Raw genomic sequence first — 57,671 nt, forward strand, 5'->3', positions numbered from 1 at the left:
CAAAGCAATCACCCCGAAGGGATCAAGCAAAGCGCTTCGTTCGACTTGCATGTGTTAAGCACGCCGCCAGCGTTCATCCTGAGCCAGGATCAAACTCTCATATTTAAAAGTTGATTCTTCCAGAATTTAGCTTGGCTAAATTTCCGTATCCAGTCCCGAAGGACCGTTACTGTTTTTGGGTGCGTCTTCTTTTGAAAACGCTGCGATTCTGCATTTGAATCGCGTTCTTTGAATTATTCTCTTACGAATCTTTCAAGGTTATTTCACTGTTCAGTTTTCAATGTCCTTTGTCTTTTCGACAGCTCATTCATTTTATCAAAATGTTTTCGCTGTGTCAAGGACTTTTTTATTTTATTTTCTGTCGTTGACAGAGCAATAAATACTATAACACGCAGATTCTGTAATGTCAATACCATCTTTGTGTTTTTGCTTTCCTCACGGTCAGCTTGTATATACTACCATCTTATGTCTGCCCTGTCAACCACATTTCTACATCTTTTTTAAAAAAAGTTTTTATCTCCGTTTTATTCAAATTGTTTGAATTGTTCACTCAACTTGCACTTTTACTTGGATACCAGCCGGAGCGCATCTTTTACGCTCTCCACGCCCTCTAACCGGATGCCTTCCACCGGCTGCATATTCTGCAAAGACACTTTTGGCAGAATACATCTGGTAAAGCCCAGCTTTTTTGCTTCCGCCACACGCTGTTCCGCCATGCTGACCGCACGCACTTCCCCACTTAAGCCTACCTCTCCAAAACATATAGTTTTGTCGTCAATAGCGATTTCTTTGTAGCTGGATACCAGTGCCAGTACGATGCCAAGGTCGATAGCCGGCTCGTTCATCCGGATCCCGCCTGCAATATTGACATAGGCATCACAGGCGGACATCTGCAAGCCCACCCGTTTTTCCAGCACCGCCATCAGCAGATTGACTCGGTTATAATCTGTGCCCGCCGCTGTTCTCCGCGGAATTCCCAAATTGCTGTGGCACACCAGTGCCTGTACCTCGATCAGGATCGGACGCGTCCCCTCCATCGAGCATGCCACCACAGATCCGGAGGCGTCCTTCGGTCTTCCGTTTAACATATACTCGGATGGATTTTCCACCTCGTGCAGACCATCCTGGCGCATTTCGAATACACCGATCTCATTCGTGGAACCGAAACGGTTTTTTACGCCACGCAGGATACGATAGGAAGCATGCCTGTCTCCCTCGAAATAAAGCACCGTATCTACCATATGTTCCAGCACGCGCGGTCCTGCAACAACGCCCTCTTTTGTCACATGTCCTACAATAAATATCGCTATGTCCATCCCCTTTGCAATCTGCATCAGTGTCCCCGTGGATTCGCGCACCTGGGAGACGCTCCCCGGTGCAGAGGATACGGTCTCGTTATACATGGTCTGTATGGAATCTATGACCACGATCTCCGGCTTTTCTTTTTTTATGATCTCATGGATCGTATCCAGATTTGTCTCGCAGAGCAAAGACAGGCTTTCCGAAAATTCCCCGATGCGTTCCGCACGGATCTTGATCTGCTGCAGCGACTCCTCTCCCGATATATAGAGTACCCGCTTACGCTGTCTGGAAAGATTTTTGCACACCTGCAAAAGCAGGGTTGATTTTCCGATCCCCGGGTCTCCGCCAACCAGAACCAGCGAGCCTTTTACAATGCCGCCTCCAAGCACTCGGTCCAGTTCCTCAATGTCTGTGGTAATGCGCATCTCTTCCCGGGTCTCGATCTGCGAAAGCGTGGACACGGTCACTTCATTTGCCGCACGCTTTCTTGCCGGCGAGCTTTTTTCCACTTTTTCTTCCACGAAGGTATTCCATGCATGACACCCCGGGCATTGCCCCATCCATTTTGCCGATTCATATCCGCATTCCTGGCAGAAAAATACGGATGTTTTTCCTTTTGCCATCTGACTCCTCCTCACTTTGTATCTGCCCTGTAACATGAAAAAAGAGCGCATCAGAAGTCTGTCGCTTTCTTCCATGCGCTCTCTGTCTTTTTTAATTTTATCACTGCGGGTCCCGCAACCGCTTATGCACGGACTACCGCTACTTTTACCGGTTTTTCCGGATCGAGTTCTACACTGATGGTCAGTTTGCCACCCAGATTTGTCTTCATCTGACCTGCCGAAACTCCTTCCACGGAAACCTGATAATCTTTTTCTTCTTCCAGCCCAAGGGTAATCTCTGCGTCTTCAGTGCCCTCTACCTGAAATGTCATTCCGTCTTCTGTCACAGAAAGCTCTGTCACAGCAGTTCCCGGTACAGATTCATAAACAAACATTCCATTGCGTTCCAGCTTGGTGATCTCACGGAACGTCTTTACTTTATATAAATCTCCGTCATGTTCAAAATTGTCCAGTTTTGCCTTTGCATCCAAGGAATAATCTCCAAAACTTATCGTTCCGTTTGCCTCTGTACGGATCAGCTCTTTAATTACAGCCATTTCTTTATCCTCCTGTCAGTATGTGCGGCTCTCTCCACCACACCAGAACTTTTTGTTCTGTGCTATATTATATAATACCGGTAGCTATTTTTCCAGCTAATTTCTATAAAATTACTATTAATTTTTTACGGTAAAATGCACCTCATCTTTGCGTATTCCTGCATCCACCACGTCTCCGCCTTTGATATTTCCGGACAGTATCTCCTCTGCCAGTGTATCCTCGATCTTGGTCTGGATCATGCGCCGGAGCGGACGTGCCCCGTACTTCGGATCATATGCTTTTTCCACGATATATTTTTTCACGGAATCGCGGATATTTAATGTAATATCCATCTGTTCCTTGCAGCGTTTCACCAGTGACCTTGTCATTAATGTGACGATCTGTTTCATGTCATCCTTATTCAGCGTACGGAACACGATGATATCATCAATACGGTTTAAAAATTCCGGCTTAAAGATCCGTTTTACCTCTTCCATCACGCCGTTTTTCATGCGCTCGTAGGTATGTTTTTCACTCTCCGCCGATGCAAACCCGAGATTTTTCGGCTCCACGATCGACTGCGCACCCGCATTGGATGTCATGATGATGATCGTATTTTTAAAGTCTACTTTTCTGCCCTGCGCATCGGTAATATGGCCGTCATCGAGCACCTGGAGCAGTACGTTAAATACATCCGGATGCGCCTTTTCGATCTCATCAAAGAGAATGACAGAATACGGATTTCTGCGCACTTTTTCACTGAGCTGTCCACCCTCTTCATATCCCACATATCCAGGCGGTGAGCCGATCATTTTGGAGACACTGTGCTTTTCCATATATTCGGACATATCAACGCGGATCATCGCGCTCTCGTCGCCAAACATAGCTTCCGCCAGTGCCTTGGATATCTCTGTTTTTCCGACGCCTGTCGGGCCTAAAAACAGGAAAGATCCGATCGGTCTGCCCGCATCCTTTAAGCCGACACGTCCCCGCCGCACTGCCCGTGCGACCGCGCTCACGGCTTCTTCCTGTCCCACCACGCGTTTGTGGAGTGTTTTTTCCAGTTTTTTCAGGCGGGCTGCCTCATCTTCTGTCAGCTTGCTCACCGGAATTTTTGTCCACTCTGCCACAACTGCCGCAATCTGGTTTTCTCCAACGGTAAGCTGCTTTCGATTGGCATCTTTATGATATTTCTTTACTGCTTTTTCGTATTTTTTTTCTAACTCTTCTTTTTCACACTTGATCTCTGACGCGTGTTCAAATTCCTGGCGAATCAGTGCCTGTTCCAGTTCCTGTTCCAATGACCGGATCTTTGTCTCATAACCGGAAATCTGCTCCGGTGTCTTAAATCCGGTCAGACGCACCCGCGCTGCCGCTTCATCCATAAGATCGATCGCCTTATCCGGCAGGAAACGGTCATTGATATAGCGTGTGGATAGCGTTACTGCCGCCGCAATGCCCTCATCTGTGATCGTAACATGATGATGTGCCTCATACTGCGGGCGCAGTCCTTTTAAGATCCGAACGGCCTGCTCCGCAGAAGGTTCCTCAATATTGACCGGCTGGAAACGGCGCTCCAGTGCTGCGTCTTTTTCAATGTATTTGCGGTATTCTTCGATCGTGGTCGCACCGATCAGCTGGATCTCTCCGCGTGCAAGAGACGGTTTTAAAATATTAGACGCGTCGATCGCGCCTTCCGCTCCTCCGGCTCCAATGATCGTATGCAGTTCATCTAAAAAGAGCAGGATATTGCCCGCCAGGATCACCTCGCGGATCACGCGCTTGATCCGTTCCTCAAACTCTCCACGGTATTTTGATCCCGCTACCATTCCGGAGAGATCTAAGGTCACCACGCGTTTTCCGGCAACCGTCTCTGGCACCAGCCCGGACGCGATGCGCTCTGCCAGTCCTTCTGCGATCGCGGTTTTTCCGACACCCGGTTCCCCGATCAGACACGGATTGTTTTTTCCTCTGCGGCTCAGTATCTGGATCACACGGTCGATCTCTTTTTCTCTGCCTATTACAGGATCCAGTTCTCCATTTGCCGCCATACGGGTAAGATCGCGGGAATACTGATCCAGTGTCGGTGTCAGTTCCGCATTGGCACGTTTTCCGTTCTTCGTTCCCTGAAGTTCCTCTTTGTACTGATTCGGATCTTCTCCCATTGCGATCAGTATCTCAACAAACAGCTTGGACAGATTTACCCCCAGTGTATTGAGAAGACGCACCGCCGCGCAGTCCGTCTCCTTGATCAGTGCGATCAGGAGGTGTTCCGTCCCAACTTCCCTGCAATGAAAACGCTCGGCTTCTTTATCCGCGTTTTCTAAAACTTTTTCTGTTCTCGGGGAATATCCGTCCGGGTCTAACACCGCGACAGAAGCTGACGGTGCGATCAGATCCTCGATCAGTTCCGTCAGCTTTTCCTCCTCTATTCCTGCATCCAATAATACTTTTGCGGCAACACCAGTCCGCTCCCGCAGCAGCCCGACCAGAATATGTTCCGTTCCAATATAGTTATGGTGCATGACTTTTGATGTTTTCGCAGCAAGATCCATTGCCTTTTTTGCTTTTTTTGTATATGGCTTTTGCATAAGTCATCCTCCATTAATAAAAATTGTCGTAAATTTCATCTATCAGATCATGGATTTCCTGTCTTGAAATATTTTTACACCTGGCTCTCGCAAGCACCATCCGCAGCGCCTCCCCGGTCTCCTCAAGTGCCCGGATCCGGTCTGCATCCAGTGCGATCACCGCGCCGGTACGTTTACTCAGCGTCAGAAATCCCTCCTCACGCAGCATGCTGTACGCTTTATTTACCGTATGCATATTGATCCCGACCGTATCCGCGAGCTGCCGCACCGACGGAAGCGTATCTCCCTCATGCAGCTGTCTGGTTGCAATTCCCATGATCACCTGATTGCGCAGCTGCATATAAAAAGCCTCATCGCTTTCAAAATCTATTTCCAGAACCATATCTTTTCTTCCTATAAGTCATTGAAATCAATAACTTCCAGTTTATCCTCCGTACTTTCTCTTCTGCCGTGTTTTTTTCTGGAAGAACGCTCTCTTTTTCTTGTTTCCGGTTCCTCCTGTTCAAACTCTTCATCATAAGCCGTGTCATAATCTTCTTCCGGTTCGTCCTCTTCGTAATCTACCTCGTCCTCATATGCCTCGTCTTCGTCATAGTCTTCTTCGTAGTCTTCCTCTACGTCGTAGTCCTCGTCGTCTTCGTAATCGTCATCATCCGCTTCTGCATCGTCGTCTGCATCTTCTTCGCCGTAATCTTCTTCATTTTCTATTTCATCTGTCTCTTCCGGCTCATTTCCACGATCTTCGGCTTCTTCGTAGTCCTCCTCATAGTCTTCCCCGTAATCCTCGTCGTAGCCATCTTCTGCATAATCATCTTCTTCATATCCATTCTCTTCGTAGTCATCATCATCGAAGAGATCATCCTCTTCCTGATCTTTTCTTCTGCGCCAAAACAGGATCAGACAGATGACCGCAAGTGCGACACACGCTCCCGTCAACCCATAGATTTTGCTCTGATCATGCTTTTTTAACTCCTCATATTTGTCATGCAGACTGTCATATTTTTCTTTCAACGCCTCATACTGTTCCGCAGGTGTACTGTCAGACTCCATCTGCTCATCCGACGAATCTGTGCCATCCGCTACCGGCACGGACTCTTCTGTTTCCGCGATCGGTACCACGTCTGTTTCATCCCCGGTACCGGTTCCGTCAAGATCTCCGCCCGCCACGCCTGCCGCATTGGCAGTTTCTCTGGTCACTGTGATCTTATAGGTCGCCGCTGACCCGTTCTCCGCTGTCACCACGATACTGATCAGATTCTCACCCTCAGAAAGATTGGTATTCCCGCTGATCGAAGTGATCGATGCTTTCGCATTCGTCGTCCGTGCCGACACTTCTACTTCTGTCACATCGTTTGGTACGGTTGCTGTATATTTTGTTACTCCCGCCTGTAATGCCGGTGAGATCTGTCCTTCCGACAAAGACAGGGAGGAGAGGGAATTATCATCGGATGCCGCTGCCTGTCCATTCTCCGATGTCACTGCTGTCGCATGCACCGTCACCGGCTGTCCACTGCAAAGTATCGTTCCCGCCATCATTATGATTACTATTTTCTTTATGTGCTTCATCTTATCTCCTACGCTCCTGCGCCATATCTATGGCTTTCGTATATCCGCGGGCAGTCATTTTCCATCCGCCTACAGTTAGTCTTATTATAGGAAATAATGCATAACCAGTCAACCTTAATCTGTCGATAAATCCAGGCTCACCCATCCGCCTGTTTTCCCTGCTGCCATGCCAGCGCCGCTTCCGGCACACAGGCGCGGTCATCGATATAGATATCCGCAAATATTTTCCGCGCATTGCTTCCGTAGCGCATTTTGATTTCATCTAAATTATCATTGACCGCGTCAAAAGCCAGCCCTTGTCTTCCGCACCACAGCACCGCTTCCAAGAGCAGCTCGCCGCAGCGGCAGGTCCAGAGGATCAGCCTGCTCCCGTTTTCTTTTTCCCCGGCCAGCCACCGGATCAGCCCCCGGTTGGGTGCTCCAATCCCCGGATAGCAGTCCGCACAGAGTGTCCCGTCAAAATCTACGGCAATGATCGGCTTTCTCTTTTCTTCCATAAAAAAACACGCTCCCTTTCCACCTGACTTTGTGATAGATCAAGTGTAAAGGAAAACGTGTTCCATATGTGGTACATATGTTATGTAAATTGGCATTCCGCTTAAAGCTGCATTTTCTCCGGTCAGAGAAATTTTTCAATGCATATCTGTTCCACCACTTCTTTGCCGATCAGGGTGATCGCCTGTGCGGGGCAGGCACTGATACACCGATAGCACATCGTACAGTTTCCTTTCTGATGCGGGATCTTCCCGTTCATAAAAAGATTTTCCCTCGGACAACATGCCGCGCACTGCCCGCAGCCCATGCATTTTTTCGTATCGATCTTAAGCGCGTTTTTATATTTTTGTGCCGCATTCCAAAAATACAGCCGCTGTCCGAACAGTCCGAGCAGGTGGGAAAAAACTCCAAGTCCCTGCCTCGGCATTTTTCCCTGTTTGATCCTCTCCGCCGTCCGCCGCACCTTTTCTCCTGCCGCCGCGACGATCTGTCTGTTTTCTTTCTCGGGTTTGATCAGCGTCTTTACGTCCGCGACAGAATCAGGCATCCGGATATGTACGCCTCCTGTGACCACCGCGCCGTATTTTTTCAGCAGACGTGCCGCCACACCTGTTCCGTCTCCGGAAAATAAACCCATGGTCGCCATGAGAAATACCTGTTTTCCACGCCAGCATTCACGGTTTTGTTCGATAAAAACACGGACAATATCCGGCAGATTGCTGTATTGGATCGGATAGGCAAGGATCAGCGCTTCGTGGGAACGGAGCACTTCTACCGCTTCCTTTTTCTCTATCGGACAGGGTATCTCCTTCCTCCCCAGGCTGTCCGACAGAAGCGACACGCAGTATCTGGTATTTCCGGTTCCACTGAAATAAAGCACGCCCCAGTCGGTCTTTTCTCTCTCATTTTTATGCTTCTGTCCCACTGTCCGCTCCCTTCTCAAGCGCCCGCTCGATTGCCTGTAAGATCACCAGGCTGGAATTGGTGGCCCCGCTCACCGTTTCAACATCCGTTGTCTGCTCCGTCAAAACCTCATCCACTACTTTTTCTGCCCTTTTTCCCCGGCCATTTTTGTGCTCTACCAATACGATATCCACGATTTTTTCCTCTTTTACCGTAACCTTTACACGCGCACGGACAAATCCGGCATCGCTTTCCCCCTCATAGGTTCCGTCCGAAACTCCCTCTGCCGTCATATCTGTGATCTCTATGTTATCTACTGTGTTTTTGTAGGACAGGAAGCTGGCATAATACGTTACGCCGCCACTGACTGCCACCAGAAGAATTACCGCCGCGATCTTATTTTTCCATGATCTCATTTTTTCTCTCCTTTTCCTCTCTATGCCAAAATCGATTCTAACAGCAGCGAAAACGCGTAATCCATATAAGCCTCCCGGCTCATGTTCATCCGTCGTTTCAAATACTGCTCTTTCTGTCCGGAGAAGCGTATGATCTCACTGATCCCCGACCAGAAAAACATTGCGGTAAGAACCGGATCCATTCCTTTTTTCAGCACGCTTTCCTGTTCTCCTTTTTTTAACAGAACGATCACTTCCTCGTTCAGCGCCTCCCCTGTCTCATAGATCTGCCACCGGACATCCGGCGCATCCGGTTTTTCCTGCCCTTCGGGCAGTTCGATCTTTTCTAACATGCAGGAAAAGTAGATCGGATACTTTTTCTCGTAATCTGCCATCGCTTTGCAGACCGCATGATAATTGTCCCGGAATTTCCCTTCCTTTTCAATATTTTCCTTTAAAAGAGAAAGAAGCTGCTCCATCTGCTCTAACAGGATCGTCTGCAAAATCTCCTCCTTACTCTTAAAATAAACATACAGGGTTGACTTGCTGCAGTCCGCCTCTTTTGCGATGTCATCTACCGCTGTCTTTTCTATGCCCCTGCTCTCAAACAGAGCTCTGGCGGACTGTATGATATTTTCCCGGTTGAATCTTGTCAACGATTCTTTTTTCTTTCCTGGCATTTTCTTCTCTCCCTTTTTCGCACTATCGTTTCGTTTATCGTACTATAAGTTCGATTTATTGTCAAATTATTTTTTTAAGGGCGGAAACACTCGTCATCACGGGGACGGAATGCGCTTTGTGCATCCATTTGCCTTATCACCACTGCAAAAAGAGCGCCCTGCCTGGTGCTCCCGAAAAAACGGGATGCATCAGACCTGACGCTCTTTTTGATATTCGCTTCGATTATTTTTTATAACTGTGTTACTACAAAGATGTCATAAATTGCTTTTAACGCAGTCTCAAAATCGCTGTTCTTTACACCGATGATGATATTAAGCTCACTGGAACCCTGATCGATCATCTTTACATTGACGTTCACATGCGCAAGCGCGGAGAAGATTCTTCCGGCTGTTCCTCTGGTGGAACGCATACCACGTCCTACGACCGCGATCAGCGCAAGACCCGGCTCAAGGTCGATGACATCCGGCTCTGCAAGCTTATGGATCGTGGAAAGAACCTCCTGTTCCTTGCCTTCAAATTCTTCCTGATGTACAAAAACGGTCATAGTATCAATACCGGACGGCATATGTTCGATCGAGATTCCGCTCTCCTCAAATGCCTGAAGCACTTTGCGGCAGAAACCGATCTCGGAGTTCATCATGTCCTTGTCCACATTGATCGCTACAAAACCTTTTTTACCAGCCACACCGGTGATCGTATATTCCGGCTGACGGCAGGTGCTCTCTACGATAAGTGTACCGTCGTCTTCCGGTGCGTTGGTATTGCGGATATTGATCGGAATACCCGCTTTTCTTACCGGGAAGATCGCGTCTTCATGCAGTACGGACGCTCCCATGTAGGAAAGCTCTCTCAGCTCACGGTAAGTAATGACCTTGATTGTTTTCGGATTGTCGATAATACGCGGATCTGCTACAAGCACACCCGATACATCGGTCCAGTTTTCATACAGATCCGCATCTACTGCCTTTGCGACAATCGAACCTGTAATATCAGAACCGCCACGGGAGAACGTAACTACTTTTCCGTCCTCAGTTGCCCCGTAAAATCCCGGGATCACCGCACGTTCTACTTTTTTGAGGCGCGCAGACAGCACTTCATCTGTCTTGTCCGCCATAAAATTGCCATTTTCATCAAAGAAGATGACTTCTGCTGCATCAATAAACTCATAGCCCAGGTAGTCTGCCATGACGATACCGTTTAAATATTCTCCACGGGATGCGGCATAATCTTTTCCTGCTTTGTTTTTAAAGTTCTCTTCAATCGTCTTGAACTGTTCATCCAGGGATGTCTTCAAAGAAAGTCCGTTAATGATCGAATCATATCTTTCCTTGATCTTTTTTAACGGAATACGGAAATCTTCCTCTGCCTCAGCTAATGCATAGCACTGATAAAGCATATCCGTTACTTTTGTATCCTTCGCGTTTCTTTTTCCCGGCGCACTCGGTACCACATATCTGCGGTTTTCATCTGCCCGGATGATGTTTCCGACCTTTGCGAACTGTGTCGCGCTTGCCAGAGAGCTTCCACCAAATTTTACTACCTTAATCATCTTCTCTATCCTCCACTTTAAATGCCCATATAGTAACTAATATAATACTGCTTCTGCGATATGTCCAGATTTTTTTATACACCTTCAAGATCAAATTGCGGGATAAAACTCTCTTCCGCCGTTCCGCCCTCCTGTATAAAAGCATTCGAGATCCCGCGCTCTATCGCGAAATCAATGATCTGCTCATATTCTTCGTCTGAGATCTTCCGGTTTAATTCCGGGAAAGAGGAAAGCCCTTTAAGCGGCGTGAACTGGTTCATGATACTGATGTAGATCTCTTCCCCGTAAGTGTCAAGCAGGTATGCGATCACCCGTCTGGAGTCATCCGCGCATCCGGGCAAAAGGAGATGTCTTACGATCACACCTTTTTTCATCAGGATCTCCGCGTCTTCATCGCAGCGGTCATTATATTCTTCGGCAAAAATGTGTCTCTGCTCGCCGCTTACCGCAAATTCCGGTTTTCCGGTCTGACGCACCATCTCCCGGATCGCCACCTGCGCCGTCACAAAGTAATCCGGCGCATGGGAATATTTCGCGCTCAGCTTTTCATCCACATATTTCAGATCCGGCAGATAGATATCCACAAGTCCTTCGAATCTTTTTATCGTATCCACATTCTCATAACTGCTCGTATTATACACAACCGGTATGCCAAGTCCCCCGTCTTTTGCCCGCCGGAGCGCCCGCACAACCTGTGGCGCAAACTGTCCTGCCGTTACGAGATTGATGTTGTTTGCCTTTTTTTCCTGCAATTCCAAAAAGATCTCCGCCAGCCGTTCTTCGGTGATCTCTTTTCCCACCGTTCCGTTCGCGATGTTTCCGTTCTGACAGAATACACAGTGCAGCGCGCAGCCGCAAAAAAAGACCGCGCCTGATCCCGCCTTCCCGGAGATACAGGGTTCTTCCCACATATGAAGCGCCGCCCGCGCCACTTTTACGCGATCCGTTTCTCCACATATGCCGCGTTCGCCCGCGCTTCTGTCCACCTTACATGCCCTCGGACACAGGTCACATGCCATGTTTTTCACGATCCTTTCCTCATTTTTTTCTGTCGCAGTCTTGCCATTTTCTTTTTTATCTTATATCATAGGAAACGTATCTTTACAATATGATTTTTATCCAAAGGAGTTTTTTATGAGTACAATGCAGCATGAAAGAAATTGCATGGTAGCCCAGTCCGGCGGCCCGACCGTTGCGATCAACGCAAGTCTTGCCGGCGTGATAAGCGGGGTTACAAAATCCGGTCAATATGATACCGTATACGGTTCCATCAATGGGATTCTCGGTATTTTACATGATAATATCATGAATCTCAGCGAGCTTGTCAAAAAGCAGCCGGATGCGCTTTCTACGCTGACCCATACACCGGCTATGTATCTTGGCTCCTGCCGTTTCAAACTGCCGGATTTTCTGGATGACGATTCCGCCTATATTTATATTTTTCAGCAGTTCGAGGCGTTAAATATCAAAGCCTTTTTCTATATCGGCGGCAACGATTCCATGGATACTGTTTTAAAATTATCAAATTACGCAAAAAAAATCGGAAGTGATATCCGTATCATCGGCATTCCAAAAACCATTGACAACGACCTGATGGAAACCGACCATACCCCGGGATTTGGTTCCGCCGCAAAATACATCGCCTCCTCTATTCTCGAGATCGCGCACGACACCTTTATCTATGCGGTAAAAAGTGTCACGATCGTTGAGATCATGGGACGGGATGCCGGCTGGCTCACCGCTGCGTCCGCGCTTGCGAGAAATGAATATTCCACTGCTCCGCACTTGATCTACCTGCCGGAAGTGGCTTTCGACAAGGACGCTTTCCTTCGCGATGTAAAAGAACTGCTTGAGACCACAAACAATGTCATTGTCGCGATCTCGGAGGGCATCCATGACGCCGACGGCAATTATATCAGTGCATCGGAAAGTTCCACAGACACCTTCGGCCACAGCCAGTTAAGCGGTGCCGGAAAATGTCTGGAATATATGATCAAGGAAAACATCCATGTCAAGGTGCGTTCTGTCGAAGTAAATGTGTTACAGCGCTGCGCTTCCCACCTTTCTTCCAAGACTGACCTCGATGAATCTTTCCTGCTCGGAGAAAAGGCAGTTGCCTGTGCCGAGGAAGGGCTCACCGCTTCCATGGTCACACTGAAACGTACGTCCAATACCCCGTATCAGGTATCCTACGGCCACGCCCGGATCGAATCGATCGCAAACGAAGCGAAATCCGTTCCGACCGAGTGGATCTCCGAAGCCGGAAACGACATCAGAGAACCTTTACTGGACTATCTGCGTCCGCTGATCCAGGGAGAAGTTCCGGTCACATATAAAAACGGGCTTCCTATGTACATGAATGTTTCACATCTGTCCAACAGTAAGCCCTTAAACTAAATTTGCAGGTTTGTCTAAGCTTCGCCCCGCCGTAATATGGTCAGGAATTCTTCCACCTCATGCCAGGCTTTTTTGGACTCCGGCATCATCCGAAGTCCCATCTGGAACACATGGAACATTCCTTCATATACGGCGAGGCGTACTTTTACGCCCGCTTTTTTTGCTTTGTTTGCAACATCGACTGCATCACTGAGCAGCATTTCATACGATCCGACCTGAATCAGCATCGGCGGGAAATCGTGAAATTTCCCGAACAACGGCGAGATATAAGGATTCTTCGGATCCGCATCCCCAATATAATCTTTATTATAGATCATACTGTCCTTCGTCTTTCCAAACAGCGGATCCCGCTCAAAATTTATGACATAGGAATCTCCGCTCTGCGTCAGGTCTGTCCACGGAGACATCGCAACAATCCCGCACGGCAGCTTACGCTTCCGCTGGCGCAGTAAAAAGCAGAGGGACATGACCAGCCCTCCGCCTGCCGAGTCACCCGCCAGGATAATATCTTTCTCCGCATATCCCTGGGCGAGCAGCCAGTCAAACGCGGCAAGCGCATCTTCTAACGCCGCCGGAAACGGATGCTCCGGCGCAACACGGTAATCCGGCGTAAGCACACTGATATTTCCGCCAAGCTCGGAATATACCACGCCAAACGTCCGGTAAGCATTCCGCATTCCCGCGATATAGCCGCCCCCGTGAAGCTGCAGCACCACTTTCTCACGGTTATTTTCCTCCGGTACCAGCCAGTCCATCGTAAAATCTTTCATTTGTATTTCCGTCCACGAAAAACCTTCCGGGCAGCGCCATCGCGGCTCCACGTTCACGAGCTTTTTCCGCAGGTCTCCATTTTTTATCTTTTTTCCAATGAGCAGATCCGATGAGAAATGCGCGATCAGCTCACGGATCATTTTTCCCTGTATACTGGATTCCATCTATTTACCTCACATGAAATCTTCTTTTTAATTCCGCAGATGCTCTTCTTCCGCCTATGATCAGTGTCCCGACAAATAAAAATACCGATGCCGCAAGTGCGATCAGGCTGACGAACGGTTCCGTCAGAATGCCTAATTCATAAAACAGAAACGGCAGCAGACTGAGTACGATCATGACGAGCTGAAATAAAATATAGCTCTGCCAGTTCCTGCTGTTTACGATCATGAGTACCACGATCGCGACATCGAGCAGAATGATCCCGGATGGCAGCACATAATTAAACGACCAGCCGTTGTAGCCGAGTGCCCAGTCGATCAGGATCAAAAGGAGTACCCCGAAGATCGTCTGTATGATCATCTTTGCCTTGTAGCCCGCATTATGCAGGATCGCGAAGCGCATCGTAAGATAGGCATACGCGAACGCGCCTCCCGTGATCGCCGACCAGTAAATACCATGAAAATTCGTAAAATTCAAATATACAAGCAATGCCTCCACCAGAAGCGCCGCAAACAGATAGATCCTCGTCACCAGATCGATCTTACGGTCTTTGTGCCTGATGTTCGGATAGCGGTTTTTCTGCTCCGTCACATCATCTAAGACACAGCCGCACAGCGGACAGACGGAAACATTATCCCTTATTTCTACTTTGCACTGATTACATCTAGCCATAATACACCCCGTTACTTTCTATGACAATATCGATCCCTTCCTGCTGTAACAGCCGGAAAAATCCACGCTGTACGGAAACATCCCGCAGGACGGAACTGAAGGTATACACCAACGTATCCTTGTAGGAGCAGATCGTCCCTTTTAAGTATTGTCCCTTGGAAACGGAAATGAATGCCTGAAATCCCTCTATATACGGCTCATACTCCTCCTTCACCGACAGATTTCCGATGTTGGAAACGGTGATCGTGTTTGCCAGTGCGGATATCGTGTATACATAACGCATGGCGATATTTTTAAGTACCAGCGGAACCGCCCGCGCGATCAGATGCTTTTCATTGGATACGTTATAGGAAAACAGTTCCTCTAAATGCTCCTTATTGATCTGCCCGCGCAGACTTGCCTTTACGATCTCAAGCACCTCCGGAAACGTATAGGATTCTTTTTCCGGAGCAAACTCTGCCGACACCATGACAAAGAAATTCTTCGTCGTGACGGAATTAAAATACGGGCGCAGATTGACCGGCACTGCCACACGGATCGGCCGTTTTCCCGGCACTCCGTGCATATCCTCCATGTAAATGCTGTAGGCGGTCGCAGCGACCAAAAACTCATTGATGCTCACGCCATACCGGTGCGCCGCCTCTTTTAACTGGGAAACGCTCATAAATCCGTGCATGACACCAAATTCGCCTTTTTTTAATTTTTCCCCTTTGATCAGATGCGCCCGCTCGCTCTTATAGCCCTTCGCATGGCTCTTTTTGTAATTCTTTAAAAAGCTGTCTTCCCGGTTTAAGGAAGTCTCACTGCTTAACGAATCCCCGACACGCGCTTTCAACTCCGGATGCGCCAGTCTCAGATACTGATATGTCAGTTCTTTGATAAAATTGATCCCGCCCATCCCGTCCGTCAGCACATGGAATACCTCGAGATTGATGCGGTTATCATAATAAGTAACCCGGAACATATAGCTGCGGTTTTTATTCTGAACGATGAAACGGCAGGGATAATCATCTTCCTTGCGCACCTTCGGCGCGCGTTTGCCGTTCTCCTCAAAATAATACCAAAATACCCCCTGGCGCAGCCGGACATTAAAACCGCCGAATTTCGGCAGGATAATATCAAGCGCTTCCTGTAATTTCTGCGGATTGATCTCCTCTTTTAACGTGACACTGATCCGATAGACGTTCGTCATATCCTCTCCTGCGATGACCGGGAAGAGATTTGCCGTATTGTCCAGTTTATCCCACTTAATATCCCGCTCGCTGAAATAGCCACCCGCAGTATGTTTTTTTTCTGCTTTATTTTTCATCTTATCTCCCAAAAAACGGCACCAGGAAAACACTCCTGGTGCCATTTATACTCTGTCTTTCCAGATCGGATTAGTCCTCTGTCATCTCATCCTCTGACACATCATCATCATCGTCAAAGAAATCGTCATCATCCAGGTCATCGAAATCATCTTCAAAATCATCCAGATAATCCGGTGCAAAGAAACGGTAGATTCCATAAGCTGCTGCCGCGATGACCGCGATCACACCGATCACTGCAAAGACGCAGAGTACTTTGGATTTTTTCTTTTCCTCTTCTGCTTCTTTTTTATTCAGAAGCTCGTTTACTTTTACAACATTTGCATTTAACAACTCTTTTAATTCGTCCATCTTGTTCATAGTTCCCGCTCCTTTATTCGTAATCTCTATCTGATTTTGTTACTATATTTGATACAGTAATTATAACATATCTTTTCCACTACGCCTATAAAAAATTACAGATTTCATATTTTTTTTATATCTTCTTTAATTTTGCAAATGCAGCAAACATTTTCTTTACACCCGCAGTCTGAAAGTCAACGGTCACCTCATAATCCCTGCCGCCTTCCACGATCTGTGTCACGACGCCCTCTCCGAATTTCATGTGTTTTACCGTATCTCCCACCTGGTAATCCAGCGTGATCTTTCCGGTTGACGCACTCGCGAACGCGCGCGACGGTGCGGACTGCTGCTGCAATGCCATCGGTTTTGCGCGGAACGCGCTCTTTGCCTTCGCGAACTCCGCCCTGCGGCTGTTTTGTTCTTCTTCCTGATTTTTTTTCTCCGGCGCAACCGTTCCCGCCAAAAGCTCAGACGGAATCTCTTTTACAAAACGGGACACCCTGTTATACTGCGTTTCTCCACGGATCATCCGCGAGCGTGCACAGGTAACCGCCAGATTTTCTTTTGCCCTTGTGATCCCGACGTAGCACAGTCTTCTCTCTTCCTCGATCTCCTCGGTCGGATTGTCGGACGCGATCGACATATAGCTCGGAAACAGCCCATCTTCCATACCGGCAAGGTAGACCTGTGGAAATTCCAGGCCTTTTGCGCTGTGGAGTGTCATTAAGACCACATAATCGCTGTCCTCATCCAGAGAATCGATATCCGCTACCAGAGCCACTTCCTCCAAAAATCCGCTCAACGTCGGATTTTCCTCGCTCTGTTCATAGGTAACGACCTTGGTTAAAAGTTCATCGATATTTTCGATACGCGCCTTTGCCTCGTCCGTATCTTCCGCTTCCAGCTCACGCACATAGCCGGTCTCCTCTATGATATCCTGCAGGATCTGGGATACGGTAAAGTATTCCAGCTTCGAGCGCATTGCCTGGATGAATGTCACAAACGGTTTGATCTTTGCTGCGCTTCGTCCAAGCGACGGTATGTCATCCGCCATCTTTAACGCGGTATAAAAGCTGATCTCTTTTTCGTAGGCGAAATCCTGCACACGGGTCAGTGTGGTCGCGCCGATCCCTCTCTTTGGCACGTTGATGATACGGCGGACTGCCAGATCATCCTGCGCGTTATCGATCGTCTTTAAGTAAGCGAGCAGATCCTTGATCTCTTTTCTCGCATAGAAGTTTACGCCGCCCACGATCTTGTACGGAATGTTGGATACGATAAACCGTTCCTCGAACAGACGGGACTGTGCATTGGTACGGTAGAGTACCGCGCAGTCGCGATAACGGTATTTTCCGGTGCGCACTTTTTTTGCGATATCCATTGCGATATAGTCCGCCTCCTCGTATGCGGTATCAAACTGATGGAAATCGATCTTGTCGCCGACCGGGTTCTCGGTCCAGAGCACTTTTTCTTTCCGCCCGACGTTGTTTCTGATCACGCCGTTTGCCGCGTTTAAGATATTTGAAGTGGAACGGTAATTCTGCTCCAGCTTGATCACCGCCGCATCCGGAAATTCCTTCTCAAAGTTTAAGATGTTATGTATGTTCGCGCCACGGAATTTGTAGATGGACTGATCGTCATCACCCACCACGCAAAGATTGTGGTATTTGCGCGCCAGCAGACGGATCAGCTCAAACTGCGCCGTATTCGTATCCTGATACTCATCCACCATAATGTAGCGGAACTTTTCATTATAGTAGTCAAGCACTTCCGCATCCGTTTTAAAGAGCTCCACGGTCTTTACGATCAGATCATCAAAATCCAGGGCATTGTTGCTCCGCAGTGCCGCCTGGTACTCCTGATAAACGGTCGCCTGCCGCTGTTTTGTGTAATCGCCCTGCGCCTGAAGGGAAAACGTGATCGGATCGATCAGTTCGTCCTTCGCATGGGAGATCACATTCAAAAACATGCGTTCTTTATAGATCTTTGTATCGATCTGAAGCCGCTTGCAGATGTCTTTCATCAACGTCTTCTGATCGTCCGCATCGTAGATGGTAAAATTCGTGGAAAATCCGATGTGGTCGATAAAACGGCGGAGAATGCGGACACAGGTTGAATGGAAGGTAGAAACCCAGATACTCTCCGATCCGTATCCGACCATCTCGTCAATACGCTCGCGCATCTCTCCCGCAGCCTTATTCGTGAAGGTGATCGCCATGATATTGTAAGGGTTTACCCCCTTTTCCTCGATCAGATACGCCGTGCGGTGTGTCAGCACCCTCGTCTTTCCACTGCCCGCGCCGGCAAGTATTAAAAGCGGGCCCTCCGTGTGCAGCACCGCTTCCTGCTGTTTTTCATTCATCCCTTCGTACATCTTTTCCGTTCCCTTTCCTGCTGCAATTTATTTCTCAGATAACCCTATCATGCAGTGGTTTTTTTGTCAAACCAAATATTTATGTCTTGTCATATGGTTTTTAATACTATATAATAGAACACGAGGTGAAAATTATGACAATCGACACAAAAGATTTCTTGAACAGTATTTTAGCCAGTTTGTCAAGAATTGATTATGTAAAACCGGAAGATCTTCCGAATATAGACTTATATATGGATCAGGTCACTACTTTTATGGATTCCCAGCTTGCCTCCGCGAAACGCTATCCGGAAGACAAGGTGCTAACAAAAACCATGATCAACAATTACGCCAAGAACAATCTGCTGCCGCCGCCGGTAAAAAAGAAATATACCAAGGAGCATGTTCTGACGCTGATCTTTATCTACTATTTTAAGAACATTTTAAGTATCAGCGATCTGCAGCGTATTTTAAATCCCATCACGGAAAAACATTTTGCTTCGGATTCCGATCTCGGACTGGAAGACATCTATTCCGAAGTGTTCAGCCTGGAACACGATGAGGTTTCGCATCTCGCCAAGGATATCACGAGGATCTTTAACGTCAGCTTTGATACCTTTGCCGACGCGCCGGAGGATGAAAAAGAATTTCTTCATACTTTCTCGTTTATCTGTATGTTAAGTTTTGATGTGTTTGTGAAAAAAATGATGATCGAAAAGATCATAGACGAACTTCCAAAGAACGATCCGAGAGAAAAGGAAAAAGCAGAAAAGAAAGAGAAAAAGCAAAAGAGAACTGAGTGATCAGTTCTCTTCTTTTTCTTCTTTCTCTTCCTCTTCATTCACTTTTGTACGCGCAAACACCATATCATATCCGTCATTGCCATAGTTAAGAGAACGGTTGACACGGCTGATCGTAGCCGTAGACGCGCCGGTCTTCTCTGCGATATCGAGATAGGTCTTCTGCGCCCGCAGCATTCTCGCCACTTCATAACGCTGCGACAGGGAAAGCAGTTCGTTTACCGTACAAACATCTTCAAAAAACGTATAACATTCTTCTTTATTCTGAAGTGTCAAGATCGCATCAAACAGATGATCTACTGCTTCCGTCCTGATTTTTTTACTCATATATGATTCTTCCTTTCTTATGTTCACTTTCCTTATTTTTCCCGAAAAAAAGCAGAACATTTCTCTCTGCTCTGTTCTTCTTCATTTTATCATATTAAAGCATGAACGTAAACACTCTTTTTGGGTACTTTCACACTTTTTTTCTTTCCTCATAAAATGTAAAAAACGATAAGGATCTTTTCATGACAAAAAAATTTTTCTTCTGTCTGCTTCCCGCATTGTTTCTTTTTTCCATCGGTCTTTTCGGATGCGCGAACCATCGGGAAAATGCCACGCTCACACCCGTTACGCTAAATGAAGTCGCCCATTCTGTTTTTTACGCCCCGCTTTATGTCTCGATGGAAAACGGCTATTTCAAAGAGGAAGACATCGGCCTTTCACTTGTGACCGGTTTCGGTGCCGACAAGACGATGACCGCCGTGCTCTCGGGTGAGGCTGACATCGGCTTTATGGGCCCGGAAACGACGGTCTATGCCGCAAGCGAGGGGGCTTCCGATACTGTGGTCAATTTTGCGCAGCTGACACAGCGCGCCGGAAATTTTCTCGTTGCCCGCGCGCCATCTGATACATTTTCCTGGGATGACGTCAAAGGCAAAACCGTACTCGGCGGGCGAAAAGGTGGGATGCCGGAAATGGTCTTTGAGTATGTGTTACGGCAAAACGGCATCGATCCCGCGGCGGATCTTGTCATCGACCAGGGCATTGACTTTGGTTCCACTGCCGCTGCGTTTTCCGGTGGGAACGGCGACTACACCGTAGAATTCGAGCCATCCGCGACTGCATTGGAACGGGAGGGCGCCGGCTATGTTGTCACCTCGCTCGGCGTGGATTCCGGCTATGTCCCTTACACCGCGTTTTCCGCGAAAAAAAGCTATTTAAACGGAAACCAGGATACGGTTCAGGCATTTACCAACGCACTGCAAAAAGGCATGCTCTATGTCTCGACACATTCCCCGGAAGAGATTGCGGCTGTGATCGCTCCACAGTTTCCGGATACCGACGCGGAAACGCTCTCTTCCATCATTTCCCGCTATAAAAAGCAGGATACCTGGAAAAGTGACCTCATCTTTTCTGCCGACAGTTACGACCTTTTGCTTACCATCTTATCTGACGCAGGCGAACTTTCCGAAAAACCGGATTACCGTGTGCTGGTCCGCACCGACTTTGCGGAGGAAGCAGCTTCCTCCATGAAATAAGCAGCAAAACTGGTATGGTCAAATTTTATTAAACTGGTTATTTCCTTCAATCCACTAATCTCATATACTCATAAGGATTTACGAAAAGAAAAGAGGATTTTATTATGAGAAATGAGAAGCTGTTAAAAATGGTAATGACTGCACTTATGGCAGCCTTATCCTATGTTGTATTCACCTTTTTACAGATCAAGATCACCCTTCCGGGCGGCGATGCCACTTCCATCCATCTTGGAAACGCAGTCTGTGTCCTGGGCGCCCTTTTACTTGGCGGTGTACTCGGCGGACTTGGCGGTGCGATCGGAATGACGATCGGTGACCTCTTAGATCCGGTCTACATCATCTACGCGCCAAAGACTTTTATCTTAAAGTTCTGCATCGGTCTGATCACCGGAATCATTGCACATCGCTGTGGTAAGATCACAAAGACCAATGACCGCAAGAAGATCTTTAAATGGACACTGCTCGCATCCATCTGCGGACTGGGCTTTAATGTGATCTTTGATCCGCTGTTCGGTTATTTCTATAAACGTGTCCTGCTTGGTAAGGCAGCCGCAGAAGTCGTATTGACCTGGAATATCGCCGCTACTTCCATCAACGCGGTACTTTCCGTTATCGTTTCTGTCATTGTTTATATGGCACTTTATCCGGTTTTAAAGAAATCCGGTCTTTTCCCTGCTGTCGGAAAAGAAGAAAATTAAATTGAAAGACAATAAAGTTTCCAATGAAAAACGCCCGGAGCCATCAGGTTCCGGGCGCTTTTTATACCGCTTTTTATATTCCCCGATACCGGAGCAGTGCCGCAAGCACCTCCTGCTTTCTCGGCATCACAGGCGCGCCTGCCCCGTAATAAGCCGGGATCACCGAGGCAAATCCCGTTTTTTCGATCTGCTGGTACAAAAGCTCCGTCAGTTCTAAGGCATTTTTTCTGCCATCCGCATAATTTGTGATCGCGTACTGCACAAAATATGCGATCGCAGCCGCCTGTCCCTCATCGTTTAACTGCTCCAAATCTCTTAGGATGACTTCTTCCTTATCAAAAGAAACACTCTCTTTTCCAAACGCACGCACTTTCTCAATCTGCTTTCTTTTCATCTTATGATGCAGGCATTCCTTCTTTTCCACCCGGATGCCCTCATAGAAATCCGCGATCTCCTTCGCACGGGCAGTCACATCTTTCGCTTCATATTCATCCATCTGGATCACGCAGTCTGCCGCCGAAAGATACGCGCCGGAACTTCCGACCACAAGGATCGTTGAAATCCTGTGATCCTCATACAGACTGCGCACACAGCTAAGATACGGTGTGATCGGTTCTTTTTCCGCCGCTACGAGCATTGCCATCTTGTGGTCGCGCACCATAAAGTTTGTTGCCGATGTATCTTCATCAATCAGAAGCACCCGTGCCCCGCTCTCTAACGCTTCGACGGTCTGCGCCGCCTGCGAGGTACTGCCGCTTGCGTTCTCCGTACTAAAATGTCCGGTATCCTCGCGGTTTGGAAGGTTATTGATGAACATGGAAATATCCTCGTCGTGGATACATCTTCCCTCTTCCGCACGCAGCTTCACCGCCGACGCATCCGTGATGACATACTCTCTGCCGTCTCCCGCGATATGGTTATAAACCCCGTTCTGGATCGCTTTTAAGAGTGTTGACTTTCCATGATAGCCGCCGCCCGCGATCAGCGTGACGCCTTCCTTTATCCCCATGCCGCGCACCGTTCCCGCATGCGGCAGATTGAGTGTGACCGCCAGATCCTCCGGGGAGGCAAACGGCACTGCTCCCTTTAACGGCAGATCCGACACACCGCTCTCACGCGGCAGGATCGCTCCATCCGCCACAAATGCCACAAGTTTTTTCTCCACAAGCGCTTCCCGGATCTTTTGCTGGTCATCCGCAAGTTCCACCGCGCGTTTTAATTTGTTTTGATCGATGTTTGCATAACAAAACACCTCTTTTGCCATCGCCGGAAACATCAGAAAAAAGATCTTTTCCAGTTCTCCTGCCGCGATCGAGCGACCGAAAGCCGGAAAGCCCACTTCAAGCCTTACTTCGATCTGTTCTTCCGAAAGCACGACCGCCACACGCTCCATCACTTCTTGTCCGGCTCTGCACGCAAGCACCAGTCCGCTCTTTCCCGAACCGCTCCTGCCGCCACGGTTCTTTCTTAAAAATCGGTGCAGATTCCGCAGGATGTCATCCTCCGCCGCGTTCTTACGCCATTTCGTGTCAAAGACTTCTTTTGGAAAATTATTCTTGTTGCTGATCAAGAGCCGCACGCGGGATGGTGTGGCAAACGGATCTCCCTGTACATGATCCACCGCGAGCACATACCCGGGCATCCGGTAGATCCCTTTTACTTCCTTATATGCCTTGTAACTTTTATGATCGATCTGACGCAGCAGATTTTTTAATTCTTCTCCTGTCTTCATGATTTTGTCTCCTTACATTTATTCAACCGTTATTGTAGCACTTTCCTCCCGAAAAAACTATGTGCTTTTCTTCCCGTGGCTCTTATGCTATACTTTTATCTGTTCCATTTGAATCGACAATTCAGAAAACACGAGGTATTTCATATGCATAATGAATTATTGAAGATCGGAAGCATTACGATCTACAGTTACGGTCTTATGATCGCTATCGGTATCCTCGCTGCCTATCTGGTGGCAGAGTACCGCGCAAAAAGAAAGGGACTTGACAGCGAACCGGTTTTTTCCATCATGATCTGCGCTGTGGTCTGCGGGTTCGCCGGTGCGAAGCTTTTATATTACATCACGATCTTAGATGAGATCATAAAGGATCCGCATGTTCTTGTCACGGATCTTGCAGACGGTTTTGTCGTGTACGGCGGTATCATTGCCGGAATCTTATGCACGGCTCTTTTCTGCCGGATCAAAAAGCTCTCCTTTTTATCCTATATGGATCTGATCCTTCCGTCTGTCGCGCTTGCGCAGGGATTTGGACGCATCGGCTGTTTTCTCGCCGGCTGCTGCTACGGTGTGGAGACAGACAGTGCCTTTTCCGTCACGTTCCACGATTCCGCATATGCGCCAAACGGCGTTGCGCTGTTCCCATCCCAGCTTGTGTCCAGCGGTCTTGATTTTATTCATTTCGCGGTTCTCTGCGTGGTCGCGAAAAAAAATAAGACGCCCGGACGAATCGGCGCCTTATATCTTATCTTTTACAGTATCGGAAGATTCTGTATTGAATTTTTCCGTGGTGATCTGCTCCGCGGAAGCGTTGGTACGCTTTCCACGTCACAGTTCATTTCCATCTTTGTTGCGATCGCGGGAGCCATTATGTACGGCGTCCTCTCGTTACACAAAGCTGAAAATACCGACACTGACCACACCCATGATGATGCCGGCAAGTAATACGCCGAGCATAACAGCCAGTATGCTGGATTTAAAATCCATATCCAGTATGCTGGCGGCCAGTGTGCCAGTCCATGCTCCGGTTCCAGGAACCGGGATTCCCACAAAGAGCAGTAACGCAACAAACAATCCGCGTCCTGCCTTTTCCTGCAGTTTCTTTCCGCCCTTCTCGCCTTTTTCCAGGCAAAATGTAAAGAATTTCCCAATAAGCGGCTTATCTTTTCCCCATTCGAGGACTTTTCTCGCAAACAGATAGATCACCGGTACCGGAAGCATATTTCCGAGGATACAGATGATATAAGACTGTAACAGCGGAAGATGAAATCCCTGTGAAATCGGGATCGCGCCTCTTAACTCAATGAGTGGCACCATGGAAACAAAAAATATGGTGAGATATTGTTTTAACATTCGAAATCCTTTCTATTCACTTTCAGTTTGATTTGCAGCTATTTTTTCAAATATTCACGCAGAAACGACAATAACGTATCCATCTGCGCATCCGTTCCGATCGTGATCCGCAGATACTCCCGGATACGCTCCGGTTTGTCAAAATGCCGGACAATGATCCCTTCTTTTCTGAGATCCGCAAACAGCTGTACCATCGATATTTCCGGATGTGTCACAAACAGGAAATTGCTCATGGAATCTTCAAACACAAATCCGAGTGCCTTTAATTCCACTTTTACCCGCTCTCTCGTCGCGATCACATGCTGTACGGTCTTTTCGAAATACTCCCTGTCTTTTACCGCCGGAACTCCGAGCGCGATCGCCGGTGCGTTCATCGTATAAGAATTAAACGAGTATTTGACATCATTTAAATACCGGATCAGCTTTTCGTTTGCCATTGCGTAACCAATACGCGCTCCTGCCATGGAACGTGACTTTGAAAAAGTCTGTACAATGATCACATTATCATATTTTTCAATAAATGGCAATGCGGATCTTCCTCCGAAATCAATATATGCCTCATCCACAATGACAATGACATCCTGATTGTGTTTTATGATATCCTCAATGTCCTCTAAAGACTGCAGCACACCGGTCGGCGCATTCGGGTTCGGGAATATGACACCGCCGTTGTCCCTGTAGTAATCTTCTTTGCGGATATGCAGATTTTCATCGAGCGGCTGCACTTCATACGGGATGCGCAGCATGTCTGCCCACACATCATAAAAGGAATAGGTGATATCCGGAAACAGGATCGGCTTTTTGCTGTTGAAAAATGTCAGAAACAGCATTGCAAGCACATCATCCGAGCCGACACCGACAAAGACCTGGCTGCTCTTTAATCCGTAGTACTCCGCAAGCGCATCCACCAGCTCTTTCACTGCCGGATCCGGATACAGTTTTAATTTCTCGATATCAAATGCTTTCCATGCTTCTTCCACCCCAGGTGCCGGCGGATATGGATTTTCATTGGTGTTTAATTTGATCAGATTTTCTATTTTCGGCTGCTCGCCCGGTGTATACGGAACGACCTTCCGCACATTATCTTCCCAGCTTTTCATACTTTTTTCTCCTCATTTTTATTTTCCACTCAACTGATACTCCTCTGCCAGCTTTTCAAACGCCGGCAGGGAACGCTCGATCGTGTCGTAGGACACACAATAGGCGATCCGCACATAACCCGGCCAGCAGAATGCGCCGCCCTTTACAAGGATCAGATGGTATTTCTTTGCCTGTTCCACAAAACGGTCCTCGTCCTCATCCGGGGATTTCACCCACATGTAAAACGCGCCCTCCGGCTTAATGCAGGTATAGCCGTATCCGGTCAGTGCCTCGTAGAGTCTGGTACGGTTTTTATCGTAATATGCCACATCGGTCTTTTCTTCCAGGCATTCCGCCACCGCAAGCTGTATCAGAGACGGCGCGTTGACAAAACCAAGCGTCCGGTTGGACACATTGATACCCGCGATCACAGTGTCTGCGTCTGCCACCTCATTCGGAACGACCACATAGCCGATACGCTCACCCGGAAGGGACAGTGACTTGCTGAAAGAATAACCGACGATCGTATTTTCATAATATTTTGTCAGGAAATTTTCCTTCTGTCCGTCATACACCAGTTCACGGTATGGTTCATCGGAAACCAGATAAATTTCCTTTTTATACGCTTTTTGTTTCTCTTTTAAAATGTCCGCGATCGCTTTTAAGGTCGCATCACTGTAAACCACACCGGTCGGATTGTTCGGCGTGTTGATGATGACCGCCTTGGTCTTTTCGGTAAATTTTGCCGCGAAATCGTCAAGATCCGGCTGGAATGTCTCCGGATCCGGATGTACCGCAACGGTCTTTGCGTCAAAATTCGCCGCGTAGCTGTTGTACTCTCCGAAATACGGGGCAAATACCAAGACCTCATCCCCCGGATCCAGGATCGTCTTAAATATGATATTGAGACCGCCGGCCGCGCCGACTGTCATGATAATGTTATGGAAATCAAAATGGGTATCAAATCGATGATTTAAATTGTCCGCCACGGCCTGACGCACGTCTTCATAGCCGGAGTTGTCCATGTAGCCATGCACAAACATCGGGTCTTTCTCGTCTAAGATCCGCTTGATCGCTTCCTTTACCGCTTCCGGAGCCGGAGTCGCCGGATTTCCGAGACTGAAATCATAAACATTCTCTGCGCCGTATTTTTTTGCCATCTCTTTTCCTTCCGTAAACATGGCACGGATCACAGAGCTTCCTTCCAGTGCTTTTTTGATTTTTTTTGATACCATTTTCTTTCCTTCTTTCTGAATAAATTTACATTTTTTACTTTACTATATTTACGTGCAAAAGTCAAAAAAACAGGATTCCCGCCACTCCAAAACGGCAATCCTGCTTTTTATCACTTTTTATCGCTTTTTCTCTGTATTTTTATTTCTGATTTACGGCATCTACAAAACGGCAGAACGCGTCTCTGCCCTCTTTGGTGCATTTGTATACACCGGCATCTTTTAAGACTTCATTGAACACCAGGCCGATCTCGGTACGGATGATCTCTGTGATGTTGCCCCGGTTTACCTCATCATATTTCGGCAGAAATTCCTCTACCCAGTCCGCATGCTTTGCGAGCGTCTCATCCGCGCGAAGATCCTTTTTCTCAAGGATCGCGGTCTCGAGCGCTGCCATTTCATCTTTCAGACGTGCCGGCAGTACGGCAAGACCCATAACCTCGATCAGACCGATATTTTCTTTTTTGATATGATGCAGCTTTGCGTGCGGATGATATACGCCAAGCGGATGCTCCTCGGTCGTGATGTTGTTGCGCAGCACCAGATCCAGTTCGAAATTCTCTCCGCGTTTGCGCGCGATCGGTGTGATCGTGTTGTGCGGCTCTCCGTCGGTCTCCGCGAATACAAATGCCGCTTCATCCGTATAGCCACGCCATGCAAGCAGGATCTTATCCGCAAGGTCGATCAGACGATCCTTATCTTTTCCGGAAATACGGATCACGGACATCGGCCATTTTACGATGCCTGCCTTCACATCCTCGTAACCTTTAAAAGTCAGCTCTTTTTCCACCGGTGCCTTTGCCATCGCAAATTCATAATGGCCGCCCTGGAAATGGTCATGGCTTAAAATGGATCCGCCGACGATCGGAAGGTCTGCGTTCGAACCAACAAAATAATGCGGGAACTGTGTCACGAAATCCAGAAGTTTTCCGAAAGTTGCGCGCTCAATCTTCATCGGTGTGTGTTTGGAATTGAATACGATGCAGTGCTCATTGTAATATACATACGGAGAATACTGGAAAAACCAGTCACTGTTGTTGATCGTCACCGGGATAATGCGGTGGTTCTGGCGCGCCGGATGATTGACACGTCCTGCGTAGCCCTCATTTTCCTTGCACAGCAGACATTTCGGATAACCGCTCTGCTTTGCCAGCTTCGCTGCTGCGATCGCCTTCGGATCCTTTTCCGGCTTGGATAAATTGATTGTAATGTCAAGTGTTCCAAATTCTGTATCCGCAGTCCATTTTAAATCCTTTTTGATCCGGTATCTGCGGATGTAGTTGCTGTCACAGCTCAGTTTATAGAAGTAATCGGTCGCGTCCTGCGCAGACTGATGATGGTAGAGCCCTTTAAATTTTGTCACAACCTCGCCCGGTCTTGCGACAAGCAGTCCCATGATCTTCGTATCGAACAGATCCCGGTAAACAATACTGTTTTCTGCCATAATGCCATTCTCGTACGCGTAATCTGTCATATCGTTTAAGATCGCTTCGAGTGCATCCTCTGCGTCTTCCTGTGTCTTTATGGTTGCCTGATGCGCTTCTGCGACTGCATCCTCTAATTCATCCAGCCCGAAAAGCTCCAAAAGCCGGTTTATGGTATAACGTGTATCCTGCGGATCGATCAGTCCGGTCACAAGTGCATAATCTGTCAAATCCAATATTCTTTCCTGAATCATTTTTTCTTCCTCCTGCCTGTTTTTGCCATCCTCCTCCAATCCCTTCCGGATTGGCTGTTTCCTATCTGTTTTCAATTATAACAGCGTATTTTTCCTTTTCAACCGCTTCCCGTTATACTGCAACATAGTTTTAACAACATGCAACATTTTTACATAAATCAGGTGTAATACCGGCTCTCTTGCGCAATCGGTAAACCTTTTTATTTGGTTGACTCGCGCAGACGCACTTCATAACCGAGCAGTGTCTTTTTCTGTACCTTCTGTCCCTCTATCATATCGAGGAGCGTCCGGCATACCAGCATTCCGAGTTCCTTTGCGTCAAAGTCCAGCGAGGTGATCGACGGATCGTGTGTCTCCAGCATGGAACTGTTATAAAACGACGCCACACGGATCTGATCCGGCACCGAGATTCCCTCTCTGCGCAGCTTGTAAAGCACTTCCATACAGATCGCGTCATCCATACAGACGATACAGTCCACCTCACGCTTGATGATGTCATCAAGCTTTCCGTCCAGCAGCACCGGATTATCCAGGTTCATGTAGATCAGGCTCTCATCCACCGCAGTTCCGCTGTCCGCAAACGCATCTTTAAATCCCATCAGACGGCTCTGCGTAACGACATGCTCCTCATTTCCTCCGATCAGCGCGATCTTTTTCATCCGCTTCATCAAAAGGATCGATGTGAGCTCCCGGCATGCGGCGCGGTGATCGTTATCCACCTGGACCACGCCTTTATAGTTGGAAGATCCCGTAACCACAAACGGGATATTTTTCTTCTGTAAGTATTCTACCTGCACGTCATTCATAAAGCTGCGCAACAGGATCACACCATCTACCTTGCGGTTGTGCACGATCCGCTCTAACTTTGTGACATCCGCGTTATTACAGACGGTGAGCAGCATATCATAATCAAAGGAAGACGCGATCTCCTGTATCCCCATGATACAGTTCTGAAAAAACGGCAGATCGATCAGCTCGTAATCTCCCGGCATGACCACTGCAAGGTTGTAGGTCTTGTTCTGCGCAAGGCTTTTCGCGATCACATTCGGCGTATAATTGTGCGCGTCAATGTACTTTAATACCCGCTCTCTGGTTTCACTTCCGATCCTTCCCTTTCCCGATATTGCGCGCGAAACGGTCGTTTTGGAAACACCGAGCGCGTCCGCGATGTCCGCGATCGTAAGTGTCTTATTTTCTTCCTGACTCTCTCCCACTTTTCGTTCCCCCTTAAGCTTTCAGTTTTTTCCATTTTTCAACAGATCCGCTTATTTTTTACGTTGTTCTTTACACTTTGTGTTCCTCATGTTATACTTTTAGCGCAATCGGTTGTTCTACTGTAAATTTAGCAGTTTTTTCAAAAAACGTCAACCAATTTGCAGGATTTTCGTAAATTTTATTTTTTTAAGGGGGAATTTACACTATGGATCATCTTTTATTCGGGGCAGCCTACTATGACGAATATATGCCCTTTGACCGCATTGAAACGGATATGCAGATGATGAAAAAGGCGAACATGAATGTGATCCGCATTGCCGAATCAACCTGGAGCACCTTAGAGCCGCAGGACGGCGTTTTTGACTTCACGCACCTCGACCGTATGTTAGATGCCGCGGAGAAGTATGACATGCATGTCATCATCGGCACACCGACCTACGCCATTCCGTCGTGGCTTGCGAAGAAATCCGATACCATTCTCGCTGTCACAAAGGACGGTCCGTCACTTTACGGACACCGGCAGAATATGGATATCACCGATCCGACTTATTTGAAATATGCCGAGCGCATCATACGCACGCTGATGGAGCACATCAAAGACCGCTCCTGTATCATCGGCTACCAGCTCGACAATGAAACCAAACACTACGGAACTGCCGGAAAGCACGCCCAGGAACTGTTTGTCTCCTATCTGAAGGAGCAGTTTTCTGACCTTTCCGCTTTCAACCTGGAATTCGGTCTGGATTACTGGAGTAACCGCGTGAATGACTGGTCCGACTTCCCGGATATCCGCGGAACGATCAACGGCTCTCTCGCTGCCGAATATGAGAAATTCAGCCGTAAGCTTGTCACGGATTTCTTAACATGGCAGTCCGATCTCGTGCGCGAATACAAAAAAGAGGATCAGTTCATCACCCAGAATTTTGACTTTGAGTGGCACGACTATTCCTATGGCTTACAGCCGGATGTCAACCAGTTCGAGGCGGCAAAATGTATGGATATCGCAGGCTGTGATATCTATCATCCGTCCCAGGACGATCTGACCGGCGCTGAGATCAACTTCTGCGGCAGCATTGCAAGAGGTTTGAAAAAATCCAACTACCTGATCCTTGAGACCGAGGCACAGGGAAATCTGGAATGGCTCCCTTATCCGGGTCAGCTTCGCATGCAGGCATACAGCCATCTGTCCTGCGGCGCGGACAGTGTGATGTACTGGCACTGGCATTCGATCCACAACTCACTGGAAAGTTACTGGAAAGGTGTGCTCTCACACGACTTTTCTGAAAATCCGACTTACCTTGAGGCATGCAGGCTCGGTGCCGAAATGAAAACCTACGGCTCTCATCTGCTCCACTTAAAGAAAACAAACCGCGCGGCGATCCTCGTAAGCAACGAGGCCCTGACCGGTCTTCTCATGTTCCCGTTCAAAGGACGCGAAAACAGTTCCTACAACGATGCCGCGCGCTGGCTTGCCGATTCTTTGTACCGCTTAAACATCGAATTTGATATTTTAAATCCTGCGGATACCGATTTTTCCGGCTACGACCTGCTTGTTGTTCCGGCTCTTTATGCGGCGGAAGAATCTGTTCTTTCACGCATGAACGACTATGTCAGAAACGGCGGTCATCTGATCGTAAGCACAAGAAGCGGATTTTCCAACGAGCACCTGAAGATCTATCCGGATATGCAGCCACATGGTCTGACCGACTGCTGTGGCATGCATTACAGCCAGTTCACCGCACCAAAGAACGTTGCTTTAAAAGGAAACGGCGCACTTTCCGGCATCACCGGAACTGCAAGGAACTGGATCGAGCTTGTGACACCGGATACCGCAGAAACACTACTCTCTTATGACCATCCTTACTGGGGTGCATATTCCGCAGTCACCTGCAACCATTACGGAAAAGGACTTGCCTGCTACATCGGATGCTTTTTCGAGGATGGCACACTCGATGCCCTGGTCGCTTTCTTCGCGAAAGAAGCTGGGCTTTCCCTCCCTGCTTTCCGTTTCCCACTTATTTTGCATGAGGGGACAAACGAAAACGGGAAAAAGATCCGGTACTTTTTCAATTATTCCGGCAGGGAAGCTTCTTTTACCTATGATGCGCCGGACGGCATCTCTCTGTTAGAGGAAAAGCCGGTCGCACAGGGAAGTCAGATCACCCTTGCGCCATGGGGCTTTAAGATCATAGAACAACAGGCTTAACAGAAACGGGATACGTTCCTCGTCGCCATTACAAAAATAAGAGCCCTGCACCGGCTGATCGTTTTCAGCCGTGCAGGAGCTCTCTTTTTTTCTGCTTAGATTCCACGGAAAGAAAATTCAAATTCCAGTTTTTCGTTTACCGGGAGCAAAAATTCTTCGTGCGTTCTCGCACCCCAGCTGTTATCCCCGGCAACACCCATCTGTGCCTTTGCCACACGGATGACCGTGTGATGTACCGGTGGAAGTTCATACGCGTGTTTCGCGTTCTCCATCTCATGCGGTGTGTATGGCAGCGCACTGAAGCTCATATTGTCTCCGGCAAAAAGCATTCCTCTTCCCTTTTTGTCTGTCACTTTTGCGTAACGGACACCGGTCTTGTTACCGCATTCCTGCGGAACCAGATATTTTGCGAGGTTATCTTTTACTTCATTACGGTAAATGCCAAGCTTTGCCCCCTGGGTACGATCCGCGTAGGTTTCCTCCGGTCCGAGTCCGTACCATTCCACCTGATCGTAGTCCGCGTTGATCTGGAACATCACGCCAAATTCCGGCATATCGCCCAGTTCTTTCACCGGCACATACGCAAGCTTTGTTTTGATCGTACCGTCGCCAAACACCTGATAGGTCAGCTCGCAATCCGCCCGCGGTGTCGTCGGCATATGATACGTGTAAGTGATAGAGATGCTGTCTTCCTCCTGTTTGATCACCGGCGGATGATCGTCAAACGTTCCATCCGTCTTATGTGTCAGGTACATACTGGCAAGTTTCCACTGTCCGTAACGCTGCGGCATCAGATTTCCACAATCGTTGTCGGTCGGCGCACGCCAGAAGTTCGGCATCGGGATCGCTTCGATCATCTCTTTTCCCGCATAGCGGTAGGAAACCAGTCCTCCATTCAACCCGGAAAACAGCACGTCAAAGTTCTCTCCTCGGACTCCGAGATTCAGTTTTCCGTAGATCACTTCAACCGGCGGATTCTTCTTTTTGCACTCCTCTCCCTTTTTGCGGAAGATTTCCTGACCGAACGCAACTTCATGTCCTGCCTTCGCCCATTTTGTATCTTCTTTTAAGGTAAAGGACACCGTGACCGCATACTCACCCGGTTCTTCCGGCAGGGCAAACGGCATCGGATACTCTGCTTTGGAAAGCGGTGCGACATCGGTATCGATCGGTACTTTCTTCACAAAGTGTCCTTCTTTTTCGAGTATCACCGCACAGTCAAACTGATCTGTGTTTACAAAGAGGTTTTTGTTGGTGACCCGGATCCTGTCTTCGCCGATCGTGACACTAATATTCTGGTAATTGTATTTGACTGACGGCATCTTTGGAGACTCATCACGCTCTCCGCCATATACGATTCCGTTTCCGCTGAAATTGTAATCGGTCGGCCGTTCCATAAAGTCCCCGCCATATGCCTGGAATTCTTCCCCGTAACGGTTTTTCTTTAAAATGGACTGGTCAATGTAATCCCAGATAAATCCGCCCTGATACAGCGGCTCCTCATCGGTCAGATCCGTATATTTAAACATGGCACCGCAGGAATTCCCCATTGCATGCGTATATTCGCAACAGATAAACGGTTTGCTTCTGTCTTTCTTTAAAAACTCCCTGATCGATTCCACGGACGGATACATCTGGCTTTCCATATCACTGGAATCGTTGTAGCGTCTGTCATTGAACACGCCCTCGTAATGCACCAGTCTGGTCGGATCGAGGGAACGGAATTTTTCTGACATGTCATAGATGACTTTTCCGCCGTAGGACTCATTTCCGCAGGACCAGATCAGGATCGCCGGATGATTTTTATCTCTCTGATAACAGGAGTTTACACGGTCAAGCATCATGCCTTCCCACTTCATATTATCCCCCGGTACCACAACGCTCTTGTCCTCCAGTCCCCTTGCGACCGGATCCCATGAACCATGGGACTCCATATTATTCTCCGCGATCATGTAAAGTCCGTATGCGTCACAAAGCGCATAGATCCTGGAATCATCCGGATAATGACAGGTACGGATCGCATTGATATTGTTGCGCTTCATGGTAACGATATCTTTTACGATCTCTTCTGTGGAAACGGCACGGCCTGTTTTGGAGCTGAACTCATGACGGTTCACGCCTTTAAAGACGATCCGCTTTCCGTTTAAACACATGATATTGTCTTTCATCTCAAAACGGCGGAACCCGACTTTCTGGCTGATACACTCTTTTGTCTCTCCGTCCTTTTTGACCTCGATCTTTAACTCATAGAGATACGGATCTTCCGCGCTCCACAGATGCGGTGCCTGAACCGAAATGGACACATGGCTGCTTTTTTCCAGCTTTACTTTCGCAGTTTTCTGTACATTTTCTCCTTCCAGAAGCGTGAGTTTGGCCACTCCGCCCTCTCCCATTGTCGTAAGATCAATGGACAGATCCGCATCCCTGTACGCGTCATCCAAAAGCGTCCGCACGCACATATCATAAATATGGACTTCCGGTATGGTATAGAGATAAACGCTCCGATACAGCCCGGAGAAGCGGTAAAAATCCTGATCCTCGCACCAGCTGCCGGATGTCCATTTAAACACCTGCACTGCCAGTTTGTTCTCTCCGTCTTTCACATACGGTGTCAGTTCAAATTCTGAAGGTGTAAAAGTATCCTCACTGTATCCGACAAAATTTCCATTGAGCCAGACTGCCAGACCGCTCTCTGCGCCCTGAAAAGAGATGTAAAGCGGTTTGTCCTTCATCTGCTCCGGTACTTCAAAATATTTCACATAGCTTGCCACCGGATTAAATCTCTGCGGGATCTCCCCCGGCATGATCGCCTCACGCCCATCCCACGGATACTGCACATTTACATACTGCGGGGAATCATATCCTTCCATCTGTATATGAGCCGGAACACGGATGTCATCCCAGCTGTGGCAGTCCACTCCGGTCTCTTCAAATCCTTTTACGGTCTGTTCATAGTTTTTCGCGTAATGGAATTTCCAGATCCCATCCAGGGAATAGCGATAACTGCTCTTTTCTTCCTCCGATTCCTTCCAGGACGCGTATGCCACATGATCCGAATGCGCATCCATGCGGTGATCCATAAAATACTCCGGATCTTTTACTTTTTCATAACGAAATTCACCCATATTTTTTCGTACCTCCATCTCTTTTTGTTTTAAAAAAGGCTGCCCCCATCGTTGAGACAGCCTCAGTTTTTTATATCATCCTTTTACTTCACTGCACCGGTAATACCTTCTGCGAAGGATTTCTGCAGACAGAAGAAGATCACCGCTGTCGGCAGTGTACAGATCAGTACGGCAAGCATCAGCATACCATAATCTGTGACATAGCCCTGGGTCAGGTTGGCAACAACCATCGGCATTGTCATACTCTTTTCATCGGTCATGATTACCTTTGGCCACAGATAACTGTTCCATGCGTTCATGAACGTGATCGTCATTGCCGCTGCGTAAGTGGACTTCATCGTCGGAATGAACATCTGGAAAAAGATGCGCAGTTCGGACAACCCGTCAATTCTTGCCGCCTCGATAATATCATGCGGGAAAGAACGCGCGCTCTGGCGGAACATCATGATAAGGAACGGTGTTGACAGGGTCGGAAGAATAAATCCGATCGTGGAATTTAACCATCCCGCTTTGGAAAACATCTGGAACAACGGAATCAACGTTGCTACAAACGGAACCATCATGGCAAGGAGAATGATGTTCATCACGATATCTTTTCCTTTGTCATGGAAGATTTCAAATCCATAGCCTGCCAGAGAGCAGATAACCAGAGATACCAGTGTCAGAATGATCGCATATTTAAATGAATTTCCAAGCGCTCTTCCGATATTCTGGGAATTCACCAGGTTTTTAAAGTTCTCGGTCAGATATGTGCCCGGGATCAGGCGTCCGCGTGTGACATCCACGCTCTTGTTCGTAGCCGCCGATACCATCCAGTATAATGGAAAAACGGATATAAAGGACACAATACATAAGAATACATACATTGAGATTTTTTTACCTTTAGTCACGTTTGTCACCTACTTTCATCTGAATAAATGCCAGAATAGCAACCAGTATCAGGATAAAGAATGACATTGCAGCTGCGTATCCGAAATTCGGCACATATTTAAAGGACATATTGTAAATGTAATGAGACATTGTGATCGAAGCGTTTGCAGGTCCACCGTCTGTCAAGTTTACGGATTCATCGAACAGCTGCAGGGTACCATTGGTAGACATGATCGCTGTAAGAAGGATCGTCGGTTTTAAGAGCGGTGCGGTGATCTTAAAGAAGGTCTGCACCGGAGAAGCTCCGTCGATCTTTGCCGCTTCATATACGGAATATTCAATGTTCTGCAGTCCGGACAGATAAAATACCATGTTGTATCCTGTCCATCTCCAGAGGAGACCCAGGATAATGACGATCTTTGCGCTGATTGGATGTGTCAGGAAAGAATATGGCGCATCTAAAATACCGATCTTTACCAGAAACAGATTGATGATACCGTTGTTTGCAAACAGTGTACGGAAAATGGTCGCATATGCTACCAGTGATGTCGCACACGGCAAAAAGATCATCGTACGGAACAATCCTTTGAATCTTAAGTTCCGGTTGTTTAAGATCGAAGCTAAGATCAGTGCCAGGATCAACATGATCGGCACCTGAATGATCAGGTAGAAAAATGTATTTTTAACGGACTGCATAAATACAGTGTCCTTGAACATTCGTGTGTAATTCGAAATGCCGCAGGGTTTCATTGCAGCCCCTACGCCAGTCTGGAAAGACAAAATGAATGCCTTTACCATGGGCACAAAACTCATTACCAGAATCAGTAATGCCGCCGGTGTTAAGAATGCCCATCCGGTCAGGTTATTTCTTTTATCCAATGACATTTTTTTTGATGGCTTACTCAAGGAAACTCCCTCCTTTTTGCGTCTTCGCATGTTGTTTTGGAAGAAAAAGGGAGAACAGCCGGTTAGAACCGTTCTCCCCTTCTGATATCAGTATTACTGACCCATATTAAAGTTTACTGTGTCTTCTGCTGTCTGAAGTTCGGTATCAATGTCAGAGCCTGCGATCACGTTTGTAATAGCGGTAGCAACTGCGTCACGAGCTTCATAGTAGTAAACGCCTGTAATGTTAGACGGTACTTTTGTAGCGAAATCTACGATCTTGGCAGATACTGCATCGCCGCCGAAGAAATCGTTCGGCTGTGCATATGCATCAGAGTCACCAGCCGGTGCCCATGTTGCGATCGCGCCACAGGAAAGGATGTTATCATAAAGTTCTGTGCTTCCTGCAAATGTGCTTGCCAGGAAATCATATGCAAGGTCTTTGTTCTTGCAGTTTGCTGTTACAGCCCAGGATGATCCACCATTGTTTGAATAGTTGGTAGCGTCTTTCGCGTCAACCAGTCTTGGCATATTGGTGATCGCCCAGTTACCGGACTGATCTTCTGCTGTCTGAATGGAAGCCATGATCCAGCATCCGTTGATGGTTCCTGCAACATCACCGTTTGTGATGGAACCAACATATTCATCCCAGCTGTTTACTTCGATCAGCACGCCGCTGTCTTTCATTTCTTTATAAGTTTCAGCAACTTCTTTTAATACATCGTTATTTACGATATTCGCTGTTCCGTCCTCATTAAAAAGAGAAGATCCGGCGGACTGAAGCATCATCATGATCAGATCACACTCGCCAGCCTGCATGGAGATCAACGGCTTGCCGGTTGCTTCGAGTACTTTCTTTCCGTTTTCAATGTACTGATCCCATGTGATATCTGTGAAATCATCTACCGTAAGTCCGGCCTGCTCTAAGAGATCGGTACGATAGCATCCGACAACTGCACCGTTATCAAACGGAACACCATAGTTCTTGCCATCTACTACAGAGTATGCTGTTTTTCCTTCTGCAAACTGTGAAAAATCAATTCCGCTGTCTGTAAGATCTGTAAACGCATCCGGATAGCTGATTACGTTTTTCTGGAACGCGTTATCCTGCATTAACAGGATATCCGGTAATGTACTTAAATCTCCGGAAGTAGCTGCTGTCGTAAGTTTTGTCTGGACATCCTCCCAAGGTGTCTCAACTACATTTACGGTAACATCCGGATGATCTTTCTGATATACCTTTGCAGCCTCGTTCATTGCGAAAATATTGAACGCCGGATCCCAGCACCACACGGTAAGTGTGTTCTCATCGCTGCCTGCTGCCGCAGATTCGGTAGATCCAGAAGCTGAATCTCCGCTTGTGCCTGTGGAGCCTGAACTGCCTGAGCTTCCGCAGGCTACCATAGAAACTGCCATTGCTGATACCAGCATAAGTGATACGATTTTCTTTTTCATAGTGTTTTCCTCCCAATGTGTTTATTTACAATGACGACAGTTTGAAATCACCCCTGTTTTTTGTTTGTGTATTTTGTACACTTTATTTCTTTCTGTCTTTCATTATATATGCATTATACCAAATCATCTCCTGTTGTAGGGTGTAGAATCATCTGTAAAACATGCATATTCAACCATGTTGTAAAATAAATGCATTTTTTACCATCCTTTTTCGGCAGAAATATGAAAAGAAAGCAGTTTGCTCTCGTAATTTTTGGGATTTTTCTTCCATTGGTAAGGCGTTGTCCCAACGATCCGCTTAAAATTACGATTAAAGGTGGAAGTTGTTGCAAATCCGACTTTCATTGCGATCTCATCCATTGAATCGTTCGTCTTTTTCATCAGTTCACACGCCATCTGTACCCGTATCATGTTGATATAATCCACCGGTGTCATATGCATATATTCCACAAACAGCCTGCGGAAATGCGTTTCACTCATATTGCATTTCTCCGCAAGCATTTCAATTCGTATACTCTCCTTATATCCGGTACTGATATAATCAAGCGCGTTCTTGATCTGGGAAACTCCCGGTCTTCTTGCCTCAAAAAGTTCCTCCGGCTTATCGCAGTTTAACCGGGCAATCTCAAGCAGGAGAGCTGTCGTAAGCGCATTCACCGTATCCGTATAAAATTCCCGCTTTCCACGCATCTCCTCCATGATCGTGAGCACGATCGTAACAAGCTGCGGATAATCCCTTGCCCGCAGTCCATGCGCTTTCCGGTTGATCAGGCGAAGTAACTTATTCTGATATAATTCATTATCCGGATACATGTTCCGAAGTATCGTCTCCGGATCAAAGTAGAGATACTCCCAGTAACTTTTCCGCCCGTCTTCACTGTCTGTCGTATGCGGATAATTCTTCGGTATCACGCATAATGTTTCCGGCTCATACGCCAGTGTATCCTCATCCAGCGTTACTGTTCCCCTGCCGTCCCTGCAATATCCGATCTCCATCATATTATGGAAATGCAGATGCGTGACTCCACTTCCGTAGTCACGGATCCACTCTTCTCCTAACAGTGCCATAACATATTCTTTTTGCGGAATATCATAATAGCGCAGTTCGATTGTCTCTTTCTTTTTTCTTCCCATTGTCCTTCTCCTGTATGTCTCTAAAATGTGCTCTTTGTATCCTGATATTAGTATAATTTCTTCTGTCCGACTTGTCAATGTGCCCAATTTTCTGATAATTTTTCTTCATTTATCCGGCATATAGTCAAAAAACGGGCGCCGCCGGATATCCATCTCTGCTATCCGGCAGCGCCCGCGTCATGCGTTTTGCTGTTCTTACTGTTTTTGATTTACTGCTGCTGTCCGCCTTCCTGAAGCGCTGACAGTGCTGCCTCATCCGCAACAAAAGTCTCGTAGTTGGTCACTTTTGCCTTGTCCTCGTCCGAAAGCGCATTATACTGGCTGCGGATCGTTGCCATGATCGTCGCGCTCTCCAGTGTCACCGGTCCGATGCTGTCGATTTCGGAAATGATCGTTTCCGGTGTTACCTGCGGTGCTGACACATCCGGTGTCGGCTCTGTCTGGAACACCAGTACCGCGTCCCCGACTTCGATATTTTCATAGATCGTCTTTGCCGCGCTGACCGGAAGATTGATACAGCCGTGTGATCCTCCGCGCAGGTAGATCTGTCCGCCGAAAGAACTTCTCCAGGTCGCGTCATGCATTCCAACACCACCGTTAAACGGCATCCAGTAATTTACAAAGGATTCATAGTCTTCCCCGCGCAGGGTACGGTTCGTCTCCCTGCTGTTGACAAAATACGCGCCGGTCGGCGTATCATGATCCGCCGCAACTTTTCCCGATACAAAATCAGAACTTACCACAAGCGCTCCGTTTTTATAGAAGTATAAATGCTGTGTGGTCAGATTGATCTCCACATAGGTATTGCCGTAGTCGTTCGCCCCATGGCTGTTGGCACGCTGTGAGTACTCCGGCTCACGTTCCACGGACTGACCGCTTTTTATATCCGCCAAAAGCTGTTCGCGCTCTGCCGCCTGGTCGATCTTCCATCCGTAGCTTCCGCCCGGAACTGTCACCGTTCCGCCGCCCGTCATCGTAAGCGTTTTATCCTGTCCTGCTGTATTGTGGGATGCCGCAAGCTCTTTTACATAAGAAGCAAGCTTATCTTCATCCACACTGACCGTCATATCATCCGAAACTGTAAACCAGTCAGTGATCTCTGACGCGTCAAGCTCTTCTTTTTCATCTCCGAAGTCGTAGGTGATCTTTGCGCCCGCGTACTGATTTAAGGTATCTGCCGCAGCTTTGATCTGCTCATCATCCTCTGTGATCTCCGGATCTATGTAACAACCGCTGTCCTCTAAGGATATGTCCTCATTCAGATTGGTGATCGCGTTATTTACCGCCTCTTTCAGTGCGTCCGCGTTGATGGTCGTTCCGTATTCCGCCGGGATCACTGTGTAGCCATCTTCCCTGGAATACTCTGAGATCTTTGCGTTTTCCGGTGCCACCTGCGTGTCACTGTCCATGCAGTCCAGATCGTTCATCACCTTTGCCAGTTCATCCTCATCATAGGATATCATCGTATCCATACTGTACTCTGAATCCTTAAATAAAGAAGCGATCCATCCAAACGGATTCTGCTTCTTTAAGCATTCCTCCAGACTGCCGTCGAACTGCGGTGTGACCGATATGTCTTTTCCGCTTATCGTCTCTGTCTTTCCATCCCGTTCCTCTATGGAAAGTGTATAGCCATCGATTCCGTTCCTTATCTTATCTTCCACGTCAGAAACGGTCGCACAGGAACTGTCCATGCCGTTGATCTTTGTATGGAACAAAAAATGGCTGTGAAAATAAAAAGCAAACGCCAGATAGATCACTGCAAGCACGCCGATCACGATGCCAGCCACGATCAGGACAATCTGCTTTTTCCCTCTTTTCTGTTTTTCTTTTTTCATAATTTCTGCCTCTTTTTTCTTTCATCTTATATACTCAAACATTCTTTATCATATAATCTTTCCAAATCTATTGTCAATGTTTTCCGGTAATTGTAATATTTTCTTAAAATTTCTTAAAATAATTTGAAAAGAATTGTTCTTTCTATTTTCTTATGCTATAATCCCACATTAGATACGATTCGATTGTAGAAAAGGACTGGTGTTTTATGAAAACCTTATCAAAAGAACGGTTTATGGCATGGTTTCAGAAATATAAGCACGGACTGCTTTTACTCTATTTTCTGATTTATCTGCCATGGTTTCAGTACCTGGAAAAAAAGGTGACGGTTCATTTTAACGTCATCCATATGGCGATCGACGATTATATTCCATTTATCGAATTTTTCGTCATCCCCTATTTTTTATGGTTTTTTTACATTGCGTTCGCGATGGCGTATTTCTTTTTACACAGTACCACAGACTGGTATAAGCTGTGCGCGTTTCTGTTTACCGGAATGACTGTTTTTCTGATCTTTTCCACGATCTATCCAAACGGTCAGTATCTGCGCCCGACTACGTTTGCCAGAGACAATATCTGTGTGGATCTGGTAAAATGGCTGTATGCGACGGATACTCCCACCAATCTTTTTCCGAGCATTCATGTTTACAATTCGCTCGGCGTACATATTGCCATTATAAACAGTGAATGTTTCAAAAACAAAAAGGGCGTTCGCAGGCTGTCCTTTGTACTGATGGCAAGCATTATCCTTGCTACCATGTTTTTAAAACAGCATTCGGTCTTTGACGTGATCACCGCTTTTGTGCTCGCCGCAGTCGCGCACTCCGTGATCTACGGTCACGCTTTCCAGAAAGCGGAGGATCAGGTGCTGCAGGAACAGCTTCCTTAATCTCAATAATCCAAACGGGATATTCCAGATCGGAATATCCCGTTTTTTTACGTCCTATTCTTCTAACGCTTCCAGTTCTCTCTGCCAGGCTGCCGCTGCCGCGTCACTCGGCATTCTGAGATCCCCGCGCGGGGATACCGCAACCGTACCGACTTTCGGTCCGTCCGGCAGACAGGAGCGTTTAAACTGCTGCGCAAAGAACCTGCGGTAAAATGTCTTCAACCACTTTAGGATCGTCTCTTTCTCATATACCCCGTCAAACGCGATCTTCGCCAGGCGGTAGATCTTGGACGGCGTATAGCCGAAACGCAGGATATAATAGAGATAGAAATCATGCAGTTCATAAGGCCCTACGATATCTTCTGTCTTCTGCGCAATCTTGCCATCCTCCGGAGGCAGCAATTCCGGGCTGACCGGCGTATCCAACACGTCAAGGAGCACTTCTTTTAATTCCTCATCTCCGCAGACATCCGCGTAATAGGAAACCAGATGGCGCACCAGCGTCTTCGGCACCGAGGCGTTGACCCCGTACATGGACATATGATCGCCGTTGTAAGTCGCCCATCCAAGCGCAAGCTCTGACATATCTCCGGTTCCGATGACCATGCCGCCGTTTTTATTCGCGATGTCCATTAAGATCTGTGTCCGTTCTCTCGCCTGTCCGTTCTCATAAGTAACATCATGGACGGTCTCGTCCTGCCCGATGTCCCGGAAGTGGACGCGCACGGCATCCGCGATAGGAATCTCCCGGAATTCCGCGCCCAGACACCGGATCAGCTTCACCGCATTCTCATAGGTCCGGTCCGTTGTTCCAAATCCCGGCATCGTGACCGCTGTGATCTGTCCACGTTCCAGTCCAAGCAGGTCAAACGCGCGCACTGTGACAAGAAGCGCCAGTGTGGAATCCAGCCCGCCGGAAATGCCTACGACCGCGTTTTTGCAGTGTGTATGCTCCAGACGTTTCTTTAATCCCATCGACTGGATGGAAAGGATCTCCTCACACCGTCTGTCTCTGTCCACCTTGCTGCCCGGCACAAACGGAGCCGGATCGATGAAACGTGTCAGTGTGGTCTCCTCGGATTTCAAATGGAATATCTGATTTACATAATTCCCGCTTTTCTGTTCAAACGTTGTCATTTTACGGCGCTCTGCATTCAGGCGGAAGATATCAAACTCTGAATAGACCGTCTCATTGGCAAAGCGCTTCGCTTCCTTTAATACCGTGCCGTTTTCCGCGATAATGTTGTGCCCGGAATAAACCACATCCTGCGTGGACTCCCCGTCTCCGGCACTCGCGTATACATACCCACACAAAAGCCTTGCGGACTGCCCTGCGACCAGCGCCGTGCGGTAACGGTCTTTTCCGGTCGTCTCATCACTCGCCGAAAGATTTACGATCACATTCGCTCCCGCAAGCGCATGTGCGATACTCGGCGGCTGCGGTGTCCACAGATCCTCACAGATCTCTGCCGCCACACGAAGCTCCGGCATCTGGTCACAGCAAAAGATCTGATCGGTTCCGATCGGAAGACGAAGCTCCGGTAAAAACTGTGTTTCCTCTACCTGCTTCATCCCTCTCGCGAAATGGCGCGCCTCATAAAATTCACCGTAATTCGGAATGCAGGTCTTTGGCACCAGTCCGAGGATTTTCCCGTGATTGATCGCAGCTGCCACATTGTAGAGTTTTCCAAGATGTTCATACGGCAGACCGACAAAAAGAAGCGCGTTGAGCTCCTTTGTCTGTTCCGCGACCGCGATCAGCGCCGTTTTTGCCTCACGCAGTAAAGTCTCCTGCAAAAACAGATCGCCACAGCTGTATGCTGTAATGCAAAGTTCCGGAAATACAATAATCTTCGCGCCGTTTTTCGCCGCATCCTCTGCGAGCGCGACGATTTTTTTCGCATTCTCCGCCGGGTCAGCGACCGTCACCTTCGGTGTCACCGCCGCGACCCTGATAAATCCCTGTCTCACTTTCCAATCTCCTTTAATTCGTCTATATCGAAGGTATAATGCATATTACAGAAGTCGCAGTTTACCTCGATCGGTTTTCCATCTTTTATAATTTCATCCAGTTCCGCCCTGCTTATGCTTGCAAGCGCCTTTGTCACACGCTCTTTGGAACATCCGCAGTAAAAGCGCACCGGCATGTTTTCTGTGATCTCAAGGCCAAGATTCCCAAGCAGCTTTTGTAAGATCATCTCCGGATTGTATCCCTGTGCCAAAAGGCTTGTCACGGAAGTAACCTCCGCCACCTTTTTTTCCAGTTTTTCGATGACTTCTTCCTCCGCAAACGGCATAAGCTGGATGATGAATCCGCCCGCCTGTTCTACGGTATTTTCCTTATTCATCAAAACACCAAGCCCTACGGCTGACGGCACCTGCTCTGACACTGCAAAATAATAGGTCAGATCCTCCGCGATCTCACCGGTCTGCAGCGCGGTCTGTCCGATATAAGGCTCCTTTAATCCCATATCCTTGATCACACTCATATTTCCCGCTCCGATCGCGCCTGCGACATCGAGCTTGCCGAGCGCATTCGCCGGAAGTACCACATCCGGGACAAACGGATAACCCTTGACATTTCCGGCCGCGTCTGCCGTAACTGTCATCCCGCGCATCGGACCGTCCCCGTTGACACGGATCGTAAGAAGATCCTTTTCCCCTTTCATCATGCTTCCCATCATAACCGCGCCGGACATCAGTCTTCCCAGTGCCGCTGTGACGATCGGGCTTGTATTGTGGCGTTTTCTCGCCTCCTCCACAAGTTCTTTGGAGGTGACGGCAAAAGCACGGATCTGTCCTTCTGCCGCTGTTGCTCTTATCATATAATCTGCCATTTTATTTCTCTCTTTCCTGAAATTTCTTCTTTTCCATCGTTTCTACTTATACTACCAACTTTCCCCCCGAAAATCAAGCCGCATCCGCCTTGATTATTTTCTGTAAAAACCGTATACTTAAAGCTGCGACAACTTTTCGCATTATTTTACCTTTCGGAGGAATCACGTTGGAAAATTACGAACATCATATTACGAAAAGCATACGTTCTTTATATAAAAAGCGGCTTCCCGCACCATTAATCTATCTTGCGCTGCTTATCTTTATCTGGTTTTATTTTAATATTTCATCGGTTGTATTTCCTTTAAAAACAGGAACTTCCGATTCTTTTGAGCTGCTTTATGACAGGCATCATCATTACATTCAGACCACACTGTCCGAGTTGTATTTTACCGGCTACACCCAGTCTGAATTCGGGCACAACAGCGGCTATTACTACTACACCCTGCGTGACGACGAATGCCTGATCGTGCTCTTATCGCCTTCCACCTGTGAAGAAGGTCTTCCGGAGATCAAAGAGGCTACCGTGACCGCGCGCATCTTACGCGGCACTTCCTCTTACGAGCGTCTGTTAGACCATCTGTCCGATGACCTCAGCTGGACCGATGACGGCATCCGCGTAGAACTTTCCGATTACTATCTGAGTGAGCCGGATTTCAAACCGGTCACCAACAATATCCTTTTAATCTTTCTGGCACTCAGCGGGTTATACGCAGCCTTCAGCGCACTCAGTTTCCTGCTTTATCTGGCAGTTCCGTATCTTGCGCCTCCCTGCCGCAGCCTTGCCCCATTCGGCCGGCCAAAGGATCTGCTCGCGCTTGCCGAGGAGGAACTTGCGACACTGCCGCAGCTCGCAACCGAGGATATGTTTATCACAGAGCACTTTTTTATCGAGACTTCAAACTATGGGATTGCCATTGTACCGATCAAAGAGATCGTCTGGATCTACAAACATTCAACGCTGCACAAGGTTTTCTGGTACCACTTTAGTATATCCTATACGCTGCATATTACCGCAAACCATCATGTATACATTCAGTGTCCGAAAAACATCAAGTCCGACATCGACGGTATCATCGACTATCTTGCGGAAGCAAATCACGATATCTTAGTCGGGTTTAACGAAGAGAACCGCAGGAAAGTCCAGAAGATCCAGGGAAATCCCCTGCAGATGGAAAAATTTATCGCGCTCTTAAAAAAGAAATTCTAAATCAAAACGGGATGCACCTTACTTTGTGCATCCCGTTTTTTTTGCTTCCAGGCGGTCTATCCGAACAGATTCTGGAAGAAATCCGAAATTGCCTTCCAGAGGTTCGCAAAAAATGTTCCGATCTGCGATCCGCTGTCTGTCACCGATGTCAGACTGTCCAGCAGCTTCTGCGCTTTGTTGATCGTATCCGCGTCCAGATTCAGTTTGCTTAATTTTAAGAGCAGATCCACAATCTGCGCCTTCTCTTCATCTGTCAGGGAAATGTCATATTCCTCACACGCGGCATCCACCGCATCCTGTATCCCCTCTTCATCATCCAGCCCGTTTTCTACCATCTGCTGCTTTAAGTACGCGATCAGGCTCTCCAGATCCTCACCATCCACATTCGATATGCTGTCCTCCAGCCGTCCGGTCACGACCAGCTCGTTGAGCGCGCCATCGATGATGTCCTCCGGGATTTCCTGTCCGGTCATCTCGGAATAAGCTTTAAAGATTCCGACCAGTGCCGCCGTACCGGAAATGGAGGTCGGTCCCGCCACTACGATGTCCGCATCCGTGATCCCCGCAGTCGCGCAGGCGTTCTGATACATTCCCTCGGTACAAAACGAAATATTCTTCGTCTGGATATCCAGTCCGCTTCCACTGTCCTTCTTTACGATCACCACCGAAGAGAGGGATCTCGATCCGATCTCGCTTGACGCGATATAGGAATCCAGATACGAATGTTCCTCACTGTTTGTAACATATACGACATCATACTGATCTAACTGTGACGCGTCCACGCCCATCAAAGAAAGCACGGTTGCCTTCTGATCTTCCGTCAGATCCGCTCCCAGAGACAGATAGGGTTTATCTGCCGCCGTGATCTGTGACGTGCTCTCTCCGGCATCCTGCTGCTCGATCGTTCCGGTCACGGTACCTGCTCCCACCGTAACCGAAGATGAAAGCATCGCTACCGCGAGCAGTGCGCCGACCAGTGGTTTTACGATTTTTTTCATATTGTTCCTCCTTGGATACTGCCCCATTCTCCGTAAGATATTGTGCCACAAACCTTTTTCTTTGTCAAAATTTCTAAAGCCGCGCCTCCAGCCAGTCCGCGATATCGCGGTAAACGGTCTCTTTGTCCGTCTCATTTAATATCTCATGCCGGTCGTTCTCATAAAGTTTGCAGCTGGTATCCAAAATACCCGCTTCCTGATATTTTTTGTATACATACTGCACGCCCTCTCCCAGATTTCCGACCGGATCATCCTTGCCGGAAACCAGAAACAGAGGAAGCGTTTTCGGGATCTTTGCGATATTCTCCGGCCGGTTGTCAAAATAGACTGCCTCAAACAGCCCGAGATACGCGTTATTGGAAAACGTAAACGTACATCTCGGATCCGAATAGTATGCCTTTACGATCTTTTCATCCTTCGTAAGCCAGCTGTTCCCCGCGTCTGCACCGGTCAGATCATAGCGGTGATACGGCTTTCCAAACGTCAGTTTACGCACAAGGTCACTGTGATAGTCCCATCCGTGTATTTTTGCCGATGCCGTCACCGCGCGGATCGCGATCTTCACCTGGCTGTCCGGAATATAACCGGTTCCCATGATGACCGCCCCGGCAAGCCCCGTTCCATAAATCGACAGGTATTTGCGCAGCATATAAGACCCCATGCTGTGCCCGAGCATAAAATAAGGAAGCCCCGGATGCTCCTTCGCGGTCAGCGTCCGCAGTGTGTTCATATCCGCAATGACCGTATCACTCGGCTGATCGGCAAAATATCCCCAGTCTTTTTCTGTCTCCACCGACGCTCCGTGTCCCAGATGGTCATGTCCCACCACAAGGAAGCCAAGAGACGCCAGATACGAGGCAAAGGCGTCATACCGGTCAATATACTCGATCATGCCGTGCGTGATCTGCAGAACTGCCCGGTACTCTGCGGTATCTGGCAGCCAGCGCACTGCATGGATCTGTGTCTTTCCATTTTTCGATAAAAACGTAAATTCTTCTTTGGTTGGCATTTCATGATCCCCCTGTTATCCATTCGTATGATTGTTGTTTTATTTTACAATCTTTTTTCTGCGGCGGCAATCCCGCATCGGCAGATTTTATAGTAATTTCATAATCGTTTAACGGTATTTCTGCACCACGATCTGAATGCTGCGCTCCCCGTTATATTCGTTGATCTTCGGATAGTAGACAAAGGACATCGCAACCTTGCTGCCTCTGCCCGCCTTTAAGCGCTCTGTTTCCTGTTCGCCGTACTTTTCAAGCACATACGAAAAAAAGTCCTCCGGATCGCCAAAATGAACCGCCTGCATCCATCTGCCGTCCTCCATGACAAGCGACAGGCGCAGGACATTCGCGTTTTTTCCGACCACGCGCGCACTGTGTACCAGAATATTTCTGGCGGCGAAAACCGGCTTTGTGTTTTCCTTTCCGAACGGTTCCAACAGATTGAGCTGCCCAATCAGGCGTTCCGTGATATAACATAGCGGCATGGCAATGTCGATGTTTACAACCGGAGCAAAATCCGCCTCGGTGAGTGTACAGTTTTCATTCATGCGCCTCACAAATTCCGGGATATTTTCCTTTGGCAGTGACAGTCCTGCCGCCATCGGATGCCCGCCGAATTTTGTGAACAGATCCTTGCACTTTGTCATTTCCTCATACATGGAATACGCTTCGATCGAACGCCCGGAGCCTTTGACGCCATCCTCCGCATCGGTAAGGACGAACACCGGATGATTGTAACGCTCGCGGATCCTGCCCGCAATGATCCCCGCAAGACTCTCGTGGCAATCCGGCAGATAAATGATCATGACCTTCTGCCGGTCGATCCCATCCGCCCCGATCTTTTCACATGCGGCTTCCACGCCCTGGTGCGTCATATCCTTGCGGCTCTCATTCAGTGCGATCAGATCCGACGCGTACGCAGACGCTGTCTTTTCATCCTCCGCAAGCAGCAATTCCAGGGAGCGCTTCGCCGTGTCGAGACGTCCGCTCGCATTGATGCAGGGTCCGAGCACAAAACCGATATGGTAGGATTTTACTTCTTCGGGTCTTAAATTGTTCTGTAAGATCAGCGCCCGCATCCCCGGACTTTTCGTGTGATGCAGCTTTTCCAGACCGAGACGCACGATCAGACGGTTTTCTCCGGTCAGATCTACCACATCCCCGACGGTCGCAAACGCCGCGTTTTCCAGAAATTCATCCGCCTCTTCCACCGGTATTCCACAGGTCTCATATAACACCTGGATAAATTTCCACGCGATCGCCGCGCCACAGAGCATTTTGTACGGGTACGCACAGTCCGGCTGATGCGGATTGACGATCGCGTCCGCTTCGCTCTTTAAGTAATGGCGTTCCCCGTCCGTCTCCTCAAACGGGATGTCATGGTGATCGGTCACAACAACGGTCATGCCCTCCTTTTTCGCGTAGGCGATGGCATCGAGCGCCGCGATGCCGTTGTCACAGGTTAAGATCGTATCGACCCCGTCCTCCTTCGCCCGGAGGATCAGGTGCTCATTGATCCCATATCCGTCCTTCATGCGATCCGGTATTTTTACACTGGCACACGCGCCCACACGCCGCAGTCCTTTTAGCAATATGTACGTTGCACTGACACCGTCAATATCATAGTCCCCGATGATGCGGATCTGCTTTCCCTGTTTGATCTTATCGGTGATAATGGATACTGCTTTTTCCATGTCACGCATCGTTCGCGGATCATGCAGCCCCTCCGTTCCTCCGTACAGATAGGATCGGATCTCGTCCATCTCGGTCACATCCCGGTTCCGGATCAGCCGCGCGATCACCGGATCGATCGAAAATGTCTCTCCGATCTTCGCGAAATCAGCTCCTTTCCGGATCTCTATCCAGCGCTCATTCATAATCCACCCCCACCAGTGCCAGTCCACGCGGGGAGATCGTATACCCTGCCTGCTCTCTGTCTCTGCTTTCGAGTGCCTCGCCCACGGATTCCACGCTCCGTTTTCCAAGCCCCACTTCTACCAGTGTTCCGACGATGATCCGTACCATGTTCTGCAGAAAGCCATTTCCGGTGATCGTAATCTCCACCTGTTCTTCCTTCTTCCCGATCGTGATCGCCATGACATTGCGCACCGTGGATTTTTTTATCTTCCGGTTTCCGCAGAACGCGAGAAAGTCATGTGTCCCAATGAGTAACTTCGATGCCTCCCGCATCTTCGCAAGATCCAGTTCCTCCGGAATCACTTCCACCCATTTGCGCAAAAACACGTCCGCCTTTGGCGCATTCCAGATCGTATAGCGGTAGGTCTTTTTTACCGCATGGTAACGGCTGTGGAAACGGAGCGGTACCTCCTCGATCTCTAGCACCCGGATATCCTCAGGCAGATATTCGTTTAAATAGGTAAAGATCTCCTCTTTATCAAAATGCTCTTCCAGTTTAAAATCCGCCGTCTGTGCCAGCGCATGCACCCCCGCGTCTGTCCTTCCGGATCCATGTATTTCCACGGGATGCCCTGCCATGCGCTCCAAAACAGCCTCCAGCTTCCCCTGTATCGTCATATCCGTATTTTTCTGCGTCTGCCAGCCTTTATAGCGGCTTCCGTCATATTGCAGAATGATCTTGTAATTTTTCATTTCTATTTCCTCTTGTCTTCGTTCTTTCCTGTCCTGCTATGATCTCCAATGGAATTGATTATAGCACCAAAACGCATTTTCCGCCACCGGCAGCGGAAAAACGTGTGCCGGTCCCGCACACGCCGTTCCACCTGTCTGCTATACCAGTTCCGCGATCCTCGAAACCCCGACATAGATCTCCGAGATCCGAAACCAGGTCGGGAAATCCACCACTCCGGTCACCGGAAGTCCGAATACCGACTGAAAGACCTCCACTGCGCGCGCAGTTCCGGGTCCGTAGACACCGTCAACCGCAACGGTCGGAATCGCCGGATAATTCTGCGAGATCCGGTTCAACTGTTCCTGGATCGTGCGCACCTTGGTGCCGGTCGATCCGATCTCCAGATTATAACCCGGCCAGGAAGACGGAATTCCTGAAATCTCCTCTGCCACATTGATATACATATTATTTCCATAATAATAGCGCAGGATCTCGATCGCAGAATAGTTCTGGTCGCCAAGATATTTGCTGCCCCACTGCGTCATCCATCCGCTGCAGGTCACACGCTCTCCATCGCAGTACTGTGTCAGGATCGGCTGTCTGACATTCGGTCTGGACAGATAATTTTCAAACATCTCATCCACCACGCGCGATATATTGGAATAAATATTTCTGCCATATACAAATTTGTGGTCATAGGCAGTCGAAGATGTGATCGTATAGTTATAGCCTTTGTTGCGGTACCACTCCGTATACACGCGGTTTAGCGTAAACGACATGATCGCAAGGATGTTGGCCCGAAGCGTGGCATCCGGCCAGGTCGCATAGATCTCACTCGACGCTACATTTTTAATGTAATCCCGGTATCTGACGTAATAGTCCCTTGCCGTTGAATCCTCCGGCGCTCCGTCATGCACGATGATGTATTCCGGGATCACCACCCGGCTTAACACGATCTCTCCGCTCTCGGTCACCGGCTTGATCTCCGCTTCCGCGATCTTTGCCGGATAATCCCCGTAAAGTGTATTTGCCGGGATCACGATATTGTCGATCGGATCGCCGCTTGCCTGCTCCGGCTCCAACTGTACCTCCTGCAGCGCCGTTTCCTCCGGCAGCACCGCGACACCGGAAATATCGATCGGCCGGAATCCATCCGCCTCCACCTGCACCGTATACTGGGAATAGGGCTGGCTTTCTGACGGCTCCATGGAATATTCTAACGGCGGCGCATTGACCGTAAGGACTTCTGTCTGCCCCGAAATATCTGTCTGCATCTCCTCTACGACCGCTCCCGGCTCTCCGGTATAGGAGATCCTGACTCTGGCTCCCGATATCGGACGAAATCCGGTTCTTGTCGTTACTGCGATCTGCAGTCTTCCCTTATCGACCGCATTGTTCTGCAAATAGCGTAAATTAGTTTCTGACATAAGAACCTCTTATTTCTCATTCCATATATGATATGTAAAAAGCAAAAAAGATGTGCTATGCCGCCGCTTATCGTGCAGACATAACACATCTTTTTGTTTCTTTGGAGTTTTTGGTCGATTTTATTCTACGATCTGTGTCCAGCCATATTTATCTTCCAGCTTGCCCCACTGGATGCCGGTTAAGGTATCATACAGTTTCTGTGTCAGCTCACCGATCTCAAAGTTGTTGATCGTGACAACATCATCTTTGTAACGAAGCTCGCCTACCGGGGAGATAACGGCTGCTGTACCGGTACCGAATACTTCTTCCAGTGTACCGTCATGTCCTGCTTTCATCAGGTCATCTACTGCAAGATGTGTTTCGTTTACCTTGTATCCCCAGTCTCTTAAAATATGGATCATGGAATCTCTGGTTACACCCGGAAGAACGGTTCCTTCGATCGGAGCGGTGTAGATCTCTCCACCGATCTTGAACATGATATTCATGGTTCCTACTTCCTCTACATATTTACGATGCTCACCGTCAAGCCAGAGTACCTGAGCATATCCCATCTTTTCTGCCTTTACCTGTCCTAAAATGGAGCCTGCGTAGTTACCACCGCATTTGGTAAATCCGGTACCACCTTTTACGGCACGAACCAGTTCGTCCTCTACTAAGATCTTAACCGGATTTAAGCCTGCTGCGTAATAAGCGCCTACCGGGCAGCAGATGATCATAAATTTGTAAGAAGATGCCATATGTACTCCGAGTGCTGCTTCCGTAGCAAACATAAACGGTCTGATATATAAGGAAGTATTCGGCTTGGACGGAACCCAGTCAGCTTCCTGTTTTACCAGCGCGCGTACTGCTTCTACGAACATATCTTCCGGGAATGCCGGCATACAGAGTCTTGCGTTGGAATTGATCATTCTTCTCGCATTCATTTCCGGACGGAACAGCTGGATCTTGCCGTCCTCTCTGCGGTATGCCTTTAATCCTTCAAATGTCTCCTGTGCGTAGTGAAGTGTTACACAGGCAGGATCTAATTCAACCGGTCCCTGCGGTACGATTCTCGCGTCGTGCCATCCTTCATCCTTTGTCCAGTCCATGACAAACATGTAATCTGTCATATACTTACCAAAGCCAAGGTTATTCTGATCTGGTTTCTCCTTTAATACTTCTCTTTTTTCAAATCTGATATCCATAATCTATCGACCTCCAAAATTTTTTTGCCGATTTGTTTTTTGCATCAGCAAATCCTTGTCATTCATTATTATACTTTTTTTCTTCTCTGTCAAGATTATTCCCAGGGCTTATGCGGTACATGCTTTAAAGTTATGGTTTTGTCTGTTTCCATAAGGAAAATTCATGTTTCATCCTTGCCGTTCCAGAGACGTGATGCTTTCCTCATCGCTAGTACACAAAACAGAGGCAGGATAACTCCTGCCTCTGTAAAATGTATCGTCTCTATACCAACGATCGTCGATCGACCTTAAACATTCTGTACTTTTAACATGTTTGTAGTACCGGACATTCCGATCGGTACACCGGAAGTGATAACTACGGTATCACCCTTCTGTAAACCTTTTTCTTTTGCAGCAACTGCTACTGCTTCATCAAACAGGTCGAATACTTCTTTCTGCTCATCTAACAGAAGCGGAGTAACGCCCCATGCAAGGTTCAGCTGACGGCATACTTTCTCATCCATTGCACATGCTACGATGTCGCAATCCGGTTTGTAACGGGATACCATCTTTGCGGAACGGCCAGACTTGGTAACGCTGATGATTGCCTTTGCTTTTAAGTCAAGCGCTGTAGTACAGGTAGCGTGGCAGATAGCGTCTGTAACATCCGGGTTTGCTTTTCTGTCATTTTCGAAGAAACGTCTTCTGTAATTGATATCTTTTTCTGTACGCTCTGCGATCTTAACCATGGTCTTTAATGCTTCTACCGGATATGCACCTGCAGCGGTCTCGCCGGAAAGCATGATCGCAACAGTACCGTCATAGATAGCGTTTGCAACGTCAGTTGCTTCTGCTCTGGTAGGTCTCGGGTTCTTGATCATGGAGTCAAGCATCTGTGTTGCGGTAACAACGATCTTTCCTGCCTGATTTGCTTTCTTGATCAGGTTCTTCTGAACAACCGGAACTTCTTCACAAGGAATTTCAACACCCATGTCACCTCTGGCAACCATGATACCGTCTGCTGCCTCTAAGATGCCGTCGATGTTACGAACACCCTGCTCGTTCTCGATCTTTGCGATGATCTGGATTTTCTCGCCGCCGTGTGCTTTTAACAGATCACGGATCGCGATAACGTCTGCTGCTTCACGTACGAAAGAAGCTGCGATGAAGTCTACGTCATTCTCAGCGCCCCAGATAAGGTCTGCCTTATCTTTTTCGCTTAAGTAATCCATAGAAAGGTCTGTTCCAGGAACATTTACACCCTTGTGGTTGGAAACCGGTCCACCGTTCATTACGGTACATACGATGTCATCACCGGATACTTCTTTTACTTCAAGTCCGATCAGACCGTCATCTAACAGGATGGAAGACCCCGGCTTAACGTCTTTCGGAAGCTGTTTGTATGTGATGGAAACTTCTTTTTCTGTTCCAAGGATATCTCTTGCGGTCAGGGTGAATTCCTGTCCTTCTTTTAATTCTACTCTGCCTGCTTCAAAATCACCAAGACGGATTTCCGGTCCCTTTGTGTCAAGCAGCGCTGCAACCGGCAGACCAAGTTCTTTGGAGTATTTTCTTAAACTCTTTAATCTTCCGCCGTGCTCATCGAAATCACCGTGGGAAAAGTTCATTCTTGCAACATTCATACCGGCTTCGATCAACTTCTTTAAAGTATCACCCTTTTCCGTAGATGGTCCCATTGTACAGATAATTTTTGTCTTGCGCATACAGTTGTTCCTCCTATAATTTTACAATAATTTATACAATAATTTTTTATGAAGTAAAGATTTTTCGGTATTTTGCCCATACAAGCCCCGAAAACCCTTTGTTTTTCACCCGAGTATAGTAGCACAAAGTTTTGATCTCTGCAAGCACAGATTACAGTTTTTTTACAATTTTTGTCAACGGCAGGATGTGCTGATCGACTCGATCGCGACTGCCCCTCCCCGGACGACTTCTATCCTTTTATATTTTTCCTTTAAAAGCGCAATTAATTCATTATTTCTGCGCTCCGTCAGTTTGCACTCCAAAAGAACGCTGTCACTGCCGATATCTTCCACCTGCACACCGAACACCTGCGCGATCTGGAAGATCTCCGCTTTCTGCTCCACATTGCAGCCGAGTACCTTCGCGAACAGGATCTCTTTCATGTGGATCGGCACATTGGTGAGGTCGATCACCTTTATGACTTCCACCATGCTGTTTAACTGCTTTTTGATCTGTTCAAAGGTAATGTCATCACTGGACACTCCGATCGTCATGCGCGAGATCGTCTCATCCTCCGTCGTTCCTACCGTAAGGCTCTGCAGATTGTAGGATTTCCCGGAAAAGAGCCCGGAAACTTTTGCCAGTACACCGACTTCATTTTCTACATATAACGCGATCCATCTGTTCTTCATTTCCGTCCCTCCTATTTTAAGATCATCTCACTCATCGGATTTCCGCTCTTTACCATCGGCAGAACGATCTCATCCGAAGCGATCATAAACTCGATAATGACCGGCGCGTCCTTATGTGTCATTGCTTCATCCAACGCAGGTGTAATCTCATCCGCGTTCGTGACACGGATCCCGTACGCCCCGTAGCTCTCCGCAAGTTTTACAAAATCCGGTTCGTACGGCGGACACGCGGGATTCGGTCCCTTGCAGTTCGCCGGACAACTCTTTCTTTTTCTGAGGCAGGTGATCTCATAACGTTTTCCGTAGAAAAGCTGCTGCATCTGGCGCACCATTCCAAGATAATGGTTATTGAACAGACATACAATGACCGGCACTTCCTCGGTCACCGCTGTCGCAAGCTCCTGGATATTCATCTGCATCCCGCCATCCCCGGAAATACAGATGACCGGCCGATCCGGATTTCCTATCTTTGCTCCGATCGCCGCTGGGAAACCGAATCCCATCGTTCCAAGTCCTCCCGAAGTGATGAGCTGTTTGTTTTCGTTCATTTCCAGATACTGCGTCGCCCACATCTGATGCTGGCCGACATCGGTCACAAAGATCCCTTCGTGGAATTTTGCATTGAGTGCTTCAAGGATCATCTGCGGTGTCATCCCGGCATCCCGGCGCATCGCAAGCGGTTTTTCCTTTTCCCACTTTCCGATCCGCTCTCTCCATGCGGCTGTGTCTTTTTCTTCCGCCCATTCGATCAGTTTTTCGAGTGCGCTGTTCGCGTCGGCTACGATCGGCACGTCTACGACCACATTTCGCGAAATAGACGCCGTATCGATGTCAATGTGGATGATCTTTGCCTTAGGCGCAAATTCGTTCAGATCGCCGGTAATACGGTCATTAAAACGGGTTCCTATGGAAAAGAGCACATCACATTCGCTGACCGCTTTGTTGGAAGCGTATTTTCCGTGCATGCCGCAGTTTCCGATATAGAGCGGATGATCGGTCGGCAGGGAGCCTTTTCCCATGATCGTCGTAACGACCGGGATCTGCATTTTTTCCGCGAATGTTCTTAAATTCTTCCCCGCGCCCGCGATATTGACGCCGCCGCCGGCAAGGATCAGCGGTTTTTCCGCGCCCTTTAACAGTTTGTACGCCTTCTTTAACTGACCGACATGCGCACCGGTATTGATCTTATAGCCCCGGATGTCCACATGTGCCGGATAATCCGCAGGTCCCGGCTGCACCTGGATATCTTTTGGGATATCTACCAGAACCGGCCCCGGCTTTCCGCTTGACGCGATCTGAAACGCCATTTTTATGATGCGCCCGAGGTCTTCTCTCCGTCTTACGGTCACGCCGTACTTTGTGATACTGCGGGTCATCCCGACAATATCCACTTCCTGGAACGCGTCATTTCCGATCAGGTTGAGTGGCACCTGTCCGGTAAAGCATACGAGCGGAATACTGTCATAATGCGCGTCCGCGATCCCGGTGATCGTGTTCGTCGCTCCCGGTCCGCTCGTCACAAGGCAGACACCGACCTTTCCGGTGGATCTCGCATAGCCCTCCGCTTCGTGGATCAGCGCCTGTTCATGGCGCGGGAGGACGACATGGATATCTTCCTGTCTGTATAATTCATCCAACAGGTCTGTCACCATTCCGCCCGGATAACCGAAGACGGTATCGACACCCTCTTCCTGCAATGCCTTTACAAATAATT

At 48.1% G+C, this 57,671-nt stretch carries 48 protein-coding genes and 1 rRNA gene (1 of these 49 running past the window's edge); 8 read left to right on the forward strand and 41 right to left on the reverse strand.

What is annotated here, in order from left to right; all coding sequences use genetic code 11:
* From H8Z76_RS10590 to H8Z76_RS10645, 12 genes are all read right to left on the reverse strand, one after another.
* Nucleotides 1–105 (reverse strand): 16S ribosomal RNA (locus H8Z76_RS10590); the annotation flags it as partial.
* A gap of 458 nt (nucleotides 106–563) precedes the next feature.
* Nucleotides 564–1,925 carry a DNA repair protein RadA gene (gene radA, locus H8Z76_RS10595; RefSeq protein ID WP_186982462.1) on the reverse strand — a complete coding sequence of 454 codons (1,362 nt, stop codon included), beginning with the start codon at nucleotides 1,923–1,925 and terminating at the stop codon, nucleotides 564–566.
* A 122-nt stretch (nucleotides 1,926–2,047) separates the two neighbouring features.
* The gene (locus tag H8Z76_RS10600) at nucleotides 2,048–2,461 is read right to left on the reverse strand and encodes a hypothetical protein (protein ID WP_022516101.1); all 414 of its coding nucleotides are present in this window, start codon (nucleotides 2,459–2,461) and stop codon (nucleotides 2,048–2,050) included.
* Nucleotides 2,462–2,578: 117 nt separating this feature from the next.
* The gene (locus H8Z76_RS10605) at nucleotides 2,579–5,032 is read right to left on the reverse strand and encodes an ATP-dependent Clp protease ATP-binding subunit (RefSeq protein ID WP_186982463.1); all 2,454 of its coding nucleotides are present in this window, start codon (nucleotides 5,030–5,032) and stop codon (nucleotides 2,579–2,581) included.
* A gap of 13 nt (nucleotides 5,033–5,045) precedes the next feature.
* Complete coding sequence (locus tag H8Z76_RS10610) at nucleotides 5,046–5,414, reverse strand: GntR family transcriptional regulator (protein WP_147618869.1); 369 nt, start codon at nucleotides 5,412–5,414, stop codon at nucleotides 5,046–5,048.
* Between the two features lie 11 nt (nucleotides 5,415–5,425).
* A complete protein-coding gene (locus H8Z76_RS10615) occupies nucleotides 5,426–6,598 on the reverse strand; it encodes a cadherin-like beta sandwich domain-containing protein (protein WP_186982464.1) in 1,173 nt (390 codons plus the stop codon).
* A 137-nt stretch (nucleotides 6,599–6,735) separates the two neighbouring features.
* On the reverse strand, nucleotides 6,736–7,095 hold the full coding sequence (locus H8Z76_RS10620) for a hypothetical protein (protein ID WP_147618871.1): 360 nt from the start codon (nucleotides 7,093–7,095) through the stop codon (nucleotides 6,736–6,738).
* Nucleotides 7,096–7,217: 122 nt separating this feature from the next.
* The gene (locus H8Z76_RS10625) at nucleotides 7,218–8,018 is read right to left on the reverse strand and encodes an EFR1 family ferrodoxin (protein ID WP_330595057.1); all 801 of its coding nucleotides are present in this window, start codon (nucleotides 8,016–8,018) and stop codon (nucleotides 7,218–7,220) included.
* Nucleotides 8,002–8,412, reverse strand: a complete 411-nt coding sequence (locus H8Z76_RS10630) for an FMN-binding protein (protein ID WP_022516095.1) — start codon at nucleotides 8,410–8,412, stop codon at nucleotides 8,002–8,004. The genes H8Z76_RS10625 and H8Z76_RS10630 overlap by 17 nt, the downstream gene beginning before the upstream one ends.
* A 20-nt stretch (nucleotides 8,413–8,432) precedes the next feature.
* Nucleotides 8,433–9,071: a TetR/AcrR family transcriptional regulator gene (locus H8Z76_RS10635; protein ID WP_186982465.1), complete on the reverse strand. Its 639-nt coding sequence runs from the start codon at nucleotides 9,069–9,071 to the stop codon at nucleotides 8,433–8,435.
* A gap of 230 nt (nucleotides 9,072–9,301) precedes the next feature.
* Nucleotides 9,302–10,621, reverse strand: coding sequence for an aspartate kinase (locus H8Z76_RS10640; protein ID WP_186982466.1), 1,320 nt, complete (start codon nucleotides 10,619–10,621; stop codon nucleotides 9,302–9,304).
* A 74-nt stretch (nucleotides 10,622–10,695) separates the two neighbouring features.
* Nucleotides 10,696–11,640 (reverse strand): radical SAM protein, encoded by a 945-nt coding sequence (locus H8Z76_RS10645; RefSeq protein ID WP_186982537.1) that lies wholly within the window; start codon nucleotides 11,638–11,640, stop codon nucleotides 10,696–10,698.
* A 115-nt stretch (nucleotides 11,641–11,755) separates the two neighbouring features.
* On the opposite strand from H8Z76_RS10645, the gene H8Z76_RS10650 reads away from it, so the two are divergent.
* Nucleotides 11,756–13,018 carry a 6-phosphofructokinase gene (locus H8Z76_RS10650; protein ID WP_243240532.1) on the forward strand — a complete coding sequence of 421 codons (1,263 nt, stop codon included), beginning with the start codon at nucleotides 11,756–11,758 and terminating at the stop codon, nucleotides 13,016–13,018.
* A gap of 14 nt (nucleotides 13,019–13,032) precedes the next feature.
* Here the strand turns inward: H8Z76_RS10650 and H8Z76_RS10655 are convergent, their stop codons facing one another.
* The 5 genes from H8Z76_RS10655 to pcrA all read right to left on the reverse strand — a co-directional run bounded on the left by H8Z76_RS10655 (nucleotide 13,033) and on the right by pcrA (nucleotide 18,634).
* Nucleotides 13,033–13,953, reverse strand: a complete 921-nt coding sequence (locus tag H8Z76_RS10655) for an alpha/beta hydrolase (protein WP_022516090.1) — start codon at nucleotides 13,951–13,953, stop codon at nucleotides 13,033–13,035.
* 4 nt (nucleotides 13,954–13,957) lie between these two features.
* Nucleotides 13,958–14,623, reverse strand: coding sequence for a DUF6320 domain-containing protein (locus H8Z76_RS10660; protein WP_022516089.1), 666 nt, complete (start codon nucleotides 14,621–14,623; stop codon nucleotides 13,958–13,960).
* On the reverse strand, nucleotides 14,616–15,932 hold the full coding sequence (locus tag H8Z76_RS10665) for a hypothetical protein (protein ID WP_147618873.1): 1,317 nt from the start codon (nucleotides 15,930–15,932) through the stop codon (nucleotides 14,616–14,618). Before H8Z76_RS10665 ends, H8Z76_RS10660 begins: the two co-directional genes overlap by 8 nt.
* 70 nt (nucleotides 15,933–16,002) lie before the next feature.
* Nucleotides 16,003–16,290 carry a hypothetical protein gene (locus H8Z76_RS10670; RefSeq protein ID WP_186982467.1) on the reverse strand — a complete coding sequence of 96 codons (288 nt, stop codon included), beginning with the start codon at nucleotides 16,288–16,290 and terminating at the stop codon, nucleotides 16,003–16,005.
* A 115-nt stretch (nucleotides 16,291–16,405) separates the two neighbouring features.
* On the reverse strand, nucleotides 16,406–18,634 hold the full coding sequence (gene pcrA / locus H8Z76_RS10675) for a DNA helicase PcrA (RefSeq protein ID WP_243240533.1): 2,229 nt from the start codon (nucleotides 18,632–18,634) through the stop codon (nucleotides 16,406–16,408).
* Nucleotides 18,635–18,780: 146 nt separating this feature from the next.
* On the opposite strand from pcrA, the gene H8Z76_RS10680 reads away from it, so the two are divergent.
* Nucleotides 18,781–19,428, forward strand: a complete 648-nt coding sequence (locus tag H8Z76_RS10680; protein ID WP_022516084.1) for a DUF1836 domain-containing protein — start codon at nucleotides 18,781–18,783, stop codon at nucleotides 19,426–19,428.
* Here the strand turns inward: H8Z76_RS10680 and H8Z76_RS10685 are convergent, their stop codons facing one another.
* Nucleotides 19,429–19,752 (reverse strand): YerC/YecD family TrpR-related protein, encoded by a 324-nt coding sequence (locus H8Z76_RS10685; RefSeq protein WP_022516083.1) that lies wholly within the window; start codon nucleotides 19,750–19,752, stop codon nucleotides 19,429–19,431.
* A 182-nt stretch (nucleotides 19,753–19,934) separates the two neighbouring features.
* On the opposite strand from H8Z76_RS10685, the gene H8Z76_RS10690 reads away from it, so the two are divergent.
* Both H8Z76_RS10690 and H8Z76_RS10695 read left to right on the forward strand, forming a co-directional pair.
* Nucleotides 19,935–20,948 carry an ABC transporter substrate-binding protein gene (locus H8Z76_RS10690; RefSeq protein WP_186982469.1) on the forward strand — a complete coding sequence of 338 codons (1,014 nt, stop codon included), beginning with the start codon at nucleotides 19,935–19,937 and terminating at the stop codon, nucleotides 20,946–20,948.
* A gap of 104 nt (nucleotides 20,949–21,052) precedes the next feature.
* Complete coding sequence (locus H8Z76_RS10695; protein WP_022516081.1) at nucleotides 21,053–21,646, forward strand: ECF transporter S component; 594 nt, start codon at nucleotides 21,053–21,055, stop codon at nucleotides 21,644–21,646.
* Nucleotides 21,647–21,719: 73 nt separating this feature from the next.
* Here H8Z76_RS10695 and H8Z76_RS10700 read toward each other — a convergent pair whose 3' ends face one another.
* Nucleotides 21,720–23,378: an ABC-ATPase domain-containing protein gene (locus H8Z76_RS10700; protein ID WP_186982470.1), complete on the reverse strand. Its 1,659-nt coding sequence runs from the start codon at nucleotides 23,376–23,378 to the stop codon at nucleotides 21,720–21,722.
* Between the two features lie 144 nt (nucleotides 23,379–23,522).
* Here H8Z76_RS10700 and H8Z76_RS10705 point away from each other — a divergent pair, with 144 nt between their 5' ends.
* Nucleotides 23,523–24,320: a prolipoprotein diacylglyceryl transferase gene (locus H8Z76_RS10705; protein WP_186982471.1), complete on the forward strand. Its 798-nt coding sequence runs from the start codon at nucleotides 23,523–23,525 to the stop codon at nucleotides 24,318–24,320.
* Here the strand turns inward: H8Z76_RS10705 and H8Z76_RS10710 are convergent.
* The 5 genes from H8Z76_RS10710 to H8Z76_RS10730 form a co-directional block, all read right to left on the reverse strand.
* Nucleotides 24,264–24,728, reverse strand: a complete 465-nt coding sequence (locus H8Z76_RS10710; RefSeq protein WP_022516079.1) for a COG2426 family protein — start codon at nucleotides 24,726–24,728, stop codon at nucleotides 24,264–24,266. The genes H8Z76_RS10705 and H8Z76_RS10710 overlap by 57 nt on opposite strands.
* Nucleotides 24,729–24,766: 38 nt before the next feature.
* On the reverse strand, nucleotides 24,767–25,828 hold the full coding sequence (gene hisC / locus H8Z76_RS10715; protein ID WP_186982472.1) for a histidinol-phosphate transaminase: 1,062 nt from the start codon (nucleotides 25,826–25,828) through the stop codon (nucleotides 24,767–24,769).
* An 18-nt stretch (nucleotides 25,829–25,846) separates the two neighbouring features.
* Nucleotides 25,847–27,043, reverse strand: a complete 1,197-nt coding sequence (locus tag H8Z76_RS10720; RefSeq protein ID WP_186982473.1) for a pyridoxal phosphate-dependent aminotransferase — start codon at nucleotides 27,041–27,043, stop codon at nucleotides 25,847–25,849.
* Between the two features lie 139 nt (nucleotides 27,044–27,182).
* A complete protein-coding gene (gene galT / locus H8Z76_RS10725) occupies nucleotides 27,183–28,718 on the reverse strand; it encodes a UDP-glucose--hexose-1-phosphate uridylyltransferase (protein WP_186982474.1) in 1,536 nt (511 codons plus the stop codon).
* 200 nt (nucleotides 28,719–28,918) lie between these two features.
* The gene (locus H8Z76_RS10730) at nucleotides 28,919–29,932 is read right to left on the reverse strand and encodes a LacI family DNA-binding transcriptional regulator (RefSeq protein ID WP_186982475.1); all 1,014 of its coding nucleotides are present in this window, start codon (nucleotides 29,930–29,932) and stop codon (nucleotides 28,919–28,921) included.
* Nucleotides 29,933–30,138: 206 nt separating this feature from the next.
* Between H8Z76_RS10730 and H8Z76_RS10735 the strand changes: the two genes are divergently transcribed.
* Entirely contained in the window at nucleotides 30,139–32,139 is a 2,001-nt protein-coding gene (locus H8Z76_RS10735; protein WP_186982476.1) for a beta-galactosidase, read from the forward strand.
* A 95-nt stretch (nucleotides 32,140–32,234) separates the two neighbouring features.
* On the opposite strand, the gene H8Z76_RS10740 is transcribed toward H8Z76_RS10735, so the two are convergent.
* The 6 genes from H8Z76_RS10740 to H8Z76_RS10765 all read right to left on the reverse strand — a co-directional run bounded on the left by H8Z76_RS10740 (nucleotide 32,235) and on the right by H8Z76_RS10765 (nucleotide 41,446).
* A complete protein-coding gene (locus tag H8Z76_RS10740) occupies nucleotides 32,235–35,264 on the reverse strand; it encodes a glycoside hydrolase family 2 TIM barrel-domain containing protein (protein WP_186982477.1) in 3,030 nt (1,009 codons plus the stop codon).
* An 83-nt stretch (nucleotides 35,265–35,347) separates the two neighbouring features.
* Nucleotides 35,348–36,130 carry a carbohydrate ABC transporter permease gene (locus tag H8Z76_RS10745; RefSeq protein WP_243240539.1) on the reverse strand — a complete coding sequence of 261 codons (783 nt, stop codon included), beginning with the start codon at nucleotides 36,128–36,130 and terminating at the stop codon, nucleotides 35,348–35,350.
* Nucleotides 36,131–36,146: 16 nt separating this feature from the next.
* Complete coding sequence (locus H8Z76_RS10750; RefSeq protein WP_147618970.1) at nucleotides 36,147–37,019, reverse strand: carbohydrate ABC transporter permease; 873 nt, start codon at nucleotides 37,017–37,019, stop codon at nucleotides 36,147–36,149.
* A gap of 114 nt (nucleotides 37,020–37,133) precedes the next feature.
* On the reverse strand, nucleotides 37,134–38,474 hold the full coding sequence (locus H8Z76_RS10755; protein ID WP_022516069.1) for an ABC transporter substrate-binding protein: 1,341 nt from the start codon (nucleotides 38,472–38,474) through the stop codon (nucleotides 37,134–37,136).
* 198 nt (nucleotides 38,475–38,672) lie between these two features.
* The gene (locus H8Z76_RS10760) at nucleotides 38,673–39,608 is read right to left on the reverse strand and encodes an AraC family transcriptional regulator (protein WP_186982478.1); all 936 of its coding nucleotides are present in this window, start codon (nucleotides 39,606–39,608) and stop codon (nucleotides 38,673–38,675) included.
* A gap of 209 nt (nucleotides 39,609–39,817) precedes the next feature.
* On the reverse strand, nucleotides 39,818–41,446 hold the full coding sequence (locus tag H8Z76_RS10765) for a L,D-transpeptidase family protein (RefSeq protein WP_147618884.1): 1,629 nt from the start codon (nucleotides 41,444–41,446) through the stop codon (nucleotides 39,818–39,820).
* A gap of 206 nt (nucleotides 41,447–41,652) precedes the next feature.
* Between H8Z76_RS10765 and H8Z76_RS10770 the strand changes: the two genes are divergently transcribed.
* Nucleotides 41,653–42,333: a phosphatase PAP2 family protein gene (locus H8Z76_RS10770; protein WP_147618885.1), complete on the forward strand. Its 681-nt coding sequence runs from the start codon at nucleotides 41,653–41,655 to the stop codon at nucleotides 42,331–42,333.
* 54 nt (nucleotides 42,334–42,387) lie between these two features.
* Here H8Z76_RS10770 and H8Z76_RS10775 read toward each other — a convergent pair whose 3' ends face one another.
* Nucleotides 42,388–44,304, reverse strand: coding sequence for an NAD(+) synthase (locus H8Z76_RS10775; RefSeq protein ID WP_186982479.1), 1,917 nt, complete (start codon nucleotides 44,302–44,304; stop codon nucleotides 42,388–42,390).
* Nucleotides 44,301–45,170 carry an Hsp33 family molecular chaperone HslO gene (gene hslO, locus H8Z76_RS10780; RefSeq protein ID WP_186982480.1) on the reverse strand — a complete coding sequence of 290 codons (870 nt, stop codon included), beginning with the start codon at nucleotides 45,168–45,170 and terminating at the stop codon, nucleotides 44,301–44,303. Before hslO ends, H8Z76_RS10775 begins: the two co-directional genes overlap by 4 nt.
* Nucleotides 45,171–45,337: 167 nt before the next feature.
* Here hslO and H8Z76_RS10785 point away from each other — a divergent pair, with 167 nt between their 5' ends.
* Nucleotides 45,338–46,378: a DUF6709 family protein gene (locus H8Z76_RS10785; RefSeq protein ID WP_186982481.1), complete on the forward strand. Its 1,041-nt coding sequence runs from the start codon at nucleotides 45,338–45,340 to the stop codon at nucleotides 46,376–46,378.
* Between the two features lie 56 nt (nucleotides 46,379–46,434).
* Here the strand turns inward: H8Z76_RS10785 and H8Z76_RS10790 are convergent, their stop codons facing one another.
* From H8Z76_RS10790 to ilvB, 9 genes are all read right to left on the reverse strand, one after another.
* A complete protein-coding gene (locus H8Z76_RS10790) occupies nucleotides 46,435–47,376 on the reverse strand; it encodes a DUF1002 domain-containing protein (RefSeq protein ID WP_243240534.1) in 942 nt (313 codons plus the stop codon).
* 73 nt (nucleotides 47,377–47,449) lie between these two features.
* Nucleotides 47,450–48,385 carry an alpha/beta fold hydrolase gene (locus H8Z76_RS10795; protein WP_022515473.1) on the reverse strand — a complete coding sequence of 312 codons (936 nt, stop codon included), beginning with the start codon at nucleotides 48,383–48,385 and terminating at the stop codon, nucleotides 47,450–47,452.
* Between the two features lie 108 nt (nucleotides 48,386–48,493).
* On the reverse strand, nucleotides 48,494–50,257 hold the full coding sequence (recJ, locus tag H8Z76_RS10800) for a single-stranded-DNA-specific exonuclease RecJ (protein ID WP_186982482.1): 1,764 nt from the start codon (nucleotides 50,255–50,257) through the stop codon (nucleotides 48,494–48,496).
* Nucleotides 50,250–50,990: a tRNA pseudouridine(38-40) synthase TruA gene (gene truA / locus H8Z76_RS10805; RefSeq protein ID WP_186982483.1), complete on the reverse strand. Its 741-nt coding sequence runs from the start codon at nucleotides 50,988–50,990 to the stop codon at nucleotides 50,250–50,252. The genes recJ and truA overlap by 8 nt, the downstream gene beginning before the upstream one ends.
* Nucleotides 50,991–51,128: 138 nt before the next feature.
* Nucleotides 51,129–52,397, reverse strand: a complete 1,269-nt coding sequence (locus H8Z76_RS10810) for a peptidoglycan-binding protein (RefSeq protein ID WP_186982484.1) — start codon at nucleotides 52,395–52,397, stop codon at nucleotides 51,129–51,131.
* A 120-nt stretch (nucleotides 52,398–52,517) separates the two neighbouring features.
* The gene (locus H8Z76_RS10815) at nucleotides 52,518–53,582 is read right to left on the reverse strand and encodes a branched-chain amino acid aminotransferase (protein WP_022515477.1); all 1,065 of its coding nucleotides are present in this window, start codon (nucleotides 53,580–53,582) and stop codon (nucleotides 52,518–52,520) included.
* A gap of 287 nt (nucleotides 53,583–53,869) precedes the next feature.
* The gene (gene pyk, locus H8Z76_RS10820; protein ID WP_022515478.1) at nucleotides 53,870–55,285 is read right to left on the reverse strand and encodes a pyruvate kinase; all 1,416 of its coding nucleotides are present in this window, start codon (nucleotides 55,283–55,285) and stop codon (nucleotides 53,870–53,872) included.
* 174 nt (nucleotides 55,286–55,459) lie between these two features.
* Nucleotides 55,460–55,957 (reverse strand): acetolactate synthase small subunit, encoded by a 498-nt coding sequence (gene ilvN / locus H8Z76_RS10825; protein WP_022515479.1) that lies wholly within the window; start codon nucleotides 55,955–55,957, stop codon nucleotides 55,460–55,462.
* Nucleotides 55,958–55,968: 11 nt separating this feature from the next.
* On the reverse strand, nucleotides 55,969–57,671 hold the 3' portion of the coding sequence (gene ilvB, locus H8Z76_RS10830) for a biosynthetic-type acetolactate synthase large subunit (RefSeq protein WP_186982485.1). Its footprint extends 19 nt past the window's final position; 1,703 of the gene's 1,722 nt are visible here — the last part of the coding sequence; its start codon lies off the right edge, out of view; the stop codon is at nucleotides 55,969–55,971.

It is taken from the genome of Roseburia yibonii, from assembly GCF_014297335.1.
Taxonomy (GTDB): domain Bacteria; phylum Bacillota; class Clostridia; order Lachnospirales; family Lachnospiraceae; genus Roseburia_D; species Roseburia_D yibonii.

Coding starts and splice junctions, on each gene's coding strand:
- H8Z76_RS10680 (WP_022516084.1), top strand. CDS start 18,781: ATGACAATCGACACAAAAGATTTCTTGAACAGTATTTTAGCCAGTTTG.
- galT (WP_186982474.1), bottom strand. CDS start 28,718: ATGATTCAGGAAAGAATATTGGATTTGACAGATTATGCACTTGTGACC.
- H8Z76_RS10685 (WP_022516083.1), bottom strand. CDS start 19,752: ATGAGTAAAAAAATCAGGACGGAAGCAGTAGATCATCTGTTTGATGCG.
- H8Z76_RS10755 (WP_022516069.1), bottom strand. CDS start 38,474: ATGAAAAAGAAAATCGTATCACTTATGCTGGTATCAGCAATGGCAGTT.
- H8Z76_RS10660 (WP_022516089.1), bottom strand. CDS start 14,623: ATGGCTAGATGTAATCAGTGCAAAGTAGAAATAAGGGATAATGTTTCC.
- H8Z76_RS10615 (WP_186982464.1), bottom strand. CDS start 6,598: ATGAAGCACATAAAGAAAATAGTAATCATAATGATGGCGGGAACGATA.
- H8Z76_RS10770 (WP_147618885.1), top strand. CDS start 41,653: ATGAAAACCTTATCAAAAGAACGGTTTATGGCATGGTTTCAGAAATAT.
- H8Z76_RS10745 (WP_243240539.1), bottom strand. CDS start 36,130: ATGTATGTATTCTTATGTATTGTGTCCTTTATATCCGTTTTTCCATTA.
- H8Z76_RS10600 (WP_022516101.1), bottom strand. CDS start 2,461: ATGGCTGTAATTAAAGAGCTGATCCGTACAGAGGCAAACGGAACGATA.
- H8Z76_RS10810 (WP_186982484.1), bottom strand. CDS start 52,397: ATGTCAGAAACTAATTTACGCTATTTGCAGAACAATGCGGTCGATAAG.
- hslO (WP_186982480.1), bottom strand. CDS start 45,170: ATGGCAGATTATATGATAAGAGCAACAGCGGCAGAAGGACAGATCCGT.
- H8Z76_RS10620 (WP_147618871.1), bottom strand. CDS start 7,095: ATGGAAGAAAAGAGAAAGCCGATCATTGCCGTAGATTTTGACGGGACA.
- hisC (WP_186982472.1), bottom strand. CDS start 25,828: ATGAAAAGCTGGGAAGATAATGTGCGGAAGGTCGTTCCGTATACACCG.
- H8Z76_RS10760 (WP_186982478.1), bottom strand. CDS start 39,608: ATGGGAAGAAAAAAGAAAGAGACAATCGAACTGCGCTATTATGATATT.
- H8Z76_RS10635 (WP_186982465.1), bottom strand. CDS start 9,071: ATGCCAGGAAAGAAAAAAGAATCGTTGACAAGATTCAACCGGGAAAAT.
- truA (WP_186982483.1), bottom strand. CDS start 50,990: ATGAAAAATTACAAGATCATTCTGCAATATGACGGAAGCCGCTATAAA.
- ilvN (WP_022515479.1), bottom strand. CDS start 55,957: ATGAAGAACAGATGGATCGCGTTATATGTAGAAAATGAAGTCGGTGTA.
- pcrA (WP_243240533.1), bottom strand. CDS start 18,634: ATGAATGAAAAACAGCAGGAAGCGGTGCTGCACACGGAGGGCCCGCTT.
- H8Z76_RS10750 (WP_147618970.1), bottom strand. CDS start 37,019: ATGTCATTGGATAAAAGAAATAACCTGACCGGATGGGCATTCTTAACA.
- H8Z76_RS10665 (WP_147618873.1), bottom strand. CDS start 15,932: ATGAAAAATAAAGCAGAAAAAAAACATACTGCGGGTGGCTATTTCAGC.
- pyk (WP_022515478.1), bottom strand. CDS start 55,285: ATGCGCAAGACAAAAATTATCTGTACAATGGGACCATCTACGGAAAAG.
- recJ (WP_186982482.1), bottom strand. CDS start 50,257: ATGAATGAGCGCTGGATAGAGATCCGGAAAGGAGCTGATTTCGCGAAG.
- H8Z76_RS10700 (WP_186982470.1), bottom strand. CDS start 23,378: ATGAAGACAGGAGAAGAATTAAAAAATCTGCTGCGTCAGATCGATCAT.
- H8Z76_RS10720 (WP_186982473.1), bottom strand. CDS start 27,043: ATGGTATCAAAAAAAATCAAAAAAGCACTGGAAGGAAGCTCTGTGATC.
- H8Z76_RS10650 (WP_243240532.1), top strand. CDS start 11,756: ATGAGTACAATGCAGCATGAAAGAAATTGCATGGTAGCCCAGTCCGGC.
- H8Z76_RS10610 (WP_147618869.1), bottom strand. CDS start 5,414: ATGGTTCTGGAAATAGATTTTGAAAGCGATGAGGCTTTTTATATGCAG.
- H8Z76_RS10735 (WP_186982476.1), top strand. CDS start 30,139: ATGGATCATCTTTTATTCGGGGCAGCCTACTATGACGAATATATGCCC.
- H8Z76_RS10705 (WP_186982471.1), top strand. CDS start 23,523: ATGCATAATGAATTATTGAAGATCGGAAGCATTACGATCTACAGTTAC.
- H8Z76_RS10655 (WP_022516090.1), bottom strand. CDS start 13,953: ATGGAATCCAGTATACAGGGAAAAATGATCCGTGAGCTGATCGCGCAT.
- H8Z76_RS10690 (WP_186982469.1), top strand. CDS start 19,935: ATGACAAAAAAATTTTTCTTCTGTCTGCTTCCCGCATTGTTTCTTTTT.
- H8Z76_RS10710 (WP_022516079.1), bottom strand. CDS start 24,728: ATGTTAAAACAATATCTCACCATATTTTTTGTTTCCATGGTGCCACTC.
- H8Z76_RS10670 (WP_186982467.1), bottom strand. CDS start 16,290: ATGAACAAGATGGACGAATTAAAAGAGTTGTTAAATGCAAATGTTGTA.
- H8Z76_RS10630 (WP_022516095.1), bottom strand. CDS start 8,412: ATGAGATCATGGAAAAATAAGATCGCGGCGGTAATTCTTCTGGTGGCA.
- H8Z76_RS10695 (WP_022516081.1), top strand. CDS start 21,053: ATGAGAAATGAGAAGCTGTTAAAAATGGTAATGACTGCACTTATGGCA.
- H8Z76_RS10645 (WP_186982537.1), bottom strand. CDS start 11,640: ATGGCATGTGACCTGTGTCCGAGGGCATGTAAGGTGGACAGAAGCGCG.
- H8Z76_RS10640 (WP_186982466.1), bottom strand. CDS start 10,621: ATGATTAAGGTAGTAAAATTTGGTGGAAGCTCTCTGGCAAGCGCGACA.
- radA (WP_186982462.1), bottom strand. CDS start 1,925: ATGGCAAAAGGAAAAACATCCGTATTTTTCTGCCAGGAATGCGGATAT.
- H8Z76_RS10815 (WP_022515477.1), bottom strand. CDS start 53,582: ATGGATATCAGATTTGAAAAAAGAGAAGTATTAAAGGAGAAACCAGAT.
- H8Z76_RS10605 (WP_186982463.1), bottom strand. CDS start 5,032: ATGCAAAAGCCATATACAAAAAAAGCAAAAAAGGCAATGGATCTTGCT.
- H8Z76_RS10765 (WP_147618884.1), bottom strand. CDS start 41,446: ATGAAAAAAGAAAAACAGAAAAGAGGGAAAAAGCAGATTGTCCTGATC.
- H8Z76_RS10740 (WP_186982477.1), bottom strand. CDS start 35,264: ATGGGTGAATTTCGTTATGAAAAAGTAAAAGATCCGGAGTATTTTATG.
- H8Z76_RS10790 (WP_243240534.1), bottom strand. CDS start 47,376: ATGAAAAAAATCGTAAAACCACTGGTCGGCGCACTGCTCGCGGTAGCG.
- H8Z76_RS10795 (WP_022515473.1), bottom strand. CDS start 48,385: ATGCCAACCAAAGAAGAATTTACGTTTTTATCGAAAAATGGAAAGACA.